The organism is Marinobacter persicus, from assembly GCF_002934325.1.
GTDB lineage: Bacteria > Pseudomonadota > Gammaproteobacteria > Pseudomonadales > Oleiphilaceae > Marinobacter > Marinobacter persicus_A.
The window spans coordinates 56,996-114,237 of the sequence record NZ_PTIV01000005.1 but is presented as its reverse complement, the minus strand read 5'-3'; the positions used below and the strand labels follow the sequence as shown (position 1 = coordinate 114,237).

At 58.8% G+C, this 57,242-nt stretch carries 54 protein-coding genes, 3 tRNA genes and 1 pseudogene (2 of these 58 running past the window's edge); 23 read left to right on the top strand and 35 right to left on the bottom strand.

The genetic code is table 11. The features are described 5' to 3' along the window. From BY454_RS04640 to BY454_RS04610, 7 genes are all read right to left on the bottom strand, one after another. Positions 1-1,613, bottom strand: the 5' portion of a protein-coding gene (locus BY454_RS04640) for a sensor domain-containing protein (protein ID WP_104415628.1). It extends 598 nt beyond the left edge of the window; 1,613 of the gene's 2,211 nt are visible here — the first part of the coding sequence; it begins with the start codon at positions 1,611-1,613; the stop codon falls past the left edge of the window. 169 nt (positions 1,614-1,782) lie between these two features. After that, positions 1,783-2,202: a secondary thiamine-phosphate synthase enzyme YjbQ gene (locus BY454_RS04635; RefSeq protein WP_104415627.1), complete on the bottom strand. Its 420-nt coding sequence runs from the start codon at positions 2,200-2,202 to the stop codon at positions 1,783-1,785. Between the two features lie 15 nt (positions 2,203-2,217). Beyond that, positions 2,218-3,279, bottom strand: a complete 1,062-nt coding sequence (locus BY454_RS04630) for a succinylglutamate desuccinylase/aspartoacylase family protein (RefSeq protein ID WP_104415626.1) — start codon at positions 3,277-3,279, stop codon at positions 2,218-2,220. A 5-nt stretch (positions 3,280-3,284) separates the two neighbouring features. Next, positions 3,285-4,193: a 30S ribosomal protein S6--L-glutamate ligase gene (rimK, locus tag BY454_RS04625; protein WP_104415625.1), complete on the bottom strand. Its 909-nt coding sequence runs from the start codon at positions 4,191-4,193 to the stop codon at positions 3,285-3,287. 3 nt (positions 4,194-4,196) lie between these two features. After that, the gene (locus BY454_RS04620) at positions 4,197-4,688 is read right to left on the bottom strand and encodes an ATP-dependent zinc protease family protein (protein ID WP_104415624.1); all 492 of its coding nucleotides are present in this window, start codon (positions 4,686-4,688) and stop codon (positions 4,197-4,199) included. Further along, positions 4,669-5,529, bottom strand: a complete 861-nt coding sequence (locus BY454_RS04615) for a mechanosensitive ion channel family protein (RefSeq protein WP_104415669.1) — start codon at positions 5,527-5,529, stop codon at positions 4,669-4,671. The genes BY454_RS04620 and BY454_RS04615 overlap by 20 nt, the downstream gene beginning before the upstream one ends. Before the next feature lie 45 nt (positions 5,530-5,574). Beyond that, positions 5,575-6,390, bottom strand: a complete 816-nt coding sequence (locus tag BY454_RS04610) for a hypothetical protein (RefSeq protein ID WP_104415623.1) — start codon at positions 6,388-6,390, stop codon at positions 5,575-5,577. Positions 6,391-6,530: 140 nt separating this feature from the next. Here BY454_RS04610 and phrB point away from each other — a divergent pair, with 140 nt between their 5' ends. Continuing rightward, positions 6,531-7,928, top strand: coding sequence for a deoxyribodipyrimidine photo-lyase (gene phrB, locus BY454_RS04605; RefSeq protein ID WP_104415622.1), 1,398 nt, complete (start codon positions 6,531-6,533; stop codon positions 7,926-7,928). Positions 7,929-8,273: 345 nt separating this feature from the next. Here the strand turns inward: phrB and BY454_RS04600 are convergent, their stop codons facing one another. Genes BY454_RS04600 through hemA form a run of 4 tightly spaced genes read right to left on the bottom strand, consistent with a single transcriptional unit; the run spans position 8,274 to position 12,259 of the window. Next, a complete protein-coding gene (locus BY454_RS04600; RefSeq protein WP_104415621.1) occupies positions 8,274-9,026 on the bottom strand; it encodes a HesA/MoeB/ThiF family protein in 753 nt (250 codons plus the stop codon). After that, positions 9,020-9,895: a peptide chain release factor N(5)-glutamine methyltransferase gene (gene prmC, locus BY454_RS04595; protein WP_104415620.1), complete on the bottom strand. Its 876-nt coding sequence runs from the start codon at positions 9,893-9,895 to the stop codon at positions 9,020-9,022. The genes BY454_RS04600 and prmC overlap by 7 nt, the downstream gene beginning before the upstream one ends. Beyond that, the gene (gene prfA, locus BY454_RS04590; RefSeq protein ID WP_104415619.1) at positions 9,885-10,973 is read right to left on the bottom strand and encodes a peptide chain release factor 1; all 1,089 of its coding nucleotides are present in this window, start codon (positions 10,971-10,973) and stop codon (positions 9,885-9,887) included. The genes prmC and prfA overlap by 11 nt, the downstream gene beginning before the upstream one ends. Continuing rightward, positions 10,970-12,259, bottom strand: coding sequence for a glutamyl-tRNA reductase (hemA, locus tag BY454_RS04585; RefSeq protein ID WP_104415618.1), 1,290 nt, complete (start codon positions 12,257-12,259; stop codon positions 10,970-10,972). Before hemA ends, prfA begins: the two co-directional genes overlap by 4 nt. Before the next feature lie 221 nt (positions 12,260-12,480). Here hemA and BY454_RS04580 point away from each other — a divergent pair, with 221 nt between their 5' ends. The 10 genes from BY454_RS04580 (at position 12,481) to BY454_RS04535 (ending at position 20,345) form a co-directional block, all read left to right on the top strand. Next, positions 12,481-14,241 (top strand): tetratricopeptide repeat protein, encoded by a 1,761-nt coding sequence (locus BY454_RS04580; protein ID WP_104415617.1) that lies wholly within the window; start codon positions 12,481-12,483, stop codon positions 14,239-14,241. Next, positions 14,238-14,873, top strand: a complete 636-nt coding sequence (gene lolB / locus BY454_RS04575) for a lipoprotein insertase outer membrane protein LolB (protein ID WP_104415616.1) — start codon at positions 14,238-14,240, stop codon at positions 14,871-14,873. Before BY454_RS04580 ends, lolB begins: the two co-directional genes overlap by 4 nt. A 3-nt stretch (positions 14,874-14,876) precedes the next feature. Further along, complete coding sequence (ispE, locus tag BY454_RS04570; RefSeq protein ID WP_104415615.1) at positions 14,877-15,740, top strand: 4-(cytidine 5'-diphospho)-2-C-methyl-D-erythritol kinase; 864 nt, start codon at positions 14,877-14,879, stop codon at positions 15,738-15,740. A gap of 19 nt (positions 15,741-15,759) precedes the next feature. Beyond that, a tRNA-Gln gene (locus BY454_RS04565) sits at positions 15,760-15,834 on the top strand. Positions 15,835-15,886: 52 nt separating this feature from the next. After that, the gene (locus BY454_RS04560; protein WP_104425540.1) at positions 15,887-16,837 is read left to right on the top strand and encodes a ribose-phosphate diphosphokinase; all 951 of its coding nucleotides are present in this window, start codon (positions 15,887-15,889) and stop codon (positions 16,835-16,837) included. 162 nt (positions 16,838-16,999) lie between these two features. Then, complete coding sequence (locus BY454_RS04555) at positions 17,000-17,638, top strand: 50S ribosomal protein L25/general stress protein Ctc (RefSeq protein ID WP_104415668.1); 639 nt, start codon at positions 17,000-17,002, stop codon at positions 17,636-17,638. A gap of 20 nt (positions 17,639-17,658) precedes the next feature. Continuing rightward, positions 17,659-18,249 carry an aminoacyl-tRNA hydrolase gene (gene pth, locus BY454_RS04550; protein WP_104415613.1) on the top strand — a complete coding sequence of 197 codons (591 nt, stop codon included), beginning with the start codon at positions 17,659-17,661 and terminating at the stop codon, positions 18,247-18,249. An 82-nt stretch (positions 18,250-18,331) separates the two neighbouring features. Continuing rightward, positions 18,332-19,423, top strand: coding sequence for a redox-regulated ATPase YchF (ychF, locus tag BY454_RS04545; RefSeq protein WP_104415612.1), 1,092 nt, complete (start codon positions 18,332-18,334; stop codon positions 19,421-19,423). Between the two features lie 92 nt (positions 19,424-19,515). Then, positions 19,516-19,592, top strand: a tRNA-Met gene (locus tag BY454_RS04540). A 234-nt stretch (positions 19,593-19,826) separates the two neighbouring features. Beyond that, the gene (locus BY454_RS04535; RefSeq protein WP_104415611.1) at positions 19,827-20,345 is read left to right on the top strand and encodes a DUF4124 domain-containing protein; all 519 of its coding nucleotides are present in this window, start codon (positions 19,827-19,829) and stop codon (positions 20,343-20,345) included. A gap of 81 nt (positions 20,346-20,426) precedes the next feature. On the opposite strand, the gene BY454_RS04530 is transcribed toward BY454_RS04535, so the two are convergent. Continuing rightward, the gene (locus BY454_RS04530) at positions 20,427-22,067 is read right to left on the bottom strand and encodes a methyl-accepting chemotaxis protein (protein ID WP_104415610.1); all 1,641 of its coding nucleotides are present in this window, start codon (positions 22,065-22,067) and stop codon (positions 20,427-20,429) included. A gap of 88 nt (positions 22,068-22,155) precedes the next feature. Between BY454_RS04530 and BY454_RS04525 the strand changes: the two genes are divergently transcribed. From BY454_RS04525 to BY454_RS04505, 5 genes and pseudogenes are all read left to right on the top strand, one after another. After that, a complete protein-coding gene (locus BY454_RS04525) occupies positions 22,156-23,403 on the top strand; it encodes a serine hydrolase domain-containing protein (RefSeq protein WP_104415609.1) in 1,248 nt (415 codons plus the stop codon). A gap of 253 nt (positions 23,404-23,656) precedes the next feature. After that, a pseudogene (locus tag BY454_RS04520) lies at positions 23,657-24,934 on the top strand (O-acetylhomoserine aminocarboxypropyltransferase/cysteine synthase family protein). A gap of 142 nt (positions 24,935-25,076) precedes the next feature. Further along, positions 25,077-26,120: a lipoyl synthase gene (lipA, locus tag BY454_RS04515; RefSeq protein WP_104415608.1), complete on the top strand. Its 1,044-nt coding sequence runs from the start codon at positions 25,077-25,079 to the stop codon at positions 26,118-26,120. Between the two features lie 12 nt (positions 26,121-26,132). Further along, positions 26,133-27,353 carry a methyl-accepting chemotaxis protein gene (locus BY454_RS04510; RefSeq protein ID WP_104415607.1) on the top strand — a complete coding sequence of 407 codons (1,221 nt, stop codon included), beginning with the start codon at positions 26,133-26,135 and terminating at the stop codon, positions 27,351-27,353. A gap of 48 nt (positions 27,354-27,401) precedes the next feature. After that, complete coding sequence (locus BY454_RS04505; RefSeq protein ID WP_104415606.1) at positions 27,402-29,882, top strand: efflux RND transporter permease subunit; 2,481 nt, start codon at positions 27,402-27,404, stop codon at positions 29,880-29,882. Positions 29,883-29,933: 51 nt separating this feature from the next. Here BY454_RS04505 and BY454_RS04500 read toward each other — a convergent pair whose 3' ends face one another. Continuing rightward, the gene (locus tag BY454_RS04500; RefSeq protein ID WP_104415605.1) at positions 29,934-30,419 is read right to left on the bottom strand and encodes a Spy/CpxP family protein refolding chaperone; all 486 of its coding nucleotides are present in this window, start codon (positions 30,417-30,419) and stop codon (positions 29,934-29,936) included. 231 nt (positions 30,420-30,650) lie between these two features. Here BY454_RS04500 and ylqF point away from each other — a divergent pair, with 231 nt between their 5' ends. Beyond that, a complete protein-coding gene (gene ylqF / locus BY454_RS04495; protein WP_104415604.1) occupies positions 30,651-31,514 on the top strand; it encodes a ribosome biogenesis GTPase YlqF in 864 nt (287 codons plus the stop codon). Between the two features lie 150 nt (positions 31,515-31,664). After that, positions 31,665-32,411 carry a fumarate/nitrate reduction transcriptional regulator Fnr gene (gene fnr, locus BY454_RS04490; RefSeq protein WP_104415603.1) on the top strand — a complete coding sequence of 249 codons (747 nt, stop codon included), beginning with the start codon at positions 31,665-31,667 and terminating at the stop codon, positions 32,409-32,411. 2 nt (positions 32,412-32,413) lie between these two features. Here fnr and BY454_RS04485 read toward each other — a convergent pair whose 3' ends face one another. The 9 genes from BY454_RS04485 to rnr all read right to left on the bottom strand — a co-directional run bounded on the left by BY454_RS04485 (position 32,414) and on the right by rnr (position 41,509). Next, positions 32,414-33,262 carry a sugar nucleotide-binding protein gene (locus tag BY454_RS04485; RefSeq protein ID WP_104415602.1) on the bottom strand — a complete coding sequence of 283 codons (849 nt, stop codon included), beginning with the start codon at positions 33,260-33,262 and terminating at the stop codon, positions 32,414-32,416. Between the two features lie 38 nt (positions 33,263-33,300). Beyond that, positions 33,301-34,377: an alanine racemase gene (alr, locus tag BY454_RS04480; RefSeq protein WP_104415601.1), complete on the bottom strand. Its 1,077-nt coding sequence runs from the start codon at positions 34,375-34,377 to the stop codon at positions 33,301-33,303. Next, the gene (dnaB, locus tag BY454_RS04475; protein WP_104415600.1) at positions 34,377-35,783 is read right to left on the bottom strand and encodes a replicative DNA helicase; all 1,407 of its coding nucleotides are present in this window, start codon (positions 35,781-35,783) and stop codon (positions 34,377-34,379) included. Before dnaB ends, alr begins: the two co-directional genes overlap by 1 nt. Before the next feature lie 187 nt (positions 35,784-35,970). Then, positions 35,971-36,417, bottom strand: a complete 447-nt coding sequence (gene rplI, locus BY454_RS04470) for a 50S ribosomal protein L9 (RefSeq protein WP_104415599.1) — start codon at positions 36,415-36,417, stop codon at positions 35,971-35,973. Between the two features lie 20 nt (positions 36,418-36,437). Continuing rightward, positions 36,438-37,304 (bottom strand): hypothetical protein, encoded by an 867-nt coding sequence (locus BY454_RS04465; protein ID WP_104415598.1) that lies wholly within the window; start codon positions 37,302-37,304, stop codon positions 36,438-36,440. A gap of 21 nt (positions 37,305-37,325) precedes the next feature. Continuing rightward, entirely contained in the window at positions 37,326-37,556 is a 231-nt protein-coding gene (gene rpsR / locus BY454_RS04460; protein WP_091704208.1) for a 30S ribosomal protein S18, read from the bottom strand. 25 nt (positions 37,557-37,581) lie between these two features. Beyond that, on the bottom strand, positions 37,582-37,989 hold the full coding sequence (rpsF, locus tag BY454_RS04455) for a 30S ribosomal protein S6 (RefSeq protein WP_104415597.1): 408 nt from the start codon (positions 37,987-37,989) through the stop codon (positions 37,582-37,584). Positions 37,990-38,236: 247 nt separating this feature from the next. Continuing rightward, entirely contained in the window at positions 38,237-38,974 is a 738-nt protein-coding gene (gene rlmB, locus BY454_RS04450) for a 23S rRNA (guanosine(2251)-2'-O)-methyltransferase RlmB (RefSeq protein WP_104415667.1), read from the bottom strand. A 36-nt stretch (positions 38,975-39,010) separates the two neighbouring features. Beyond that, positions 39,011-41,509: a ribonuclease R gene (gene rnr, locus BY454_RS04445; protein ID WP_104415596.1), complete on the bottom strand. Its 2,499-nt coding sequence runs from the start codon at positions 41,507-41,509 to the stop codon at positions 39,011-39,013. Between the two features lie 206 nt (positions 41,510-41,715). Between rnr and BY454_RS04440 the strand changes: the two genes are divergently transcribed. After that, a tRNA-Leu gene (locus BY454_RS04440) sits at positions 41,716-41,802 on the top strand. A 229-nt stretch (positions 41,803-42,031) separates the two neighbouring features. Here the strand turns inward: BY454_RS04440 and BY454_RS04435 are convergent. After that, on the bottom strand, positions 42,032-42,667 hold the full coding sequence (locus tag BY454_RS04435) for a flavin prenyltransferase UbiX (RefSeq protein ID WP_104415595.1): 636 nt from the start codon (positions 42,665-42,667) through the stop codon (positions 42,032-42,034). Continuing rightward, positions 42,660-44,054 (bottom strand): UDP-N-acetylmuramate:L-alanyl-gamma-D-glutamyl-meso-diaminopimelate ligase, encoded by a 1,395-nt coding sequence (gene mpl, locus BY454_RS04430; RefSeq protein ID WP_104415594.1) that lies wholly within the window; start codon positions 44,052-44,054, stop codon positions 42,660-42,662. The genes BY454_RS04435 and mpl overlap by 8 nt, the downstream gene beginning before the upstream one ends. A gap of 144 nt (positions 44,055-44,198) precedes the next feature. Between mpl and BY454_RS04425 the strand changes: the two genes are divergently transcribed. Then, entirely contained in the window at positions 44,199-45,461 is a 1,263-nt protein-coding gene (locus BY454_RS04425) for a 6-phosphofructokinase (protein ID WP_104415593.1), read from the top strand. A gap of 75 nt (positions 45,462-45,536) precedes the next feature. On the opposite strand, the gene BY454_RS04420 is transcribed toward BY454_RS04425, so the two are convergent. Further along, a complete protein-coding gene (locus BY454_RS04420; protein WP_104415592.1) occupies positions 45,537-45,791 on the bottom strand; it encodes a GrxA family glutaredoxin in 255 nt (84 codons plus the stop codon). 113 nt (positions 45,792-45,904) lie between these two features. Here BY454_RS04420 and BY454_RS04415 point away from each other — a divergent pair, with 113 nt between their 5' ends. Further along, positions 45,905-46,339, top strand: coding sequence for a YqaA family protein (locus BY454_RS04415; RefSeq protein WP_104415591.1), 435 nt, complete (start codon positions 45,905-45,907; stop codon positions 46,337-46,339). 8 nt (positions 46,340-46,347) lie between these two features. Here the strand turns inward: BY454_RS04415 and lipB are convergent, their stop codons facing one another. The 10 genes from lipB to BY454_RS04365 form a co-directional block, all read right to left on the bottom strand. Next, positions 46,348-46,998, bottom strand: a complete 651-nt coding sequence (gene lipB / locus BY454_RS04410) for a lipoyl(octanoyl) transferase LipB (RefSeq protein WP_104415590.1) — start codon at positions 46,996-46,998, stop codon at positions 46,348-46,350. Next, on the bottom strand, positions 46,998-47,267 hold the full coding sequence (locus BY454_RS04405; protein WP_104415589.1) for an HP0495 family protein: 270 nt from the start codon (positions 47,265-47,267) through the stop codon (positions 46,998-47,000). The genes lipB and BY454_RS04405 overlap by 1 nt, the downstream gene beginning before the upstream one ends. Before the next feature lie 43 nt (positions 47,268-47,310). After that, positions 47,311-48,474, bottom strand: a complete 1,164-nt coding sequence (locus BY454_RS04400; RefSeq protein WP_104415588.1) for a D-alanyl-D-alanine carboxypeptidase family protein — start codon at positions 48,472-48,474, stop codon at positions 47,311-47,313. Between the two features lie 58 nt (positions 48,475-48,532). Further along, positions 48,533-49,444: a septal ring lytic transglycosylase RlpA family protein gene (locus tag BY454_RS04395; RefSeq protein WP_104415587.1), complete on the bottom strand. Its 912-nt coding sequence runs from the start codon at positions 49,442-49,444 to the stop codon at positions 48,533-48,535. Positions 49,445-49,552: 108 nt separating this feature from the next. Beyond that, complete coding sequence (gene rodA / locus BY454_RS04390) at positions 49,553-50,683, bottom strand: rod shape-determining protein RodA (protein WP_104415586.1); 1,131 nt, start codon at positions 50,681-50,683, stop codon at positions 49,553-49,555. Then, positions 50,683-52,572 (bottom strand): penicillin-binding protein 2, encoded by a 1,890-nt coding sequence (mrdA, locus tag BY454_RS04385; protein ID WP_104415585.1) that lies wholly within the window; start codon positions 52,570-52,572, stop codon positions 50,683-50,685. Before mrdA ends, rodA begins: the two co-directional genes overlap by 1 nt. A gap of 8 nt (positions 52,573-52,580) precedes the next feature. Then, positions 52,581-53,051 (bottom strand): 23S rRNA (pseudouridine(1915)-N(3))-methyltransferase RlmH, encoded by a 471-nt coding sequence (gene rlmH, locus BY454_RS04380; RefSeq protein WP_104415584.1) that lies wholly within the window; start codon positions 53,049-53,051, stop codon positions 52,581-52,583. Between the two features lie 2 nt (positions 53,052-53,053). After that, a complete protein-coding gene (gene rsfS, locus BY454_RS04375) occupies positions 53,054-53,401 on the bottom strand; it encodes a ribosome silencing factor (RefSeq protein ID WP_104415583.1) in 348 nt (115 codons plus the stop codon). Between the two features lie 69 nt (positions 53,402-53,470). After that, positions 53,471-54,121 carry a nicotinate-nucleotide adenylyltransferase gene (nadD, locus tag BY454_RS04370; protein ID WP_104415582.1) on the bottom strand — a complete coding sequence of 217 codons (651 nt, stop codon included), beginning with the start codon at positions 54,119-54,121 and terminating at the stop codon, positions 53,471-53,473. A gap of 4 nt (positions 54,122-54,125) precedes the next feature. Further along, a complete protein-coding gene (locus tag BY454_RS04365; protein WP_104415581.1) occupies positions 54,126-55,382 on the bottom strand; it encodes a glutamate-5-semialdehyde dehydrogenase in 1,257 nt (418 codons plus the stop codon). A gap of 144 nt (positions 55,383-55,526) precedes the next feature. Here BY454_RS04365 and BY454_RS04360 point away from each other — a divergent pair, with 144 nt between their 5' ends. Both BY454_RS04360 and BY454_RS04355 read left to right on the top strand, forming a co-directional pair. Continuing rightward, on the top strand, positions 55,527-56,378 hold the full coding sequence (locus BY454_RS04360) for a GGDEF domain-containing protein (RefSeq protein WP_104415580.1): 852 nt from the start codon (positions 55,527-55,529) through the stop codon (positions 56,376-56,378). Next, positions 56,375-57,242, top strand: partial view of a GGDEF domain-containing protein gene (locus BY454_RS04355; protein ID WP_104415579.1) — the 5' portion only. 131 nt of this gene lie beyond the right edge of the window; the window shows 868 of its 999 coding nt (coding positions 1-868); it begins with the start codon at positions 56,375-56,377; the stop codon falls past the right edge of the window. The genes BY454_RS04360 and BY454_RS04355 overlap by 4 nt, the downstream gene beginning before the upstream one ends.

Below are 57,242 nucleotides of genomic sequence, written 5' to 3'. Positions count from 1 at the left end.
GCCAAAGGAATAAACTCGGCGGGTGACACCATTTCATCACCACGAGGCCAGCGAATGAGCGCCTCCATGCTGCAGAAACGGTTTGTATCCAGATTGAGCTTGGGCTGGTAATACAGGGTGAAGGCTTCTTCCGCCACGGCCCGGCGCAAATCGCTTTCCATGCGTGCACGTGCAGCGCTGTCCTCGTTCATGCTCTTGGAGAAAAAACGAAACTCGCCTCCCCCGTACGCTTTGGCCTGCCTCAGGGCCGTTTCTGCCACTTTTACAAGTTCGTCAATGTCCGAGGCATTGTCGGGAAAGATACCGATACCGATACTGGCCTGAAGAAAAATATCGTCAATGCTCTCCGTCTTGGTCTGGACGCTAAAAGGCCTACTCATCACTTTGAGTATTCGCGATGCCACAACGGTCGCATTCTCAGGCTTCTTGAGGTCATTGAGGATAACCGCAAACCCGTCGCCTCCCACACGAGATACAATATCAGGACCGCGCTCCCGGCGGCTTTGTTGACGTGCAACAAGGTCTGTCCGACGAACAGCGACCGCCAAACGCTCCGCCACCTCCACCAGCAGCTGATCCCCGGCGGGAAAACCAAAGGTATCGTTGGCCTGCTTGAAGCGGTCCAGGTTTATCAGCATGACGCCAACCCGTGTGCCCTGTCGGCGGGAGACCTCGAACTCATGTTGCAGACGATGACGAAACAGGGAGCGGTTAGGCAGCGTGGTGAGAGAGTCGTAATACTGCAGCCGTTCAATTTCCGCTTCCGACGCTTTTTGCTGGGAAAGGTCGTGGAACATGGCAATGAAGTTCTTTGTGTTGCCATGTTCATCCGCCAGCCGGTCGATACTCAGAAATTTCGGGAACACGGCACCATCTTCACTACGGTCCCAGATTTCACCCTCCCAGTGCAGGTCTTTGTCCAAAGCCGCCCACATTCTTCGATAGAACTCGGAGTCATGCCGGCCTGACTTGGAAAGCGAGGGCTTTCTGCCAATGACGTTCTTTCTTTTGAAGCCCGTCATTTGCTCGTAGGCAGGATTCACATAAAGGATTCGGTTGTCTGCATCGGTGATAACAACGGCATGCGAAGCGCGTTCAACAACCCTATTGACGAGATCAAGGCGGTTAATTGTCTGCCGATGGCGCTCGACTTCTTTTTCCAGTTGGGCTGTACGTTCGTGTACTCGTCTTTCAAGTTCCGAGTTAACGTCTTTGAGGACTCGCTCGACGCGTTTGCGTTCGCTGAAATCATGCAGGAAGGCAGCCAAACGTGGCTCATTGTTTTCCTCGAAGCTGCTCACCGATATCAACAGGGGTATCTTGTTGCCCGCGCGGTCGAGGCCTTCTACTTCACGGGTAGCACCGACCATGTAACGCGGGCCATGCTCAAAATATTCCGCCACATGGTCTGGATGGCGATAGCATTCGGGGTCAGGCATTAAAACGGTGATGGGAGAACCCACCAGTGATCCGGGCGCGTAGCGAAACATCGCTTCCGCTGCCTGATTGGCCTGCAAGATAATGCCGCGCCTGTCAGTAATGATAATGCCGTCAACCGCCACTGCTAACAGATCGGCGTTGAATACGGTTCCAGCTCCGAAACCTGCCCCCATGATTTAACCCTGAAGTGGTGATTGTATTAGGCATTAAAGACCTTTCCGGGCTGTTCGCGATGGACGTGAATGTCGGTACCGCCAAACACCAGCACGACCTTCCCGGGCGAAATCTGATAGGTACAGACTAACTACACATCACGGCTGTTACCAGCATTCAGATCAAGTCTCACCACCTTCCCTGCAAGGTCGCCACCACCCGCCGGCTGCCCGAGCTGTTCCGGTGTTCGCACAGGTAAATGCCCTGCCAGGTACCCAGCGCCAGCTCGCCGTGAGTCACGGGGATGGTCAGGGACGGGCCGATGATCACGTTCTTGATGTGGGAGGTGTCGTCCGGGCCTTCGAGGGTGTGTTCGTAGTAGTCGGCGTCTTCGGGCACCATCACGTTGAAATGGCGCTCCAGGTCGCCGCGAACGTCCGGGTCGGCATTTTCGTTGATTGCCAGGGAGGCAGAGGTGTGCTGGATAAACAGGTGCAGCACGCCCACCTCGCAGTTGGCGATGTCCACCTGGTTCAGGATATCCCGGGTAATCAGGTGGAAGCCCCGGGAACGCGGGGCCAGTTCAATGGTGTTCTGGTGCCAGATCATGGCATCTCCTCAATTCTAGCCTTCATCCCACGGATGGGCCGGTACGACCGTGTCTTCATCCAGCTGGTTTTCATAAGAGCTCCGGAAGTAGTCCATGGCTTTTTCCGCTTCGGACAGCTCATCGAAGCGGGCAATGTGGTAGATGGCCTCGCCCTCGTTCACCAGCGGCAGGTTGTTCACGCAGATCACGATGCCGGCGCAGGGCGACGTCACCGCAACCTCAGTCTCACCAAAGGGGTCGGCCACCATGGCCAGGCGCTGGCCCTTGCTCACTTTCTGGCCCAGCCGGGCCACCGGGCGCATGATGCCGTCGATATCCGCCCTCACCCATTGGGAACTGGCGGCCGTTTCCGAGCGTTTTTTCGGAGCTTTCGGGCCTCTTCTGGCGGGAATCATTTCCAGGGCGCGCATCACTCGAACCACCCCTTTCACCCCACTCGATATCACCACCTGGTCGAAACGCAGGGCTTCACCCCCTTCGAAGGTAATTACCGGAATATCCTGAGAGTCCGCGTAGGCCCGCAGGCTACCCTCACGAAGACCGGCATTGATGATAATGGGCGCACCAAAGGCTTCCGCCATGCGGGCGGTTTCCGGCTTTTTCAGCTCGGCCCGGATCTGCGGCAGGTTGAAGCGGTGAATGGCGCCGGTGTGCAAGTCGATAATGTGGGTGACCTGCTCCATGATCTGGCTACGGATCAGGTAGGCAATGCGCCCGCCCAGCGAGCCACTTTCGGAACCCGGGAAGCAGCGGTTCAGGTCGCGCCGGTCGGGCAGGTAGCGGGTGCGCTGCACAAAACCGAAAATATTGACGATAGGCACCGCCAGCAGGGTGCCACGCAAGTGGCGCAAGGCTGAGTTCTTCAGCACGCGGCGGATAATTTCCACGCCGTTGATTTCATCGCCATGAATGGCGCCACACACCATCATTACCGGGCCACTGCGCCGGCCATGCACTACTTCCACCGGAATGTGCAGCGGCGTGTGGGTGTACAGCTTGGCCACGGGCACTTCGACCGTTTGCCGGGTGCCGGCCTTGATCTGGGTGCCGGCAATCTCAAAAGGCGCTCTGGCCATGCTAATTAACCTCTACCGCCCTTGGTGCGGGTCTTCCACGGTTTGTAGTTTTTCTCGGTCCAGTCGATGATCATGCCCGCGACGTTCTTGCCAGTGGCAGTCTCAATGCCTTCAAGGCCCGGCGAGGAATTTACTTCCATCACCAGTGGGCCCCGGCTGGAACGCAGTAGATCCACGCCCGCCACGTTCAGGCCCATGGACTTAGCGGCGGTAATGGCGGTGCGGCGCTCTTCCGGGGTAATGCGAATCAGCGAAGCCGAGCCGCCACGATGCAGGTTGGAGCGGAATTCGCCTTCAGCGCCCTGGCGCTTCATGGCGGCAATCACTTTGCCGCCAATCACGAAACAGCGGATGTCGGCACCGCCGGCTTCCTTGATGAATTCCTGCACCAGGATGTCGGCTTTCAGGCCCATGAAGGCCTCGATCACGCTTTCGGCGGCCTTGCGGGTTTCCGCCAGCACCACGCCAATGCCCTGGGTGCCCTGAAGCAGCTTGATCACCACCGGCGCGCCGCCCACCATCTGCAAAAGTTCGGGCACGTTGTCCGGCTTGTTGGCGAAGCCGGTGACCGGCATGCCGACGCCCTTGCGGGCGAGCAGCTGCAGGGAACGCAGCTTGTCCCGGGAGCGGGTGATGGCCACCGATTCGTTCACCGGAAACACGCCCATCATCTCGAACTGGCGCAATACCGCCGTCCCGTAAAACGTAACCGATGCACCGATTCGGGGAATCACCACGTCGTAATCTTCCAGGTATTCCTCGTGGTAGCTGATCCGCGGGTCAGCCGAGGTAATGTTCATGGAACAGTGCAAACAGTCAATCACCCGAACCTCATGGCCCCGGTTGACGCCCTCTTCCATCAAACGACGGGTCGAGTACAGGTGCTTGTTTCGGGACAGTACGGCAATTTTCATAGATCAGGTCCTCAGTACCGGTTCGCCGGCAAGATACGAAGCTTCAGGGTAAATTTCGGAGCGCCCGGACATGGCGGTTCGCCCCAGCAGCATACGAAAGCGCATGGTGTCACGGTTGGTGAGGGTCATTTCAACCGGCCAGCTCAAATCACCGACCACCAAAGTGGTCTCAATCACCAGGCGCTGTTCTTTGTGGCCGCCGGAATCCGACACAGTACGTTCATCCAGCACCTTGGCATCGCACTCGATGGACTGGTGCAGGTCGTTCTGTACGGGGTGAACCCAGAACCTCACCCGGCGCTCGCCGTTCTCGGTGTAGGGCTCGGTGCGGTAGGCGTGCAAACAGGAAGTCCTTGCCCCGGTGTCCACTTTCGCCTTGATGCGATTAATGCCGAGGTCCGGCAAAGCCACCCATTCACGCCAACCCAATGCGGCTTTGGTTTTGGTCCGATCAGGGTAGACGGTTTTTATGGTTTCAGTTTTTTTGGTCGGCATCCAGTCGATCCTTGTTTTGCGTGGGTTCCGGGTCCACCAGTTGGATACGGAATGGCGCCGAATGGCTGCCAGCGTAGACACTGGTATGAGGGAACGGAATTTCAATGCCTGCTTCGTCCAGGGCTTTTTTGATTTCTATCATCATGGCTCCCCGGCCTTCCAGAAACTCTTCTTGCACCACCCAAAAGGAAAACTGCAAGTCCACGGAAGAGGCTCCGAAACCGGTCACCAACACAAAGGGTTTGGGTTCTTCCAGGCACACCGTGTTCTGTTCTGCCAGAGACAATAACAGCTCTTTCACCCGCTCCACATCTTCGGCGTAGGCGATACCGATCAACAGATCGACCCGACGGATTGGAAAGCGTGAACGGTTAACAACCCGGGTCTTGATCAGGGTCTCGTTGGGAATACGCACGTACAGGTTGTCACGCGTTCTCAGCTTCACGCTCAACAGGTCGATCGCCACCACTTCCCCGACGGTGGCGTCAACTTCAATAAGATCCCCAATCTCGAACGGCTTTTCCATGACCAGAAACAGGCCACTGATGATATTGGAAGCCGATGTCTGGGAAGCAAAGCCAATGGCGACCGTCAGGATACCGGCAGCGCCCAGCAACACCTGCAGGGAGAAGCCGACCTCACGCAAGGCCGCCATGGCAAAGATGATGAAGACCAGATAAAACACCAGGCGCCGGATCATCACCTGGTGGTGCCGGGAGATGCGATTCTCGGCCAGTTTTCCGGCGCTGCGGGCCACCAGGGTGCCCAGTACAATCCCCAACAGCAATAGAAAGCCGGCCGCCAGCCATTGCCCCCAGGCAATGCTGCCGACAATCTGCATCAACGTATTCTGGAGTTCATCAAACACGGCCATTGCTCCCGGCTATTATCCAAATATGTGGTCAAAGGCCCTTACCAGACTTCGTCCCTTGGCCAGCTTTTCACGGGCCGGAGCGATGAGCTCACAGTCACCGGCCGCCGCAGTTACCCTGGGCTCTATACGCAAGCTGGCCGAACTCATATCCGTCTCACATTCCACCACAACACCCGGGGTCCACAGCTGTCCCCTTTCATTGCGGTGCAGTGACAATAACGGTGTGGGCAGGTTGAAGCGCTCCAGCAATAGCGGTTTCGTCCGCCGGTTATTGATGGTGACTGGCGTTACCGCTCGCCAGGGTCGTATGGGTACCGCCTCCAGCACCAGGCGGCCATAGGTGGCTGAGGCGTAGCAGATTTCTCCCTGCATGGTGTTAGCCCCCAGCCAGGTTTTGGACGGTGTGGCCAGGGGAAATTCGGTGAGCGCCTGTTGTTGCTCACCCAGGAAGATTTGCATCCAGAGCAGGTTGCCCACATACAAGACACAGCGACCGTCCGCCGGAATGGTCAGCGGCTGGTAGGGACGGATCACCGTGGGCAGTGGCGCCATGGCCGGCAGGTACCGCACCAGGCCCTCGTCGCCCGACGATCTGATAAAACGCTGCTCGGGAAGATCAGACGATGGCATGCCAGAACCAACAGTCTCGTGCCAGGTCAGAGGGTCTGCATCCGGGGCCAGTGGTTCCTGGCGCACCTGCCATTCCATGTCCAGCAGCGTGACCCACAGGCGGATCTGCCCCAGTTGATGCCGCTGTGTCTGGCCGGAAGCCAGTTGATAGCGATGTGCCCAGACACCGTCGCGCTGGCCTTCGGATTGTTCAGTCATGCCTGGGGAAAGTCTCCTCTTCAGTTCAGGCCCTTTCGTTGAACTATAATCCAATCCGGTGGTTCCAGCGAATATATAAGCCAATGATTTTTGAACTGTAATTACCCGTATTACCACTCTTACGACACCAGGATGACCCGATGACACAACTGGTCTGGTTCCGGAATGACCTGCGAATTGCCGATAACCCCGCACTCACCGCCGCCTGTGCCACTGGCGAGCCAGTGCGCGCCACTTTCCTGATTACTCCCGGACAATGGCAGGAACATGATTGGTCTGCAGCGCGGGTGCAGTTTGTGCTGAAGCATGCCAACGCCTTGGCCCGGGAGCTGGCACAACTGGGTATTCCATTGCATTTCGAGACCGGCCAGCGGTTCGATGACAGCCTGGGGCTGTTGGAAAGCCTGTGCAGCCAACACGGCATACAACAGGTTCACTTCAATGAAGAATACGGCGTAAACGAGCGCCAGCGCGACAAGCAGGCCCATGCCCGGCTGGCCGAACGAGGCATCGAATGCCACAAGTACCGGGACCAGACCGTGGCGCCGGCGGGGCATATCCTGACTCAGCAAAACGAGCCCTATTCGGTGTTCACCCCTTTCTCCCGGCGATGGCGCGCCTGGATCGAGGAAAGTCAGCCCACGGTCTACCCCGCGCCCAAGGCAATCGGGCCTGCGCTCAAAGCCAACCAGACCAACGCCCGGCCCGCGCCATTCCAAGAGGCGCCCGAGCCACTGGTGGCCATTGGCGAGTGGGCCGCGCACGATCAACTGGAACATTTCGTGGCCAAAAAAGCGGCCCGCTACAAAGACGACCGGGACTTTCCAGCGCTGGACGGCACCAGCCTGCTCTCACCCTACCTGGCCAACGGCATACTCTCCGGCCGCCAATGTCTGGTCGCCGCCCGCCAGGCCGGCGGCTCGGGCAAAGGCATTGAAACCTGGATCAATGAGATTGCCTGGCGGGATTTCTACATTCATATCCTTTACCACTACCCCCGGGTGAGCATGCACCGGGCCTTCAAGCCGGAAACGGAGGCACTGGAATGGAACAGCCCCGGGGAGCATTTCGAGGCGTGGAAGGAGGGGCGAACTGGCATCCCTATTGTCGATGCGGCCATGCGCCAGTTGAAAGCCACCGGCTGGATGCACAACCGCCTGCGCATGGTGACGGCCATGTTCCTGACCAAGAATCTGTTCATCGACTGGCGTTTGGGGGAGGCGTGGTTCATGCAGAACCTGGTGGATGGTTTCCTGGCGTCGAACAACGGCGGCTGGCAGTGGAGCGCCTCCACCGGCACCGATGCCGCGCCTTACTTCCGGGTATTCAACCCGGTCACCCAGAGCGAGCGCTTTGACCCCGACGGCGAATTCATCCGCCGGTGGGTGCCAGAGCTGGCGAAGCTGGACAGCAAGCGGATTCACGAGCCTTCGCGTAAAGGTGGTGTGATTCCGAAGGGATATCCACGGCCCATTGTGGACCTGAAAGAAAGTCGGAAGGAAGCTATTGCGCGCTTTCAGGCTTTGAAAGACGGTTAACTTGTTGCTACGGATTGCCGGGGCATGTCAGGAAGGACTGTCCAAAAACCGCTACGAGCACATCCATGTGCGCTTATTTCGGGCCATCCTTGGCCCTCAAAATTTTTGGACAGTCCTTCCTGACATGCCCCTACTCAATGCTGGCCTATATGTTTTTCCAGACGATCACTAGAGACGGCCATCTGCATTAGTCTGGTCGACGGGGTTGGGAATGCCTTTCCAAAAATTTGTGGAGCCATGGATGGCGGAACACAAGCGCCACATGGATGTGCCGCAAGGAGCGCTTTTTGGAAAGGCATTCCCAACCCCGTCTCCACCATTAATAAAGGTTCCGCTTTGGGAACGCTACTCAGAACTTGAACAAACCGGACAGCCAGGATCTTTGGCCAGTTTCATCTCACGCCAACGCATCTGCCAGGCATCAAGAATCAACAGGCGACCCACCAACGGCTCGCCGACGCCGCTGATCACCTTGATGGCCTCCATGGCCTGGGCGGCGCCAATCATGCCCACCAAGGGGGCGATAACACCGGCCTCTGAACAGGTCAGCTCTTCGCTGCCTTCCTCTTCATACAGACAGTGGTAACAGGGACTTTTTGGCTGGCGTGTGTCATAAACCGACAGCTGCCCTTCCCCACGAATGGCCGCGCCGGAGACCAGCGGTACTCTGGCGGCGACACAGGCGCGACTCAGGGAGAAGCGGGTGGCGAAGTTGTCGGTGCAGTCGAGCACCAGGGAGGCATCCTGTACCAGACGCTGCAGTTCGGAGCCTGCCACACGCTGGTTGACCGGCGTTACTGACACTTCCGGGTTCAGTTCACGCACCCGGCCGGCCAGGCGCTCGGCTTTTGATTCACCCAGCCAATGCTGCTCGAAGGCAATCTGGCGCTGCAGGTTGGCCAACTCGATGGTGTCATCATCCACCAGGGTCAGGTGCCCCACACCGGCAGCGCCCAGGTAGAGCGCCACGGGGCAGCCCAGGCCGCCGGCGCCAACAACCAGCACTCGGGCGGCTTTCAATTTCTCCTGGCCGGCAATGTCGAATTCGGGCATCAGAATCTGGCGGCTATAGCGCAGCAGTTCTTCGTCGCTCAGCATGGGTTTGCCTCCGTTCCGTTATCCGCCGGTTTCATAGCCAGGGTCAGGCGTTCGTTGCCACCGTAGTCCCGCCGGGTTTCAACGGCCCGCCAGCCGGCGGCCGAAAACAGTTTGCGAACCGCCTCACCCTGATCATAGCCGTGCTCCAGCATTAGCCAACCGTTGTCTGTCAGCCACCCGGGCGCGTTCTGGATCAGAGTGCGAATATCGTCAAGCCCATCGTCGCCCGATACCAGGGCAGAGGTCGGCTCAAAACGCACATCGCCTTCGCCAAGATGGCGGTCGCTTGCCGGGATGTACGGCGGATTGGAGATCAGGAGATCAAACCGGCTTTCGGGCGGGAGCTGTGCAAACCAGTCGCTTTGTAAAACGCTGACGGGCAGCCCAAGCCGTTCGCTGTTCTGGCGGGCCAGTTCGACTGCCTCGGCCACACGATCCGTGGCCATGATCTGCCATTGCCGGCGCTCACTGGCCAGGGCCAGGGCGATGGCACCGGTGCCAGTGCCCAGGTCCAGAACCCGGGCATCTGCCGGCAAGGCGAGATCGAGAGCGGTTTCCACCAGGCATTCGGTATCCGGGCGCGGGATCAGGGTCGTGGGGCTGACTTTCAGGGGCAATGACCAGAATTCCTGTTCGCCCAGCAGGTAGGCAATGGGCTGGCCTTCGGCGCGCTGGTCCACCAGGGCCTGAAAATCCTGGGCCTGGGCTTCGGAGATTTCACGCTCCGGCCAGGTAATAAAACTGGTCCGGGTCAGGCCGGTGGCACGGGCCAACAGCAGCTCGGCGTCCAGCTTGGGAGAATCACCGCCGATCTTTGCCATGGCTGCCTTTATCAGGGCCTGGCAGGTTAGTCGGGACTCACTGCTCATTGGCCAGTTCAGCCAGCAGTTCGGCCTGGTGTTCCTGTTGCAAGGGCACCACCACGGCGTCCAGATCACCGGCGATCACTTCGTCCAGCTTGTACAGCGTCAGGTTGATGCGGTGGTCGGTCACCCGGCCCTGGGGGAAGTTGTAGGTGCGAATGCGCTCGGAGCGGTCGCCACTGCCCACCAGGCTTTTGCGGGTTTCCGCCATGTTTTTCTGCTGCTTTTCCTGCTCAATATTGCGAAGGCGGGACGCCAGCAGGCTCATGGCCTTGGCCCGGTTCTTGTGCTGGGAGCGTTCTTCCTGGCATTCCACCACAAGCCCGGTCGGCAGGTGGGTGATCCGGATGGCCGAATCGGTCTTGTTGACGTGCTGGCCGCCGGCGCCGGACGCCCGGAAGGTATCCACCCGCAGATCCGCCTTGTTGATTTCCACGGCTTCGGTTTCATCGGCCTCGGGCATCACCGCCACCGTGCAGGCCGAGGTGTGGATGCGGCCCTGGGATTCGGTTTCCGGCACGCGCTGAACGCGGTGGGCGCCAGATTCAAACTTCAGTGTGCCGTATACGCCGTCACCCACCACTCGGGCGATCAGCTCTTTATAGCCGCCGTGCTCGCCTTCGCTTTCGCTCAGGATTTCGATCTGCCAGCGGTGCTTTTCGGCGTAACGGGAATACATGCGGAACAGATCGCCGGCAAAAATCGCGGCTTCATCACCGCCGGTCCCGGCGCGAATTTCCAGGAATACGTTCTTGCCGTCGTTGGGGTCCTTGGGCAGCATCAGGCGCTGGAGTTCCTCATCCAGCTCCTCACTGCGGCCACGGGCGCTGGCCAGCTCTTCCTCGGCCATTTCGCGCATCTCGACATCACCGTCTCTGGTCAGTTCCTCGGCGGCCTCGATGTCGGCCAGCGATTGACGCCAGGCCTGGAAGCACTTGACCACCGGCTCGATTTCGGCGAATTCCCGGGAAAGGTCGCGAAATTTGTTCTGGTCGGCAATGGTGGCCGGATCGGACAATAGCGCGCTGACCTCCTCGAACCGGTCAACCAACTGTTCGAGGCGGTATTGTATGGAAGACTTCATAATTTTTCCGTGGTGGTGGGCTCGTCGGCTTCCAGGGCGTCCAACTGATACAGCTCACGCAGGCATTCGGTCACTTCCGAGCGACCTTCGGACATGGCCTTGCGCACCTGCACGGAAGGCTGATGCAGAAGTTTGTTGGTGAGGCCCCGCGCCATGGCGCGCAGCACGGTTTCAGGATCGCTGCCGTTGCGCAATGCTTTGAGGGCTTTTTCGGTTTCGATGTCCCGCAGGATTTCCGCCCGCTGGCGAAACAGTTTGAGAGTGGAGACCGCATCCAGGGCGCGTAGCTGGTCCAGGAAGTCCTGAACACCACTGGTTACCAGGTTTTCCGCCTCGCGCGCGGCGCCCTGGCGGGAACGCAGGTTCTCTTCAATCACCTGGCGCAGATCGTCCACCGTATAAAGGTAGACGTCAGCGAGTGAACCCACTTCTGGCTCAATATCCCTGGGCACGGCGATGTCCACCATGAAATAAGGCCGGTGCTTGCGCTTTTTCAAGGCTCGTTCCACGGCACCTTTACCCAGAATGGGCAGCGGGCTGGCGGTGGAGGAAATCACAATATCCACATCGGCCAGGTGGTCGGGAATCTCGGACAGCAGAATGCCTTTGCCATTATATTGCTCGGCCAACCCCTGCGCCCGCTCCAGGGTGCGATTGGCCACCACAAAATCCTTGACGCCAGCTTCCGAGAGGTGCCGGGCCACCAGCTCAATGGTTTGCCCAGCGCCTACCAGCAGCGCCTTGTTGTGTGACAGGTCGGCAAAGATGTGGTGCGCCATGCTGACCGAGGCATAGGCCACCGAGACCGGGTTTTCCCCAATCGCGGTCTGGGTACGAATGCGCTTGGCCACGGAGAAGGTCTGCTCGAACAGGCGCGAGAGGAACTTGCCCGTGGCACCGTGTTCCCGCGCCGCCGCGTAGGCGTCCTTCAACTGGCCGAAGATCTGGGGCTCACCCAGCACCATGGAATCCAGACCAGCGGCCACACGCATCATGTGCCGAACGGAATCCGAATCCCGGTGCACGTAAACCACACTTTCAAGATCGGCCGCGTCCAGGTCATGGAAACCCGCCATCCAGCGCAGTACCGCCGGGGCGCAGTCGTCATCCCCCGCCAGGTAGAGCTCGGTGCGGTTACAGGTAGACAGAATGGCAGCCTCACTGGCACCAGAGGCTGCCCGGAGTTCGGAGAAGGCTTCGCCTAACCGTTCCGGTGTGAAGGCCACACGCTCGCGGATTTCCACGGGTGCAGTTTTATGATTGATTCCCAGTGTCAGCAAAGCCATCTTGCGGTCGGAAAATCCTGTGCCAGTCATGGACATTCACCCGTATTCTACCGGTGAGCGGAGTCAGCTGCCACCCGAAAACCCAGCTACTTCGGCAAGTGCGGACAGGTTGGGCAAGCTCACATCCTTATGCCATTATAGAAGCCTGATATTCAACCCAACCCGATCTACCTCAACTCCAGGGCAGATTCGGGGCCTGCCAACCACTGACGGGACACTGCATGCACAAGTTCTCCCCTTATCTGGCCACCTGCCTTCTGGGCGCAGCCCTGGCGACCCTGCCCGGCTGCGCAAGCCTCTCCGGCGATGAACAGGAACCGATCGTGGCCAACGAGGTGCACTCTCAAAAACCGGCAGGCAACCCTCCCGGGGAACCGGACTACGCGGAGTTTGAACCCGAAGTACTGTACCAGTTGCTAACCGCTGAGATCGCCGGCCAACGTGGTCGTTACGATGTCACCCTGGCGAACTATCTGCAGGCCGCCCGCACATCCCGGGACACAGGCGTGATTGCCCGCGCCGCACGCATCGCCCAATCCCTGGGTGCCGACTCCGCCCAGCAGGAACTGGCAGACCTGTGGCTGGAAGTGGCACCACAAAGCGTTGATGCCCACCGCCTGGCCGCCATCCAGGCCCTGAAACAGAACGACATGAAAGCCGCCCTTTCCCACATGGAAAAGCTTATGGACCAGGGCGAGGATGCCAACTTTGATAGCCTGGCCGCGATGTCCGCGTCCCTGCCCTACGAAGAGCAACAGGAAATGCTGTCGCTTTACCAGCAACTGGCCGAACGCCACCCGGACACCCCGGAGCTGGACTACAGCATTGCCTTGCTACAGAAAATCACCGGCAGTCCCGAGCAGGCACTGGAAAGCCTTAACCAACTACTGAACCGGCACCGCAACTTTCAACCAGCCATCATTCTCAAGGCCGACCTGCTCTACCAGGTGGGCCGCAAACGCGAAGCGCTTAATTACCTGACAACCAACACCCGGCGATTCCCGGCCAGCCAGCCGATGGGCACACTCTATGGCCGAATGCTGTTGAATGAAGACCAACTGCAAGCGGCCCAGGATGAGTTTCAGCGCTTGGTGGACCGCTATCCAAACAACCCCGACCTGCGCCTCTCACTTGGCCTGGTCGCCCTGGAAAACAATGAACCCGACGTCGCCAGGGAAGAACTCACCCGCCTGATCGAGCAGGACCACTACGCCGACCAGGCCAGCTACTACCTGGGACGCATCGAAGAAGAAGCCGGCAACACCGAGCAGGCGATCAACTATTACCAGAGCGTGGAACAGGGCAACTTCTTCTTCCCATCGCTGGCACGGGCCAGCAGCCTGCAAGCCCAAAACGGCAACCTGGAGGAAGCCCGGAGCCACATCCGTTCGCTGCGGGACCGGCATCCTGATTTTGCCGAACGCTTCTGGCTGGTGGAGGTAAACCTTCTGCTGGAACACGGCAGCCCCAGCCAGGCACTGGAAGCGGCGGATGCAGCCTTGCAGGAGTACCCCGATAACATCGACATACGCTACTCCAGAGCAATGCTGCTGGATACCGAGGGCAACACTGACAAGGCGGTACAGGATCTGACCCGGGTTCTGGAACTGGAACCCGATAACGCCGCTGCGCTTAACGCCCTGGGCTACATCCTGACCGTTCGAACCGAACGCCTTGAAGAGGCCCGGCAGTATATAGAACGGGCCCTGAGCCTTGACCCGGAAAACCCGGCCATTCTCGACAGCATGGGCTGGGTGCTCTACCGCCAGGGGGATTACCAGGGCGCACTGGAGTACCTGGCGCAGGCATGGGCGGCATTCCCGGACCCGGAAGTGGCTGCCCACTACGGCGAAGTGCTTTGGGTAACCGGCAATCAGGATCAGGCACGCATCGTGTGGGATGAAGCCCTGGACGAAAATCCGGACCACGACATCCTGCTGGAAACCATCAACCGGCTAACCAGCGCCGGGGGCGAGGAATGACAGTCCGACACAACCTGGCGCTGGCCCTTCTGTTTGCCATCACCACCCTGGCCGGCTGCACCAGCATACAGCTGGAACCGCTGCCCGAGGGAATGACAGACCAGCAGCCACCCAACTGGGAGGAGCAAGCGCGGGAGCTGCGTGAGTTTGACCGCTGGGTGCTGTCAGGGAAAATGGCCGTCAAACAGCCGTCAGACAGCGGCAGCGCCGTCATCAACCGCTGGCAGCAATACGGCAACCACTATGACCTGAGCCTGTCTTCCTCATTCCTCGGCATGGGCTCTACACGCATCAAAGGCGCCCCCGGGTTTATCGAGCTGACCCTGAGCAACGGCGATACCTACCGCTCCGCCAATCCGGAACAGCTGTTGAACGACGCCACGGGCTGGCAACTTCCGGTAGACAGCCTGGTGTGGTGGCTCCGGGGCCTGCCGGCACCGGACACAGAGCATCGACTACTGTTCGACCAGAACAACCAACTGGCCATCATCGAACAGAACGGCTGGGAAATCCGCTACGATCGATGGCGTCGATTCGTGGCCGACAAACCGGAGCTGCCAGCACGCATTACCGCCCTCAAAGGGGACAAACGCGTTCGAGTGGTCATCGCAGACTGGCGAGAGGAGAAGTAATCCTTGCACCCCAGCATTACCCTGCCCTCACCGGCAAAACTGAACCTGTTCCTGCATATCGTTGGCAAACGCCCTGACGGCTATCACGAACTGCAGACCCTGTTTCAGTTCCTGGACTATGGCGACGAACTCACCTTCACCCTGACACCGGACAGCCCCGACATTCGCCTGGCGCAACCCATCCCCGGCGTGGCAGACGAAGACAACCTGATTATCCGTGCGGCCCGGGCACTGGCCGCACGAGCCGGCAAGCCATTGCCAGGCGTCACCATCAGCATCGACAAACGCCTACCTATGGGCGGCGGACTTGGCGGTGGCAGCTCCAACGCCGCCACCACCCTGGTGGGCCTGAACTGGCTCTGGCAATTGAACCTCGGTGAAGATGAGCTGGCGGAAATCGGCCTGGGGCTAGGTGCCGATGTGCCGGTTTTTGTCCGCGGCCGAGCGGCCTTTGCCGAAGGCGTGGGCGAAAAACTGACCCCCGCGGAACCGCCGGAGGACTGGTTTGTGGTGCTCAAACCAGACTGTGACATCAACACAGGAAAGATTTTTTCACACGAAGGGTTGACAAGAGACACCCCGAAAATCACAATACGCCCCGCTTTTGAGGGAGACGCCTCGAGGTACCGAAACGACTGTGAGGATGTAGTTCAAAAACTGTATCCGGAGGTACGCCAAGGCCTTGAATGGCTTTCACAATTCGGACCTGCAAGATTAACCGGAACCGGGGCTTGCATTTTTGGACGTTTCCCGACAGAATCCGCAGCGCGGATCATCTGGGAAAGCAAACCCTCCGGCATCACGGGGTTCGTAGCTAAAGGGGTGAACTATTCACCGCTACACCAGAAGCTGACAGAGCTGACATGATGCCAAAGAAGCACGATACTGGGGTGTCGCCAAGTGGTAAGGCAACGGGTTTTGATCCCGTCATGCGCAGGTTCGAATCCTGCCACCCCAGCCACCTTTCTTCGAGTTCTTCTGAATCCAACGCCGATACCGAGAAGGATACAGACGTGTCCAAATTGATGATCTTCGCGGGCAATGCCAATCCTGAACTTGCCCAGGATATTGCCAAGAAACTTCACATCCCCATGGGTCAGGCCACCGTTGGCCGTTTCAGTGATGGCGAAACCACCGTCGAAATCGACGAGAACGTTCGTGGTCACGACGTCTTCATTATTCAGCCGACCTGCTACCCGACCAACGACAACCTGATGGAACTGATCGTGATGGCCGACGCCCTGCGCCGCGCCTCCGCCACACGAATCACCGCCGTTATCCCCTATTACGGATACGCCCGCCAGGATCGTCGGGTACGCTCGACCCGGGTTGCCATCAGTGCGAAGGTTGTTGCGGACATGATCTCCAGCATCGGCGTGGATCGTGTACTGACCGTTGATTTGCACGCGGATCAGATTCAGGGCTTCTTCGACATTCCCGTGGACAACATCTACGCCACACCGGTACTGCTCGAAGACATCGAACGCCAGCGCTTTGACAACTTCGTGGTGGTTTCACCCGACGTTGGCGGCGTTGTCCGTGCCCGCGCCGTAGCCAAGCGCCTCGACGACGCCGACCTGGCCATTATCGACAAGCGCCGCCCGAAGGCGAACGTGTCCCAGGTTATGCATATCATCGGTGACGTCAGAGACAAAACCTGCATCCTGGTGGACGACATCGTCGATACCGCAGGCACCCTGTGCAAGGCCGCCAACGCACTGAAAGAGCACGGCGCCTCCCGCGTTGTCGCTTACATCACCCACCCGGTGCTGTCTGGCCCGGCTATCGAGAACATCAGCAATTCCGATCTCGACGAGCTGGTGGTCTGCGATACCATCCCGCTGGGTGACAAGGTGAAAAAGTGTGATAGAATCCGCCCCGTCAGCATGGCCGGGCTGCTCGCCGAATCCATTCGTCGCGTGAGCAACGAGGAATCTATCAGCGCCATGTTTGAAAACGAGTGATCTGGGCACAGCCCAAGTATCAGACGTAAAAGCAAATTTCCGATCGGGAGCCCTGCAGGGCTCCCGATTGTTTTAGTCGGCCGAAAAACTCGGCCTTTTCAGAAACTCATTCAGGAAGACGCCTGGTCGCGGGCCACCTGAATGAACAACGAGGTAAGTATCATGTCTCAGGAATTCGTAATTGAAGCATTTCCTCGTGACGACCAGGGGAAGGGTGCGAGCCGCCGCCTGCGTCGCGAAGAGCGTAAAATCCCGGCCATCATCTACGGTGGCGGCAAAGATGCAACTCCGGTTGCCATCTGGCACAACGAGCTGAAGAAGTCCCTGGAAAACGAAGCCTTCTTTTCCCACGTTCTGACCATCGAACTGGACGGCAAGAAAGAAAGCGTGATCCTGAAGGACCTGCAGCGTCACCCGTACAAGCCAATCCTGACTCACGCTGACTTCCAGCGCGTTGACAAGGACCACGAAATCCACGTCCAGGTACCGCTGCACTTCCTGAACGAAGAGTCTGCACCGGTTATCAAGCTTGAAGGTGGCGTTGCCTCCCACAACATGACCGAAGTGGAAGTTGTGTGTCTGCCGCAGAACCTGCCTGAGTTCATCGAAGTTGACCTGAACGACGTCAAGATGGACCAGGTTGTTCACCTGAGCGACCTGAAGCTGCCGGAAGGCGTTCGCTCCGCCGCCCTGATGCAGGGTGAAGACCACGACCAGCCGGTTGTGTCTGTGCACAAGCCGAAAGGCGCCAAGGCTGACGACAGCGAAGAAGCCGAAGGCGAAGAAGGCGGCGAGGAGTAATCCTCCGGGGGCACTGAGCAATGGCACAGGATATTGTCATGATCGTCGGCCTGGGCAACCCGGGCCCCGACTACGAGAATACCCGCCATAACGCCGGTGCCCTGTTCGTCGAAGCGCTGGCCCGTGAAGCGGGCCAGACGCTCCGTCCGGACAAGAAGTACCACGGGCTCTACGCCCGCATCCACTGGCAGGGCCTGGACCTGCACCTGCTCAACCCGAGCACCTTCATGAACCGCAGCGGACTTGCCATCAAGGCCCTGGCGGACTTCTTCAAGATTTCTCCCGAACAGATCCTGGTCGCTCATGATGAGCTCGACCTCCCGCCCGGCACGGCTAAGCTGAAAAAAGGCGGCGGCCATGGCGGCCATAATGGTCTGCGGGACACCATCGCTCACCTGGGCACCAACAATTTCCAGCGTTTACGCATCGGCATCGGCCACCCTGGCGACAGCCGGAAAGTGACCGGTTACGTACTGGGCCGGTTGGGCAAACGCGAAACCGAAGACCTGCACGCCGTGTTTGACGAGATTACCCGCGTATTGCCCCAGGCAGCCGGCGGCAACCTGGCAGCGGCCATGAACCGCCTGCACAGCTTCAAGCCCGTCGCCTGAGCATAGCGGCCAGCCCTACTCGCACCCTTACCATTAGCCCGGTATAATCCGCGCAAATTTTCAGCACCAGCAGAGGCATTCCATGGGATTTAACTGCGGCATTGTCGGCCTTCCCAACGTCGGCAAATCCACCTTGTTCAATGCATTGACCAAATCCGGCATCGGCGCGGAAAACTTCCCCTTCTGCACCATCGAACCCAACGCCGGTGTGGTACCCATGCCGGACCCACGGCTCGACAAACTGGAAGAAATCGTCAAACCCCAGAAGGTGATCCCCACCGCCATGGAGTTTGTCGACATTGCAGGCCTGGTGGAAGGCGCCTCCAAGGGCGAAGGCCTGGGTAACCAGTTCCTCGCGAACATTCGCCAGACCGACGCCATCGCCCACGTGGTGCGCTGCTTTGACGACGGCAACGTGATTCACGTGTCCAACAAAGTGGACCCGGCCGCCGACATTGAAGTAATCAACACCGAGCTGGCCCTGGCCGACCTGGACACCGTGGAAAAAGCCATCAAGCGCGTCCAGCGGGTGGCCAAGAGCGGCGACAAGGATGCCAAGGCCCAACTGGCCATGTTCGAGCAGCTGCTGCCGGTACTGAATGAAGGCAAGCCCGTACGCAGCATGGGCCTGGACAAAGACCAGATGGCCCTGATCCGTGAGCTGTGCCTGCTGACCGTCAAGCCCACCATGTACATCGCCAACGTTAACGAAGATGGCTTCGAGAACAATCCGTACCTGGACCAAGTGAAGGCCATTGCCGACGAAGAGAACGCCGTCGTGGTACCTATCTGCAACAAGCTTGAGGCGGAAATCTCCGAACTGGAAGACGACGAGAAATCCATGTTCCTGGATGAAATGGGCATTGAAGAACCGGGCCTGGACCGCGTTATCCGCGCCGGCTACAACCTGCTGGGCCTGCAGACCTACTTCACCGCCGGCGTAAAAGAAGTTCGCGCCTGGACCGTGCGCATCGGCGCCACCGCCCCGCAGGCTGCGGGCGTGATCCACACCGATTTCGAGCGCGGCTTCATCCGTGCCGAAGTGGTGGGCTACGAAGATTTCGTCGCCAATAATGGCGAACAGGGCGCCAAGGACGCGGGCAAATGGCGCCTGGAAGGTAAGGACTACATCGTCCAGGACGGCGACATCATCCACTTCCGGTTTAACGTTTAATAATTCGGGATTTTTTGGCCTCAAAGCCTTGACACCTTGAGGCCAAATGTCGAAAATACGCGCCTCGTTTGGGGCGATGCCCAAAGCGAAATGGCAAGGTAGCTCAGTTGGTTAGAGCACGGCACTCATAATGCCGGGGTCGGCGGTTCGACTCCGCCCCTTGCTACCAGATTTCAAAGGGTTACAGTTCACGCTGTAACCCTTTTTTATTGGGTGTCTACAAATTGCCTACAACATGGACGATTGATCAAACAATCGCTGAGGGGCGCAGCAGCCCCTAACGCGCAATATCCCGCCCGACCTTGCCTTTGCTATCCTTACGCATCCTGCTTATTCTTTATACAAGCCTATTAACGGAATAATCGCCTGCCAGGCTTATCGGTTGAAAACAGGGGGGGACGTAATGGAACTACAACCGCTCGATTCCATATGGATAGGTGTCCTGATATCTGCACTACTTCTTTCCTCGCCGACAACCAATGCCGAAATCTACCAGTGGACAGATTCAAACGGGAAGGTCCATTTTTCTGACAGGGTTCCGGTCCAGCACCGCGATGAGGCAAACCCTGTGGAACTCTCAGCGAAGCCCCCCAGTAAAGAAGAAGTCGAAGCTGCTCATGCCAGGGCCGAGCGAATACGCGATGCTGCAGAAAGCACTGCCGAAGCGAACAGCCCCGACAGAGCGCCCGAAAACCACAAGGAAGCGCTCCCCAAACCTGAGAATGCAAAAACATCCGAACGGCCGCCTTTGACATCACCTGCCACACCCATGGAGCGCAAAAAACGGTACGAACAGGCAATGGAGCGCTATCGAAAAGCTCAGGACTGTTTTGGCCCCTACAAAAACAGAAATGGCAGCAATAGGGTTGAGGCCTACGATAAATGTCCGATAATTCCCCGCCCCCGGGAATCAGATTACTGATTCGGGCCATTACGAGGCCCAGAATATGCGCGATCAAAAAAGCCCGGCTTTGGAGCCGGGCTTTTGTCGTTTAGGTTCAGGTCAAGCCGATGTCTTGAAAACCGAGAAGCGTTCCTGCATCTCCGCCGACAACCTGGCCAGCTCCTGGCTGGCTTCGGAGGACTGGCGCGCCCCCGTCAGGTTCTGGCTCGAAAAGTCCACGATGTGGGTAAGATTGCCACTCACCTGTTCCGCCGCCACAGACTGTTCTTCCGAGGCGCTGGCAATCTGTTCGCCCATCTGGGAAATTCGCTCGATGGCATCACTCATCGAATTAATCGTCTGAGCAATCTCTTCGATCAACATCCGGTTGTCTTCCACCTGCTCCAGGCCAGACTGCATGACCGCCACCGCCGCCTTGCTTTCTTCAGTCAGCCCATTGATCACCTCGGAAATCTCGGCCGTAGAAGACTGAGTCCGCCGCGCCAACGACCGAACCTCGTCGGCCACCACCGAGAACCCTCGGCCATGCTCACCCGCCCGGGCCGCCTCGATCGCGGCATTGAGCGCCAGCAAATTGGTCTGATCGGCGATGTCATTGATCACCTGAGTCACACGTTGGATGTCTCCGCTTTTGGTCTCAAGCGCATTGATCCGATCGGACACTCGCCGGATGTCAGCGGACAAACGTTCAAGTGCTTCACGACCTCGATTACCGGCCTCGCGCCCTTCACCACCAAGGTTTTTGGCCTCCAAAGCGGCCGATTGCGCCTCATCCGCGCTTCGCGCCACATCGGAGGATGCCGCGCTCATCTGATGCATCGCCGTTGCGACCTGGTCCGTCTGTTCGGATTGCGCCTCGACATTCTTTTCCGTATCGGCATTAATGGAAGACAACTCCTCAGAGGCCGTTGCCACTTCCTCGGATATCGCCGAAAAACGGACGATAATATCGTCAAACTCTCCGAGCATGGTATTGAGCGAGTGCCCCAGCTCGGCCAGCTCATCCCTGCCCTGCACCACTACCCGGGCAGACACGTCCGATTCCGCTGTAACCTTGGCCATCAACTGCCTCATCGCGCCCAGAGGCCGAGTAATGGACATAATAATTAGCACACTGGCAATCAGAGCGACCAGCCCCACCAGAACCGCAACAACCGGATACAACACTTTACTGAAGTCATAGAGCGAGCTGACGTCCTGATGCGCCTCTGCAGCCACCTCCAGTTGCAAATCAATCAACTCGGCAATTTTTGAAGTCACCGGATCAATCGACGTGTAAAGAGGGCCGTCAATGGCGTCCAGTTGGCCCCGCGCATTGGCTGGGGCTCTTTCCAACAAAGTAATGGCTTTGGCAATCGCCTGATCGGCATCCGCAAACAGGGCTTCCACCTCATTCACCAGCGTTTGCTCTTTTGCCGTCAGGAGCGTACCTGTATAGTCGTTCCAGCGCCTCTCAACCACACCCTGTGCGTCTGTCAGCAGCGCCACTGCGGCTTCGGGGGTGAGCAGCCCTGCATTCACCTTATTAATCGCATCGACTACGTTTACCGCGTACTCGTCAGAAATGATCTTCAAATCTTTCAGAGGCACAACGCGATCATTGTAGATGCTGGAGACACCACGGTTGATATCCGCGAAAACGACCAGCGCATAGATGGAAAGGCCGGCTATCGCTGATAAAGGAATCAATACCAGAACGGTCAGGCGTAGTTTCAGGGACAGGTTATTCAGCACTGCCATTGGCAAACTCTCTTGATGATGTGATCCAGATCAATTATACCGGCATTTTATTAAAAACCTTTAAGCTACAACCATAATTAATTTCACCATGACCCCAACCAGCTCTCACGACAAAACCAACCGCCCCGCCCCCGATGTCCAGGCGGGGTTATCCATCAATCGGCTGAGTCGTATACACCGGCACCTGAACGAACAGTACGTGCAACCCGGAAAACTTCCAGGGGCGGTCACGCTGCTGGCACGACACGGCGAGGTGGTCTGGTGCCAGGCCCAGGGCCAACGGGACGTGGAACGCGGCAGGCCCATGGAGCGCGACACCGTCTTTCGCGTGTATTCCATGACCAAGCCCGTCACCGCCATCGCCATGATGCAGCTGTACGAGCAGGGCAAGTTCCTGCTCAACGACCCCGTGCATAAGTACATCCCTTACTGGAAGAACCTGCGGGTGTACAAAAGTGGCCATTACCCGGACTTCGAGACCGAGCCGGCGACCACCACCATGACCATTCGGGACCTGTTCACCCACACCTCGGGGCTCACCTACGGCTTCACCGAGCGCACCCCAGTGGATGCGGCTTACCGCAAGCTGAAGCTGGATGGCAGTCCGATACTGACTCTGGACAAGCTGGTGGATCGCCTGGCCGAACTGCCGCTGGAGTTCAACCCTGGCACCGCCTGGAACTATTCGGTCTCCACCGATGTACTTGGCTACCTGGTGCAACAGCTCTCCGGCCAGCCGCTGAACGAGTACTTCCATCAGCACATTTTCGAGCCCCTGGGCATGACCGAGACCGGCTTCCACGTGCGCCCGGACCAGCAGGACCGCTTTGCCGCCTGCTACCTGTACCAGCAAGGCGACACCATGAAGCTGCAGGACGATCCGGAACGCTCCCGTTACCTGAAGCCCCCTCGTTTCCATTCCGGCGGCGGTGGCCTGGTCTCCACCATCGACGACTACTTCCGCTTCGCCCAGGCCCTGAATCAGGGCGGCGAATACCAGGGCGCCCGCATCATTGGCCGCAAAACCCTGGAATTCATGTGCCGCAACCACCTGCCCGGCGGCCAGGATCTCCCGACAATGTCCATTGGCGGCTTCAGCGAGACTCCTTACGAAGGCACCGGTTTTGGCCTCGGCTTTTCCGTCAAAACCGACGTACCGGCGTCCCACACCATTGGCTCGGAAGGCGAATACGGCTGGGGCGGCCTGGCCGGCACCCACTTTATGGTGGACCCAAGCGAAGACCTGGTGCTGATCTTCATGACCCAGTTGATTCCCTCGCGGGCTTATCCGGTGCGCCAGGAATTAAGAGCGCTGGCGTACGGAGCTTTGGTGTAACTAAAAGCCAGCAAGCAGGCGGGTAGGCCTTTCCAAAACCGTGCGGAGCCATGGATGGCGGAGCTCGAGCGTTACAGGGACGTATTTACAGCGTGTTTTGGAAAGGCCTACCCGCCTACTTGCGTCTCACCACGCACAGACTTCGACTTACATCCTGATACCCCCTGAAACTATGGGTGCTTTCCGCTCCCTGTGGCATACTTCGTAGTTCTACTTACAACTACCAAGAAGATCACCAGCAAGGATTGTTGACATGAAAGCGGAAACCCTCGCGCTGCACGCCGGCTTCAAGAGCGACCCCACCACCAAGGCCGCCACCACGCCGATTTACCAGACCACCTCCTACACCTTCGACGACACCCAGCACGGTGCCGACCTGTTTGACCTCAAGGTGCAGGGCAACATCTACACCCGCATCATGAACCCCACCAACAGTGTGCTCGAAGAACGCATGGCCGCACTGGAAGGTGGTGTGGGCGCCCTGGCCGTGGCCTCCGGCATGGCCGCCATCACCTACGCCCTGCAGACTATCTGCAAAGTGGGCAACAACATCGTCAGTACCAGCCAGTTGTACGGCGGCACCTACAACCTGTTCGCCCACTCCCTGCCCAACCAGGGCATCGAGTGCCGCATGGTCACCCACGACGACTACGACGCCGTGGAAAAAGCCATCGACGACCAGACCCGCGCCCTGTTCTGCGAGTCCATCGGCAACCCGGCCGGCAATGTAGTGGACATCCAGAAATGGGCCGACATCGCCCACAAGCACGGCATCCCGCTGATTGTCGATAACACCGTGGCCACGCCCTTCCTGTGCCGCCCGTTCGAGCACGGCGCCGATATCGTGATCCACTCACTGACCAAATACATCGGTGGTCACGGCACCACTGTGGCCGGCGTGGTGGTGGACTCCGGCAAATTCGACTGGAAAGCCAGCGCCGAGAAGTTCCCGATGCTCAACGAGCCGGACCCCTCCTACCATGGCGTGGTCTAAACCGAAGCCCTGGGCGAAGCCGCCTTCATCGGCCGCTGCCGCGTGGTGCCGCTGCGTAACACCGGTTCTGCGCTGTCGCCGTTCAACTCCTTCCTGATCATGCAGGGCCTGGAAACCCTCGCCCTGCGCATGGAGCGTCACTGCGAGAACAGCGAGAAGGTTGCCCAGTTCCTGCAGGACCACCCGGCCGTGGAATGGGTGAATTACGCCGCCCTCGCCAACAGCCCCTACAAGGCGACTTGCGAAAAGATCTGTGGCGGCAAGGCCTCGGGCATTCTTAGCTTCGGTATTAAAGGTGGCCGCGAGGCTGGCGCCAAGTTCATCGACGCCCTGGACATGATCCTGCGTCTGGTCAACATCGGTGATGCCAAATCCCTGGCCTGCCACCCAGCCACCACCACCCACCGCCAGCTGGATGCCGACGAGCTCAAGAGCGCCGGCGTGAGTGAAGACCTGGTGCGCCTGTCGATCGGCATTGAGCATGTGGACGACATCATTGCCGACATCACCCAGGCCCTGGACAAGTCCCAGGCCTGATTGAGCCCACAACCAAATAACACCGGGTGCGACCAATGTAGCGCCCGGTTTCCCCGTGATTATCCTTACCTGTCTTGTAACTGCCCTGCCCGACGATTAATCTTTAAAGTCCTCCATGCTTTAACCCGAGAGTGTCTGGCCAATGAGCGACAGCGCAAAGCCCCGCATTACCAGTGGTTCCAAATTCCGTAACGAGCACGGCTTCTCCGCCATCAAGGACGGCGTCAAGCAAAAAGGCAGCACGGAAGACAAGCCCCTGGAGCGCAAGCCGAAATGGCTGAGGGCGCGCATGCCGGGCGGCGAACGCTACGATGCCGTCAAGAAAAACGTCAGCGAACACCGGCTGAGCACCGTGTGCCAGGAATCCCACTGCCCGAACATTGGCGAATGCTGGACCGCCGGCACCGCCACCATCATGGTGATGGGCTCGGTGTGTACCCGTGCCTGCAAATTCTGCGCGGTGGACACCGGCAACCCGAAGGGCTGGCTGGATCACGAAGAGCCAGAGAACACCGCCAAGTCCGTGGAACTCATGGGTCTGCGCTACATCGTACTAACCTCGGTGGACCGGGACGATCTGGAAGACTTCGGCGCTGGCCATTACGCCGCCTGCGTGGCTGCCATCAAAAAGCGCACTCCTGAAGTGGCCGTGGAAGCACTCACCCCGGACTTTGATGCCGTGATGCCGCTGGTCGAACAGGTGGTGGACTCCGGCCTGGATGTGTTTGCCCAGAACGTGGAAACTGTCGAGCGGCTGACCCGCCGCGTGCGCGACCCGCGCGCCGGCTACCAGAAAACCCTGGACGTGCTGGCCCACGCCAAGAAGCACCGGCCGGACGTACTCACCAAGACCAGCCTGATGCTGGGGCTGGGTGAAACCGAAGAAGAAATCCTGCAAACGATGGATGATCTGCGCGCCATCGGCGTGGATATTCTGACCCTGGGTCAATACCTGAGGCCCACTGCCAATCACCTTCCGGTGGAGCGTTACGTCACCCCGGAAGAATTCAACCGCCTCCGTGACATAGGCCTGGAAAAAGGCTTCATGGAAGTGCCCTCCGGCCCCATGGTGCGCTCCAGTTACCGGGCTGATAAAGTCTTTGATAAAAACAATCTCGGCCTGGCCGTACCGGAAGTCCCTGAGTCTTCCAATGCCATGCAGATTCCGGTCAAGGCCATAGAATAATAAGGCGAGTTAATGCTGTCTCTGCTGCGAAATATCCGGCTGAAGTACAAGTTCTGGTTGCTGAATATTGTGGTCCTGGCGGTGCTCTGCCTGCTGGCCCTCTATGCCACCTATGTCATGGCTGATTACACGGGACGCCCCTGGATGACGGTCGTGGCCGACACCCTGCCGGGTTTCGCGGTGGTGATCGCCATCCTGATGGGCCTGGAGATGGCCGGCTCACAACTGCTGATCTCCTTTATTGAACGGCACGTTAACCGACTGAAAGACACCATGGTGTCAGTCCAGGCCAGCGGCAACCTGAGCCAGCGCGCCCATGTCGACTCCAATGATGAAATCGGCCAGATGGCCACAGCCTTCAACGCCATGCAGGATCGCACTGAAGAGGTGGTCAAGAGCATGAAGCAGGCCACCGAGCGGCTGCACCAGGAGGTTCAGGCCCTGACCGAGGCCGCCGAGGCCCGTCGTGACGACCTGGGCCGACAGCAGGAAGGCGCGGACCGATCCGCCGAAGTCATTGAAACCATGCTGCAGAGCTTCGTCGGCATCGCCGAACAGGCAGGCATTGCCAATACCCTGTCCCATGAAGCCCGGGAAACCGCTATCTCCGGCGGCGAGCGCGTCAGCCAGAGTGCGGACAGCATCCGGAAACTCGCCGATGTGGTGCGCAGTTCCGCCAGCAGCGTGGAATCACTGGCCGAGAACAGCCAGGAAATCGGCCACGCCATCACCGAAATTCAAGGCATTGCCGAGCAGACCAACCTGCTGGCACTGAATGCCGCCATCGAGGCCGCCCGGGCCGGTGAGCAGGGTCGTGGCTTCGCCGTGGTCGCAGACGAAGTCCGCAACCTGGCGCGCCGGGTGCAGGATTCCACCGACCAGATCCAGACCACCCTGGACCGATTGCTCACCGCGATGAACGATGCCGTGGACCAGATGACCGGCAGTTCTGAAGACGCCAACCGCTGTGTCGAGGAATCCGAGCAAGGCCGGAAAGCCCTCGAAGCCATCAATGAGGTAGTCAGTCGCATCAACCAGACCAATCAGGAAATCGCCAACCTGTCGTCCGAACAGACTTCCGGTACCGACGAAGTCCTGGCCAATATCCAGGGTATCCGGGAGACCACCCAGAGCATGGTCACCGAGCTGTCCGAGAGCGCGGATATGGCCCGGCGCCTGAAACAACTGATCGAATCCCTGGATAATGCGTCGTCAAAGGTCACAGTTAACTAAAGATTGTGGCAAACTCTGCACCTCGTTCCACCCGCAGAGACCTTGTTCATGGATCGCCTTGGCGCCTTTTACGACCGTGTTATCCTCGCCCATCCCTGGCTCGTACTGATTCTGCTCGGCCTGCTACTGGCCGGCACCGCCCTTGGCTTTGGCCAGTTCCGGCTTGACGCCTCCGCCGAGTCATTGGTCCTGGAAAACGACCGGTCACTGGAGCAATACCGCCGGGTAAACCGCATATTTACCAGCTCCGACGACTTCCTGGTGGTGACTTACACGCCAGACCAGGAGCTGTTTACCCGCTCGGGCCTGGAGCGCCTGGCAGCCCTGCGGGATGAGCTGGCCGCACTGGATGCGGTGAGCTCCACCAACAGCATTCTTAACGTGCCACTGCTGCACAGCCCCGATCTCAACCTGGACTCGGTCGACAGTGAAATCAAAACCATCGACACCGACGATGTGCCGCCGGAAACCGCTCGCCAGGCGTTGCTGAACAACCCGCTCTACCCCAACCTGCTGATTGGTGAAAACGCCGAGACAACAGCCATTCAGGTCAATCTTCCCACCCCGAAGCAATACTTTGAACTGCTGAACCAGCGTAACGACCTTCGGGACAAGGTGCAGGCGGGCAGTGCCAGTGCCGCTGAGCAGGCGGAACTGAAGCGCATCAGCAGCGAATTCATCCAGTTCACCGAACAGATGGGCAATGAGCGCGACCAGACCATCGGCCAGGTGCGAGATATCCTCGACCGGTATCGCGATCAGGCCACCATCCACCTGGGCGGTGTACCCATGATCGTCGCCGACATGATCCGCTTTATCAAAAACGACCTGTCCACCTTTGGTGTTGGCGTGCTGGCGTTTTTACTGCTGACCCTGGCGATCATCTTCCGCCAGTGGCGCTGGGTGCTGGTGCCGTTGTTGTGCTGTGGCTTTACCGTGTGGCTGATGGTGGGGTTCCTGGGTTGGGCGCAGTGGCCGGTCACGGTTATCTCATCCAACTTCATCTCGCTGTTGCTGATCATGACCCTGTCGCTGACCATCCACCTGATCGTGCGCTATCGGGAGTTTCAGCATGACGAACCGGAAGCCGCCCCCCGGGACATCCTGCACCGCACCCTGATGGCCATGATCAAGCCCTGTTTCTACATGGCGATCACCACCATCGTGGCCTTCGGTTCCCTGACCTTCAGCGGCATTCGACCGGTGATTGATTTTGGCTGGATGATGACCCTGGGCCTGACTGTGGCCTTCCTGATCACGTTCCTGGTCTTTCCAGCCCTGCTACGGTTGATGCCGCCACCTGTTGATGAACGGGTGGCCTCCAACCGGATACCCTTCACAGACGCTTTCGCGCGCTTTACAGAGCGTTTTGGCGGAACGGTGCTCGTTGGCTCCGGGATATTGGCAGTGCTTTGTGTGATCGGCCTGAGCCGCCTTACCGTGGAAAACAGTTTTATCGATTACTTCAAGCCTTCCACGGAAATCCATCAGGGCATGATCACCATTGATAACCACCTGGGGGGCACCACACCGCTGGATGTAGTGATCACCGACAAACCGGCCCCGGAAAATGGTGGTGGAGACCCCTTTGCCAGTGACTGCGATCCATTTGTTCAGGACTGCGGCAGTGGTGAAGAGTACCGTGATACCTGGTACACCTATCAGAAAATGCAGCAGTTGGAAGAGGTGCACGAGTATCTGGACAGCCTGCCGGAAACCGGCAAGGTTCTGTCAATCGACACCACCCTGGCCCTGTTGGCACAGGTTAACCAGGGCGAGCCGCTGGACGCACTGGAGCTGGCCTTCGTGCCCGCTGCCGTGCCAGAAGACCTGAAAGACATTCTGCTGACGCCCTACATTTCCGAAGAACACGATAAGGCACGATTCAGCATCCGGATCCTCGAGACCAACCCTGATCTCAAGCGTCAGGAACTGCTCGACAAGATCCGTCATCATCTCACCCAAAAACTGGGCTATGACGAGGATCGCGTACTGTTGTCCGGCATGACCGTCATGTACAACAACATGCTGCAAAGCCTGTTCGATTCCCAGATCAAGACCATTGGGGTGGTATTCGGCGCCATCCTGGTGATGTTCCTGATCCTGTTCCGTTCCCTCACCCTGGCACTGATTGGGCTGGCGCCCAACCTGATTGCGGCCGGCTCGGTACTGGGCCTGATGGGCTGGCTGGGCATCCCCCTGGATATGATGACCATCACCGTGGCGGCCATCACCGTCGGCATCGCGGTGGACGACACCATCCACTACATCCATCGTTTCAAGACCGAGTTCGCCAAAGACCGGGACTACCTGGCTACCATGCACCGCTGTCACCGGAGCATCGGTCAGGCCATGTTCTTCACCTCCCTGACCATCATTACCGGCTTCTCGATTCTGGTGCTGTCGAACTTCATCCCGACCATCTATTTCGGGCTGTTCACCAGCTTTGCCATGTTCATGGCGCTGGTGGGCGCGCTGACGTTGCTGCCGCGACTGATCGTGCTGATCAAACCGTTCGGCCGCTCATAAAAAAACCCGCCGGAGCCGGGCTCTGGCGGGTTTCTCGGCAAACACGACTTATTACTGGGCGTTACCCTTACCCTGCTTCTGTGACTGCTGTTGCTGTTGCATCATCTGCCGGCGCTGCTGCATCTGCTGCTGCATTTGCTTCATTCGACGATCCAGCTCTTTACGTTGCTCCTCGGTAAATACGGCGTCTACCCTTGCCTGCATAAGAGCGGAGAGGCCAGCGATTTTGCCAGTCACTTCACCGAGCTCATCGGCTTTTTCCTGAATCGCACTGGCATCAAAATCCTGTTTGATTTCACCCTGCAGCTCTTGCTGAAGGGTTCTTGCAGTCTTACGCAGCTCGCGGATTTTACCTTGCATCTCTTGCATGATGCCGCGAATTTCAGTTTGCTGATCATCGGACAAGCCGACCATCTGTGCCAACTGGGACACCTGATCCGGCTGGCCACCTGACGGCTGTTGAGACTGCTGCGCAACCACACCGGTGGACAGACTCAGGGCAACCAGGGCCGAACCAAGGATCTTTACTAGTTTCATATTCATCTCCGTTTACTCGGGTGGCAGGCACCACCGTGTATTGGCTTTATTAGTGTCAGACGCACACCGTAAAACATTACGGAACGTGATTTCATCCCAACCTCGGCCTTCGTGCCCCTTCCTTCCCCGGATAGTTGGCTTCAGGCCGCAGCACAGGCGGGTTCCAATAAATGTGAAAATTTAGTCATTCCCCTGCATAATGGCGCTTTTCACCGGCAGCGGAGCACCACCATGGCCATCAACTGGTTTCCCGGGCACATGCACAAGGCCCGAAAGGAGATCAAAAAAGTCATGCCTCAGATGGATCTGATCATCGAGGTCGTTGACGCCCGCATCCCGTTCAGCAGCGAAAATCCGCTGGTCCCTTCCCTGCGTGGCGACACGCCGTTGATCAAGGTACTGAACAAACGGGATCTGGCCGATCCGGAAGTGACCAGCCAGTGGCTGGAATGGCTGGAGCGGGAGCGCGGCGTGCGAGCCCTGACCCTGACCCAGAACCAGCGCCGGGAAGCACTGGCGATTCTGGACCTGGCCCAGGAAATGACGCCGGATCATGACCGCGAGAAAAGCGCCCTGCGAGTGATGATTCTGGGCATTCCCAATGTCGGGAAATCAACGCTGATCAATACCCTGGCTGGACGGCCGGTGGCAAAAACCGGAAACGAGCCAGCCGTTACCCGCGCCCAGCAGGCCATCAAACTGCCCAACAACATACTGCTGTACGATACCCCGGGCTTTCTCTGGCCCAAGCTCTCACCAGAGGCTTGTGGTTATCGGCTGGCCATTACCGGCGCCATCCGGAGCGCCGTGCTCGATTTTGAAGACGTGGCCCTGTTCGAGGCCGATTTTCTGGTGGCCCATTACCCGGAACTGGTTGTGGACCGCTACGGTCTCGATGAGACGCCCCGTGACGGCCTGTCGCTGATGGATGCCATCGCCGTCAAACGCCGCTTCCTGGGGCGCGGCGGGGTACCGAACCTGCACAAAGTGTCGGAAGTGTTGCTCAATGAGTTCCGTTCCGGCACTCTCGGACGCATTTCCCTGGAAACACCCGCAGTGGTGGAAAGGGAGCTGGAAGAACTCCAAGATACTTGATCTCGGTCAAGGTAACAGGGATGATAGAAAACAGAGCGGAAGCTCTCAGGGATGATAGAAATTACCGAGCTCAGGCTCTCAAGGAACGTGGACGCACCTGACCGCCAATCGTCGGGTGTGATATGGATCAACGCGGATGGTTCATCAAATATGGCCCAGGCAATTCGACTCCAGCAAGCATCTCCCCTCAAAGCGGCCTGCAATCAATGCAGCTTGAGCAACCTCTGCCTCCCCCTGGCAATTGAAGAAAACGATCTCGACCGGCTTGAAGACATCGTCCAGCAGGGCAAGATCTATAACCGGGGCGAGCATATCTTCGACCAGAGTACGCCAGTGCGGTCGTGCTTTGCGGTGAAGAGTGGCTCGATCAAGACTTCGATCATTACCGAGGGTGGAGAAGAACAGGTCACCGGCTTTTTCATGCCGGGTGAACTGGTTGGGCTCGACAGCATGAGCAGTGAAACCTATGCCTGCACTGCCCGCGCGCTGGAGCGTACGAGTGTGTGTGAGTTTCCGGTCGACAAGCTGGAAGAACTGACGGGCAAGCTGCCCGAACTGCAGCACCACATGTACCGGATGATGAGCCAGGAAATCCAGAACAGCCATCAGTTGGCCATGTTGCTGAGCAAGAATACGGCAGAAGAGCGCATCGCTGCCCTGCTGCTGTCGCTATCCAGCCGTTTCCGCCGTCGGCGCATGTCGGCCACCAACTTCAGCCTGCCCATGGCCCGCAACGACATTGCCAACTTCCTGGGCCTGGCCGTGGAAACCGTCAGTCGGGTATTCACCCGCTTCCAGAACCAGGGCATCATCCGCGCCCGTGGCCGGGAAGTGGAGCTACTGGACGTGGATGCACTGCAAGTGGTGACGAGAGACTTCGCTCGTCAGGGTCAGTAACACTACTGCCCCTGACAAACCATCTTTACCTCTTCCGTTAGCCAGTTGCGCCACGGAAGCTGTTTGATGCCGAAGGTGTTACGGATTTTGCTGCACACTATGGTGGTATTCACCGGCTCCAGGTGCCCCCATTCCGGCATATCGTCTACCACGCGGGTGCTTTGGGGAATACCAGGCATACCAACCACTTCCAGCCCCAACTCATAAAGATTGATTTCTTCAGCTCCGGCGTACTGGTAGGTACCCCACACTTCCGCCCCACAATCCAGTTGCAGGACAATGGCGGCCATCACCCGAGCCAGGTCAGATACCGCCACTGGCTGGCCTCGACAGCGCCCGGGCAGAGCCAGAACGCCGGAGTCAACCGCACAATCATGCACCTTGCGAACCACCCGTGCCAGACTCCAGCCCGTTCGCAGAATGATGTGACGAGGCAAAGACGTGCGCAACGCCTGCTCGCACTCCCATTGCCAACGGCCAAGTTCGTTTATAGGCTGCCCGGGATTGGATGAGATATAGGCACCCTGCTTCCGACCATCAAACACATAGCATGACGACAACTGGAGCAGCGCCATGCCATGCTCACGGGCGTATTCCGCCAACGCCAGCGGCAAAGCGAACGCGGCCTGATGGGTCTGCTCCCGGTTTTGCTCAGCCTGCTCGGGATCATCCAGCCATAAGGCATTCACGATCAGGTCCACATCTTTTGGCACCCAGTTATCCAGGGCGCCGGTGCCGGCCTTGGCCGGGTCACTGACCAGCAATGGGCTAACCCGCAAATGGGTTTTGCGCAACCGTTCCAGAAGCACTTTCCCCAGTGGGCCATAATCGTGAACAACTAGTACATGCACGCCGAAACAATGCCTCCGGAATAGTGGTGAAATACGGCTTACTGATAAATTCTCGGAACCCGCGCGGTAACGCCGGTCAGCAACTCATAACCAATGGTACCGGCACAAGTGGCAACTTCGTCAACGCTGACAGTGTCGCCCCAGAGCTCCACCGTATCGCCTTCCCGGGCGTCTGGCACCGATGACAGGTCCACTGCCAGCATGTCCATGGATACCCGTCCCAACAACCGGATACGGCGGCCACCAATCGCCGCAGGCGTATCGGTTCCCGCATGACGGGGGTAACCATCACCGTACCCGATGGCCACCATCCCCATTCGCGTGTCCTTGTCGGCAGTCCAGGTGGCGCCATAGCCGACCGACTCTCCTGCCCGCACGGTACGGGTGGCAATCAATGGCGCCTCCAGGGTCATGGCCGGCTTCAGACCCAACTCAAGCCCCGTTTTTCCTTCCATCGGAGAACCACCGTACAGCATGATCCCCGGGCGGCTCCATTGGTACAGCGGCTGCCCTTCCAGGAAATGCGCGGCGGAATTACCCACGCTGCGCATCAGCTCCGGCCACGGAGCCGTGGCTTGTTCAAAGCATTGGGTCTGCTGGGCGGTCATGGGATTACCGGGCTGGTCGGCACAGGCGAAATGGGTGACAAACCCCAGCAGGTTACTGTCATGGCCGGCCGCCTTCAGACCCGACCAGACACCGGCAAGTTCTTCCGGGCGAAAGCCCAGACGGTTCATGCCGGTGTTCACCTTGAGCCAGAACCGGGGTACCTCCGTGCTTGCCGATAGCCAGGCCAATTGGGCCGGGCTGTGCAACACCGGTTCAAAATCCTCGTGCACACAGTCTTTCAGATCCGCCTGCTGGTGCACGCCCTGCAGCAGTGCCACGGGGTGCGTCAGACCCGCCTCCCGAATCGCCCGGGCCTCTTCAAGGCAAGCTACGGCATACTTGCCGGCATCCTCAGCCAGGGCATGCGCCACCGCCCGGATGCCGTGGCCATACCCATCAGCCTTGACCACCGCCATGGCCCGGGCGTCACCGGCCATCCGGCTTGCCAGTCGGTAGTTGTGGCTTATCGCCTCAAGATGGATTCGGGCAACCGTGGGGCGGGCCATCAGTAATCCCCACCGTAATCGCCATAGTCACCATGAGCCAGGTCTTCAAACTTGGTGAACTTGCCAATGAAGGCCAGACGGGTGGTGCCGATAGGGCCGTTCCGCTGCTTACCAATGATAATCTCGGCAATGCCCTTGTCCGGAGTGTCTTCGTTATAGACCTCGTCCCGGTAGACGAACATGATCACGTCCGCGTCCTGCTCGATGGCACCCGATTCCCGCAGGTCCGAGTTCACCGGGCGCTTGTTGGGCCGTTGCTCCAGGCTCCGGTTCAGCTGCGACAGGGCCACCACCGGGCAGGCCAGTTCCTTGGCCAGACCTTTCAGGGACCGGGAAATTTCGGAGATCTCGGCCGTCCGGCCCTCGGTGTTACCCGGCACACGCATTAGCTGCAGGTAATCGACCATGATCAGGCCCAGCTTGCCGTCGTTCTCCCGGGCAATACGGCGCGCACGGGATCGCATCTCGGTGGGGCTCAGGCCGGGGGTGTCGTCGATATACAGAGGCTTGTCCTTCAAAAGGCTCACGGCCGAGGTCAGGCGCGGCCAGTCGTCTTCTTCCAGGTTACCACTACGGACCTTGGTCTGGTCGATGCGCCCCAGCGAGGAGAGCATACGCATGGCCAGGGCATCGGCGGGCATTTCCATACTGAACACCAGGATCGGCGTGCCGGTGGTGATGAGCGCGTTCTCCACAATGTTCATGGCGAAGGTGGTCTTACCCATGGAGGGGCGGCCCGCCACAATGATCAGGTCCGCCGGCTGCATGCCCGAGGTCTGCTCGTCCAGGTCCTTGAAGCCGGTGGTCAGGCCGGTGGTCTTGTCGCCGGATTCGAACAGCTCTTCAATGCGAGTCAGGGCATTGGCCAGAATGGGATTGATCGCCTTTGGCCCGGAGCCCTCCTTGGTACGGGATTCGGCAATCTGGAACACACTGCGCTCGGCCTCATCCAGGATCTCGCTGCTCTTGCGACCCAGGGGGTTGAACGCGGAATCGGAAATCTTGCCAGACACTTCCAACAACTGGCGAAGGATTGAGCGCTCCTTGACGATCTCGGCATAAGCCTTGATGTTGGACGCGCCCGGGGTTTTTTCCGCCAGCTGGGCCAGGTACTCAAGCCCGCCGGCGTCTTCAATATCCCCGGCCCGTTCCAGGAATTCGGTCAGGGTGACCACATCCAGCGGCTCACTCTCGCTGGCCAGCCGCTCCACGGCCCCGAAAATCAGCCGGTGATCCTGTCGATAGAAATCCGAGGCAGAGATCATTTCCGCCACTTCGTCAAAACGGCGGTTGTCCAGCATCAGGCCGCCCAGCACCGCCTGTTCGGCTTCAACCGAATGGGGAGGCACTTTGATGCGGCTGGTCTCGAGATCGACAGCGTCGGCTTTCAGGGTTGGATTGGCCATGGACACACTTCTTCAGGTGCTGCCAGCCTGGCAAGGGTATCGCCGGGAAGGCACGGAATGAAATTGAAAGGTACAAGAATACCAGAAAGCAACGGGCCCGAAACCGTCTCCGGTTCGGGCCCGTTTATACCTGCCAAAACAGGACGTTTCAGCAGGCTATGCAAGCACCATCAGGCGGAGCAACCGGTTAGCCGGCAACAACCGCCAGCTTGATGGTTACTTCCACGTCGGTGTGCAGCTGCAGCTCGATGTCGTACTCGCCAGTCACCCGGATCGGGCCTTCCGGCAGACGAACTTCGCTCTTCTCAACTTCGGTGCCAGCGGCGGTGATCGCGTCTGCGATGTCGCGCACGCCAATGGAACCGAACAGCTTGCCTTCTTCACCAGCCTTGGAGGTGATGGTTACAGAAGTGCCTTCCAGAGCTTCGGCGCGAGCCTGGGCAGCGGCCAGCTTCTCGGCAGCGGCTTTTTCCAGCTCGGCACGACGCTCTTCGAACGCCTTGATGTTCGCTTCCGTGGCAGGCACAGCCTTACCGTACGGCAGCAGGAAATTACGACCGTAACCGGCCTTTACCTTTACCTTGTCACCCAGTGAGCCAAGGTTTGCTACTTTCTCGAGCAGAATAACTTCCATCTCGTTAACCTCTTCGTGCTTTATTCAGCCGATCCGTCAGGCTTGATACGCCTGCGGATGTCCAGCCAGCTATCCACAAAAGCCAGAACCAACAACAGCATCATCAGACTCGGACCCAACAGCAACAGGGCAATGTAAAACATGACCAGCCACTGCACGCTCCACTGCTTACGAGCAACCACACCGTGAACCAGCGCCAGGCCAGCCAGGAACAGGGGCGTTCCCGCGGCCCAGGCCAACAACAATGAGTTGAGGCCCAACACCGGCCCGATCATCATTGTGACTGCGCACAGCACGGCGATGACCGGTGACAACCGCAGACTGTGAAACTCCTTGCGGAATCCGCCCGGGTTGTACAGGGCTGCCTGCCACCCTCTCGCCAACATGGTCATACCAACTGCGGTGGCGAAGTAGGTGCCCGCCATACTGGCGGTCATGGTGTCCCGGATAATCAGCTCCAGGTCACTGCCCAGTTCCTGGGCAATCTCGGCGTTGTATTGCTTGTAAAACTCAATACCCGACTGAACCAGATCGCTCAGTAATGCCGGGTACATCAGAGGCAGCATCAGCCCGGTCAGTATTGCCAGGAAAGCGCCGGATAACAGCGCTTTTTCCCAAGTCCCTGAGGTCCTGAGGATCAGCGCCATCAACATTGTCTGCAACACCACCACCAGGGCCGTCGGGTCCTGGCCATAAAGAGCCCAACCCAATGCCGGAAGCAGTGCCCAGAGGCCGATATTCAACCCCTGACGCAGGCCCAGTCGAAGAACAACCAGGCCGACAACTGCCGCGCCAATCCAGAACAACAGAGGTACCGCAGTGGTGACTGCTGCAACCCCGCCGGCCTGAAGGGGACCGCGCATTACATACTGTGCCAGTGCACGCATGGTCCCGAGTCCTGTCTGTGCTTAGTGGTCGTGGCTGTCCGTATACGGCAGCAGTGCCAGGTAGCGGGCACGCTTGACAGCGGTAGCCAGCTGACGCTGATAACGTGCTTTGGTGCCGGTAATGCGGCTGGGCACGATTTTGCCGGTTTCAGTGATGTAGCCTTTCAGGGTGTCCAGATCCTTGTAATCGATCTGCTTGACACCTTCTGCCGTGAAGCGGCAGAACTTACGACGTCTGAAAAAACGAGCCATTAGATAACTCCTTAACTCCGGTTAATTACTCTTCTTCGCCCTGACTCTTGGCTTTCTGGCCAGAATCGGACTCGGCAGAACGACGAGGACGCTCTTCGCGACGATCTTCGCGGGATTCCGCGGCTTTCATCGGGGAAGGCTCGGTAACAGCCTCGTCCTGACGCAGGATCATCTCGCGGATGATGGCATCGTTGAACCGGAAGTTATGAGTCAGCTCATCCATAGCCGGCTTGGAACATTCAACGTTCATCAGCACGTAATGAGCCTTGTGAATCTTGTTGATCGGGTAAGCCAGGTGACGACGGCCCCAATCTTCCAGGCGATGTACCTTGCCGCCATCTTCAGTGATGACGCCGGTATAACGCTCGATCATCGCGGGCACTTGCTCGCTCTGATCCGGATGTACCATAAATACGATTTCGTAGTGACGCATGAGTTCTCCCTACGGTTTATACAGCCTTCTTCCCCGGCAGCGCTGCCAGAGCATGAAGGCAAGGAGTAGACAGCCAGGCTGTCCGTTTTATTTCTGCTTTTACGATAAGGCTTTATTACAAAGGCTTGATCAAAAGCGGGATTCGGTTTGCCGTAAGTCAGGCAAAACAAAACCACCCCTAAAAATAGGGGTGGCATATTCTAGGCGCCCAGGCCTGGTTGTGCAAGGCTTAATCAGCCCTCAGCCCTCAGCCCTGGCGCTGACGCACCGCTTCGTAAAGGCAGACACCCGTGGCTACGGACACGTTAAGGCTATCCACGTGCCCGGCCATGGGAATGTTGATCAACTGATCGCAGTGCTCCCGGGTCAAACGGCGCATGCCCTTTCCCTCGGCACCCATCACCAGCGCCACGGAGCCTTTGAAATCCGCCTGGTACAGGGTAGCGTCCGCCTCACCGGCGGTGCCAATCAACCAGACACCCTGATCCTTGATTTCGCGCAGAAAGCGAGCCAGATTGGTCACCCGCACAAACGGCACCGTTTCCGCTGCGCCACAGGCCACTTTGCGGGCCACCGGCGTGAGACTCGCGGATTTGTCCTTGGGCACAATCACCGCCTGCACGCCGGCGGCATCCGCGGTGCGCATGCAGGCGCCCAGATTATGAGGATCGGTCACCCCGTCCAGCACCAGCAGGAACGGCGGCTTGTCACTGTTTGCCAACTGAGCCAGCAGATCGTCTTCAGTCCACTCCTTGCTGGCGGACACCGCCGCGACAATACCCTGATGAACACCGGAGACCCGCTCGTCCAGTTCTTTACGATGGACAATCTGCCACTGCACACCTAGACCATCGAGGGCACCGGTGACCGTCTTGACCCGCTTGTCCTGGCGGCCGGTCTGAATCCACACCCGCTGAAGCCGCTCCGGCTCGCGCTTGAGCACGGCATCCACGGCGTGCCAGCCAAAAATGTATTCCTGAGACACTGAACTTTCCTGCATCTGGCGTTGCTGAATCTTGCGTTATTTCCCGGATTTGCCTTTACGGCCACCGCGCCTGGCGGGTTTCCGGGCTTGTTTAGCGGCTTCGGCCACCAGTTTTTCCCGGGCGCTGGACGGTGGCACTTTGGCATTGGGCTGACCACCGGGCTTCGCCCCGGAGCGGCCGCCAGGGGAGCCGCCGGCTTTCTTCTTGCCGCCACGACTGCCTTTTTTGCCACGTGAGCCTTTGTCACTGACATCACGCCGGGCAATATCCAGCGCTTCCCGATCGCCTTCTCTGTGTTTCGGCTCGCTGACCAGCTCCAGGTCGATCTTGCGATCTTCCATGCCGACACGGGCAACCTGCACACGAACCTCATCCCCCAGACGGAAACTCACGGCGGTTCGTTCACCAATCAACCGATGCTTGATGGGGTCATGGTGGAAATAATCGCCACTCAGGGACGACACATGCACCAGACCTTCAATATAGATATCGGACAGGGACACAAAAATCCCAAAGGGCACCACGGCCGCGATCACCCCATCGAATTCGTCGCCCACGTGATCCCGCAAAAACTCACACTTGAGCCAGGCCTCCACATCGCGGGTGGCGTCGTCGGCGCGGCGCTCGGTCATCGAGCACTGCTCACCGAGCCGCTCCATGTCCGCATACTCATAGGGATATTTCGCCAGCTCCGGATCGGTCACTTTCGGAGTCACCACATCCTTCTTTACTTCCGGCTTGTGGATCCGGGATTTAATGGCGCGATGCACAATCAAATCCGGGTAGCGCCGAATCGGTGAGGTGAAGTGGGTATAGCTGGCGAAGCCCAGGCCAAAGTGACCACTCTGCTCCGGACTGTACACCGCCTGACTGAGCGAGCGCAGCATGACCATCTGGATGACATTGGCATCCGGCCGGTCCGCCACTTCGGCCAGCAATTGCTGGTAATCGGCGGAAGTCGGCTTGTCTCCGCCGCCCAGCTGCAGACCCAGTTCACCCAGGAACAGACGCAGGTTCTGAAGCTTTTCCTCACCCGGCCCTTCATGCACACGGTACAGCGCCGGCACTTCGTGCTTTTTCAGGAACCGGGCCGTGGCCACGTTGGCGCACAACATGCACTCTTCCACAATCTTGTGGGCATCGTTGCGATGCACCGGCACGATTTCTTCAATCTTGCGGTTGGCATCGAAGACTATTTGGGTTTCGGTGGTTTCGAAATCAATGGCACCGCGCTCGGTGCGCGCCTTTCGGAACTGCTTGTACAGATCGTAAAGATTGTGCAGATGCGGCAGCAGATCGGCGTAATGCTCACACAACCGGTAACCCTCCTCGGTATCCGGGTGCTCGAGCATGGCACTGACCTTGTTGTAAGTCAGTCGCGCGTGGCTGCGCATCACCGCCTGGTAGAAGGTGTAGCCACTGAGGTTGCCGGCGGCGCTGATGGTCATGTCCGCCACCATGCACAGGCGATCCACGCCCGGGTTCAGGGAGCACAGGCCGTTGGAGAGTTTCTCCGGCAGCATGGGCACCACGTGGTCCGGGAAGTAAACCGAGTTACCACGGCGAACCGCTTCTTCATCCAGGGGAGAGCCCGGACGCACGTAATGGGACACATCGGCAATGGCCACCACCAGCCGGTAACCGCCGCGCGGGCGCGGCTCGCAATAGATGGCGTCGTCAAAATCCCGGGCAGTTTCGCCATCAATGGTGACCAGACGCATGTTCCGGATATCCACCCGGTTCTGCTTGTCCTTTTCTTCCACTTCTTCAGGGATCGAAGCCGCCTGCTCGCCCACTTCCGTCGGCCAGTTGTGGGGAATGTCGTAGGAGCGGATGGCCACGTCGATTTCCATGCCCGGGGCCATGTGCTCGCCCAGAATTTCGACAATCTGGCCAGTGGGCTGGGTGCGAATGGTTGGCTGGCGCAGGATATCGGCCACCACATACTGGCCATGCACGGCACCACCCGCCTGCTCATCGGGAATCAGGATCTCGTGGTTGATGCGGGCGTTTTCCGGCACCACAAAGGCGATACCGCTTTCCTTGAAGAAGCGCCCGACGATCTGCTCGGTCTTGTGCTCCAGTACTTCGACAATCACGCCCTCCCGACGGCCACGGTCATCCACCCGGTCCACCCGGGCGGCAACACGGTCACCGTGAAACACCTGGCGCATCTGTCGGGCGGTCAGGAAAAGATCGGAGCCTTTGTCATCCGGGATCAGGAAACCGAACCCATCTTTGTGACCGACAATGCGGCCCGTAACCAGTTCAGCCTCATCCAGTGGCAGATAAGCACCCCGACGGTTGCAAATCAACTGCCCGTCGCGGCACATGGCAATCAATCGACGGCGGATGGCTTCAATACTGTCTGGCTCAGTCTGCCCGAACTCCTGGCAGAGCGTCTCGTGAGTGGCTGGCGCCCCCCGCTCTTTCAGGTGCTGGATAATATACTCCCGGCTCTGTACCGGGTTTTCGTATTTGCGAGCCTCGAGCTCAGCATTCGGGTCTTTGTTTTCTTTCTTCCGGGAAACCATTCGGATCCTTCTTGGTTGGCCGCAACAGTGCGGCAAAATTCATATTTACCCCAGTATAACGTCGGGATGTCTTACCTGCCTAACCAGAGCGTGTTTTTACCTATGCAAGTTTCTGAAAACTTTTTTGAAAAAAGTGTTTGACAGACCCGGAAGGAATCCTTAAAGTACGCGCCATCGGTTGAGGGGCTCACCTCAACAAGTCATCTGCCGAGGTGGCGAAATTGGTAGACGCGCTAGCTTCAGGTGCTAGTGGGGGCAACCCCGTGGAGGTTCAAGTCCTCTCCTCGGCACCACTTCTTCCCCCTAAGAAGTGGCCTTGATACTCCCCAGATTAATTAAAACTCCCATACGATTACACACGTCAGCGCGATGCTATTGTGCTGTATTTTTGTGTCTGTTTGTTTACGCCCGTACTCTGGGAGTAAGCGGGTAGGTCTTTCCAAAACCGTGCGGAGCCATGGATGGCGGAGGACGAGCGCTACAGGGACGTATTTACAGCGTGTTTTGGAAAGACCTACCCGCTTACTCTTGCACCGTTGAGCCCTTAGACTCCCCCCAACGCGGCACCATGGTCTGCTCCAGACCCAGATGGTCCAGAATCCTTGCCACCATGAAGTCCACCAAATCGTCGACCGATTCCGGCTTGTGGTAGAAACCCGGGCTGGCCGGCATAATCACCGCACCCATCCGGGTGAGCTTGAGCATATTTTCCAGGTGCACTTCCGAGTATGGCGATTCGCGCAACACCAGGATCAACTGGCGGCGCTCTTTCAGCGCTACATCCCCGGCCCGTTCGATCAGGTTGTTACTGGCGCCGGTGGCAAGCGCTGACAAAGTACCCGTGCTACAGGGGCACACCACCAACGGAGCTTTCTCTCCAGAGCCGGAGGCCGGCGGTGAAAACCACTCTTCCCGACCGAAAACCTGGATCTGACCATCAGCCGCACCGGTGTATTCGGTAAACGCCTCTTTCATGGACGGCGGCGAACCCGGCAACCGGAAATCGGTTTCCGTGGCGATCACCACCTGGGCCGCCCTGCTGACCATGACGTTTACCCGGCATTGATTCGCCACCAGGCACTGCAACAGCCGCAGGCCGTACTGGGCGCCCGAGGCGCCGGTGAATGCCAGATTAACTACCGCCGGTGATTCAGCCACGCACTTTCTCCAGTTCCGCCACGAGTTTCTGGTGAATGCCACCAAAGCCACCGTTACTCATGATCACAATATGGCAGGTTTCCGGGAGTTGCTCCAAGGCGCTGCCGATCAGCGCTTCCACCGAATCCTCTACTCGATGATGATCACCAGCTCCCCGCCCTTCTTTCCAGCCTTCGAGTAGCACCGGCAGCCATGCCATATCCGTCAGATTGCCCCACAGCACCCGATCGGCCGCATCCGTACTGGGAATCAGCGCCTGCTGGTGCACGCCCTGTTTCATGGTGTTCGAGCGCGGCTCCACAATGGCCAGGATCGGCTCATCGCCGACACGATTGCGCAAGCCTTCCAGGGTGGAGGCGATGGCGGTGGGATGATGGGCAAAATCGTCATACACGCGAACCCCACCGATCTCGGCGATCAACTCCATGCGACGCTTCACACCACCAAACCGGCACAACGCCGCCACGGCGTGGTCCGGGGTGATGCCAATGTGCCGGGCTGCCGCGATCGCGGAGAGCGCGTTGCGCACGTTGTGGGTACCGGTGAGGTTCCATCTCAGGGCCGCCACCGGTTGCTCGTGGTGAATCACCATGAACCGGCTGCCATCCTCTGACAACAACTCAGCTCGCCAGTCAGCCATGTGCCCCACTTCGCTTCCAATGGCGGTGTCCTGGACGGAACTCCAGCAACCCAGGCCAAGGGCATTGTCGAGGTGAACATCCCGGGCAGGCCGCACAATCATGCCTTGGGAGGGCACGGTGCGCACCAGGTGGTGGAACTGGCGCTCAATGGCTTCCACGTTCTCGAAAATATCGGCGTGGTCATACTCCAGGTTATTCAGGATCAGGGTATCGGGGCGGTAGTGGACAAACTTGGAGCGCTTGTCGAAGAACGCGCTGTCGTATTCGTCGGCCTCGATGACAAAGAAATCACTTTTGCCCAGGCGGGCGGAGACGGAAAAGTCCTGGGGCACGCCGCCCACCAGGTAACCCGGTTCGAAGCCGGCCTGATCCAGAATCCACAACAACATGGCGGTGGTGGTGGTTTTTCCGTGAGTACCAGCAACGGCCAGCACCCAACGATGACGCAGCACTTCCCGGGAAAGCCATTCGGGACCGGACATGTAATCAATGTGCTGGTTCAGCACCGCCTCGACTTCCGGGTTGCCCCGTGACATGGCATTGCCGATCAACACCAGATCCGGCTTTGGCTTGAGGTTTTCCGCGCCATACCCCTCCATCAACTCAATACCCTGGGCTTCAAGCTGGGTGCTCATGGGCGGATACACGCCTTGATCCGAGCCGGTGACCTTGTGGCCCAGCTCACGGGCAATGACGGCCAGACTCCCCATAAAGGTGCCGCAGATTCCCAGAATATGAATGTGCATTGAGGTACCGCCTCCTGATTGAAAACCTGCAAAGCCTCCATCATCCCATTGACCGGGTCAAGGGCGATGATCTGATCATGAAAAACCGGAACGTTTGGCGTATCATCTGCGCCATTGTCGAACCAGCAGGAGGCTTACCCCGTAATGGCCATCAAAAACGCATTTTACGCTCAGTCCGGCGGTGTCACCGCTGTTATTAACGCCAGTGCTTGCGGTGTTATCCAGACAGCGCGCAAACACCCGGACCAGATTGGCAAGGTGTACGCCGGTCGTAACGGTATTATCGGTGCCCTGAAAGAGGAGCTCATTGATACCAGCCTGGAATCCGACGACGCCATCCAGGCCCTGATACATACGCCCGGCGGCGCGTTTGGCTCATGCCGCTACAAGCTGAAGAACATCAGCGAAAACCAGCGCGAATACGAGCGTCTGATTGAAGTGTTCCGGGCCCACGACATCGGTTACTTCTTCTACAACGGTGGCGGCGATTCCCAGGATACCGCGTTCAAGGTTTCCCAACTGGCCGAAAAAATGGGTTATCCGATCACCTGTATTGGTGTGCCCAAAACCGTCGACAACGACCTGCCGTTCACCGACTGCAGCCCGGGCTTCGGTTCCGTGGCCAAGTACATCGCCACTTCCACCCTGGAAGCCAGCCTGGACATCAAGTCCATGTGCGACACCTCCACCAAGGTCTTCATCCTGGAAGTGATGGGCCGCCACGCCGGCTGGATTGCCGCCTCCGGTGGCCTGGCCGGTGAAGGCGAAGGCCAGCCGCCACACATCATCCTGTTCCCGGAAGTGGCGTTTGACCGCGAGAAATTCCTGGCCCGTGTTGACCAGTGCGTGAAGGATTATGGCTACTGCGTGGTGGTGGCCTCGGAAGGCGCCCAGTACGAAGACGGCCATTTCGTGGCCGATGCCGGCGCCAAGGACGCCTTCGGCCACACCCAGTTGGGTGGTGTTGCCCCTGCCCTGGCAAACATGGTCAAACAGGCCCTGGGCCACAAGTATCACTGGGCGGTCGCCGACTATCTGCAGCGCTCGGCGCGCCACATTGCTTCCGCCACCGACGTGGAACAAGCCTACGCCGTGGGTGAAGCCGCCGTGGAAATGGCACTGACGGGCAAGCAGGCCCTGATGCCGACCATCGTGCGCGAACAAGCCAGCCCCTACCGCTGGTCCATCGGTGAGGCCAACCTGAGCGAAGTGGCCAACCAGGAAAAGAAAATGCCAATCCATTACATCACCGATGATGGCTTCGCGATCACTCAGGACTGCCGGGATTACATGAAGCCGCTGATTGCCGGCGAGAACTTCCCACCATTTGAAGGCGGTCTCCCCAAAGTGGCGAAGCTGAAGAACCAGTTGGTGGAGAAGAAGCTGAAAACCGACTTCGAGCTGTAAGTACCCGTTTTCAGCCCAATAAAAAGCCCGGCCATGATGCCGGGCTTTTTCGTATCAAAAACGTGCCTTGTCCGCTTACTGAGAGGTCTCCGCCTCGTGCCGGCGAACATACGCGGAAAACTCGTCAAAGCCGCCCACATATTCATCGCCCACCAGAATCTGCGGCACGGTATGCACGGGCTTGCCAATTTCATCAGCAATGTCCTGCTTGCTCATGCCCCGCTCAATCATATCGATCCAGGTAAAAGGAATGTGCCTGGACTCGCACAAATTCTTCGCCATCACACAAAACGGACAGCTCGTGCGGCCATAAATGGTTACTGTTTCCATACATGCTCCTGAGACAGATAAGTGTTTAAGATAATACCGAGATAGTGCCAGCCCTGACGGAGAATGGAAATTAGCACTTACCATGACAATGATAGTGCTTTACGATTCCTCGCATGAGCTATCTCACGCTTTTCCTGACCGCCTTTGCCGCAGCAACCTTGCTGCCGGCCTATTCAGAAATACTGCTCGGCACTCTCGCCAGCCAGGATTACCCTCTGTTCTGGCTCTGGTTCTGGGCAACGGCAGGCAATACGCTGGGCTCGGTCGTTAACGGCATTATTGGCCGCCAGGTGGATCGCTTCAAGGACCGGCGCTGGTTTCCAGTCAGCGAGACCCAACTGCACAAGGCCCGGAACCGGTTTAATCGCTACGGTCAGTGGTCGTTATTGCTGGGCTGGCTGCCCATTGGTGGCGATGCGCTGACCCTTGTAGGTGGCATCATGCGGGTGCCCTGGCTGAATTTCGTGATCCTGGTAGCGATCGGCAAAGGGCTACGCTATGCCTTCGTCATCTGGGTGGTGCTCAAAGCCGGCGCAATGGCCACCTGAGGGGCAGCCTAAAGACTGGACGGGCTGTCGGTGCAGTGAATAACCTGCTCATGCCCCAGGCGCTGCACCAGTTCCTTGACCAAACGACGTTCCAGATCGGCCACCGTGGCGCCAGCCTGAAAGTCACGGACCTGACACATAGCCATGCCGGCATAACCACAGGGATTGATACGACTGAACGGCTCCATGTCCATATTCACATTGAGCGCCAGCCCGTGGAAAGAACAGCCCCGGCGCACCCGCAGCCCCAACGAAGCAATCTTGGCGCCATCGACATAGACCCCTGGCGCGTCCGGCCTGGGTGCGGCGTCAATACCAAGACCGGCCAGCGTGGCGACGATAGACTGCTCAATATCATCCACCAGCGCACGCACGCCCTGTTTGCGACGGGTCAGGTTGATCAACAGATAAATAACCAGCTGTCCGGGGCCGTGATAGGTCACCTGACCGCCCCGATCCACCTGCACCACCGGAATATCCCCCGGTAGCAGGATATGTTCAGCCTTGCCGGCCTGCCCCTGGGTGAACACGGCGGGGTGCTCCAGGCACCACAACTCGTCCACCGTGTCTGCATCGCGGGAGGCGGTAAACGCCTTCATTGCTTCCCAGGTTTCGGTGTACGGTTGCTGCCCCAGGGACCGGACGATCAAATCTGGCATCAAAGCACCATGTGCACGCGGCCACTGGCCTTGAGGTCTTCAAACAGCGCCTTGAGCTGCCGCTCCCCTGTCGCCACGATCTTCAGCTGGACCGAAGAGAACCGGCCCTTGCTGCTGTCGTTGACGGTGATATCGGTTTCAGAGATTCCCGGGGCATGTTGCTCTACCACTTCCACAACAAACTCGGTGAAGTCCGGCGCGGCGTTGCCAATCACCTTGATCACATAATCACAGGGAAACTCGATTTTTGGGGCTTTCGGCTCAGTCATGCCGCATTTTTCTCCCGGTCACCGGCTAACAGCGCCGACAACCTCAATTAAACAGTTGTACAAAGAACAGTTTGATGGCGTCCCACAGACGCTTGAACAGGCCACCTTCGGGCACTTCAGTCAGCGCCAGGGCCGGCTTGTCCACCAGGGTTTCACCATTGAGCGTGACCGACACCCGGCCGAGCTCGTCCCCCACATTAATGGGCGCTTTAATGACAGAATCAAGGTCCACCACCGATTCCAGCGAATCCCGCGAACCGCGCGGAATGGTCACGTAGACGTCTTCTGCCATCCCAACAGACACCTGATCCTGCTCGCCACCCCATACCCGGGTATCGACCAATTCCTGGCCGGCGCGGAAAAGCAGCTCACTCTGGTAATAGCGGAAGCCGTAATTCAGCATCTTCTGGACTTCCTGCGCCCGCGCGTCGGCGCTGTTGGTCCCCATGACCGTGGCAATCAGGCGGGTATTTTCGCGTTTGGCGGAAGCCACCAAGCAGTAGCCGGCTTCTTCGGTATGACCGGTCTTCAGGCCGTCGACGCTCTCATCGCGCCAGAGCAGAGTGTTGCGGTTAGGCTGACGGATATTGTTGTAGGTGAAATGCTTTTCCGCATAGAGATCATAGTTTTCCGGGTAATCCTGAATAATCGCTTTGGCCAGCAGCGCGAGGTCATAGGCGGTGGAATAGTGATTTTCGGCGGGCAGGCCCGTGGCATTCTCGAAATGGGTGTTTTTCATCCCCAGCAGCTGTGCCTGCTGGTTCATGATGTCAACAAACGCACCCTCACTGCCGGCAACGTACTCCGCCAGAGCCACGGAGGCATCATTACCCGACTGGATGATGACCCCTTTGAGCAATTTTTCAACCGACACTTCCGTGCCTTCCTGGACAAACATGCGCGATCCCCCCGTGCGCCAGGCTTTGACGCTGATCGGCACCATATCCGACAGGGAAATGCGCCCCTCGTCCAGCTCACGCTCAACGATATAGGCGGTCATCATCTTCGTCAGGCTGGCGGGAGGCAGACGCTCATCGCTGTTCTCTTCCATGATGATGCGACCACTCAGCGGGTCCATCAACACCCACGAGCTGCCGGCGACCTGAGGAGGCGACGGGATCAAAACGGACTGAGCCGAAGCCTGGGCTGCCAGGAATGTCAGTGAAAGCGCCAGAAGAAGTATGCGAGTGATCATCTTGAAAGCCATTGGTTGTGTCATTGGTTGTCGGGTTGAATTGCGTCTTCTACCTGCATCCAGGTGTTGTCTAGTGGGAATCGGTAAGAACAATGGTCTGACCAAACCCCAGTGACTCCAGAAGAGTCTGAGCGTAGCGCGCTTCGCTTTCATTCGGGAAAGGCCCTACCTGGACCCGATGGAATCGGCCTCGCTCCGTGCTTACTTCCCTCACACGTATGGGACTGTCCACCAAATTCTGCGCCCGCGCCAGTAAGGCCCGGGCAGGATCACGGTTGCTGAAGGCGCCCAACTGGACAAACAGGGCCTCACCCGACAGCATTTCGTCGGAAGACTGAACCTGTTCACCCTCCCCGGTTTCCATACCCGCATTAAGTGGCGGGGTGACTGCGCTTTCTGATGCAGGCTCCCAGGGCTCACCCGCCAGGTACATCGTACCGTCCGGGCGAACGGTAATCGCCGCCACTTCCACCCGGGCGGTTCCGTGGTCATGGTAACCCAGTTTTTTTGCCGCCGCATAAGACAAATCGATCAAGCGATTGGCGTGAAACGGGCCGCGGTCATTCACGCGCACAATCACGGAGCGACCGTTATCCAGGTTGGTTACTTTCGCGTAACCCGGGATCCGCAGGGATTTGTGCGCCGCCGACATGGCGTACATATCAAAGACTTCGCCATTCGATGTCTTATGGCCATGGAATTTTTCACCGTACCAACTGGCGATTCCACGCGCCACATAACCATCGTTACTGTCCAGGACCCGGTAAGATTTGCCCCAGACCGTGTATGGCGACTTATTGCCCGCCGTCTGCGGCGCCTGATAGCGCGGAACAGCATCGGCCAGACCGCTGGCATCAAAGCCCCCGGCCGGGGCCCGGTCCTGTTTCAGGGTGTAACGGGCCGAATGGTCGGTTTCCGGTGAACTGGCGCAACCAGCCAGGGTCATCACCGCCAGCAGCAGTGCGCCCCATTGTTTTGCCATTAACCACCTGTTCATTCGCAACCCGCTATTCACTATTGGTCAGCCCATACTGACAGGTCGTATTGTAACGGGTTCCGGACAAACTTCGCCATTACCGGCCCGCCATGATCAGGCCGCAATCATGCGACGATGGGTCTGGATCGACATCAGTATGCCAAAGGCCGCCAGCAGCGTGATGGCCGAGGTGCCGCCATAACTGATCAGCGGCAAGGGTACGCCAACCACGGGCAGCAAACCACTGACCATGCCGATGTTGACGAACACGTACATGAAGAACGTCATCGACAGGGCGCCACCGAGCAGCCGACTGAAGGAATCCTGGGCAGTGGAGGCGATGTAAAGGCAACGCAGGATAATCAGGAAATACAGGGTGATGAGGATCAGCATGCCAATAAAACCGAACTCTTCGGCCATCACGGCAACGATGAAATCGGTATGACTCTCGGGCAGGAATTCCAGGTGTGACTGAGTGCCCTGCAGCCACCCCTTGCCATCCAGGCCTCCCGAGCCAATGGCGGTCTTGGACTGGATAATATTCCAGCCAGCGCCCAGCGGATCGCTCTGTGGGTCCAGCAGCGTCAGAACACGCTGTTTCTGGTACTCCTTCATCACGAAAAACCACATCAATGGCGTTGAAACCGCCACGATGGCAAAAAAGGCCGAAATCAACTTCCAGCTGATGCCGGCAAAAAACACCACAAAAATACCGGCAGCCCCGACCAGCAGCGAGGTACCCAGATCCGGCTGCAGAATAATCAACGCCATCGGCACCAGCACAATGACCAGCCCAAGCATAACCCTGGAGAAGGTCGGCGGCAGATAGTAACGGGAAAGGTACCAGGCCGTGGCCATGGGCACGACCATCTTCATGCCCTCGGAGGGCTGAAACCGGGGTAGGCCGGGAAGGGACAGCCAGCGCTGGGCCCCCTTGGCGCCAATCCCCACCAGCAGGACCGCCACCAGGCCAGCCAGGCCAGCCAGGTACAACCAGGGTGCCCAGCGGCGGAACACCGCAGGATCAAGCTGCGCCAGGAAAAGCATCACCCCAAGGCCAATGCCAAACCGGATGGCCTGGGCCTTCACCACCATCAGGTTACGGTCCGCGCCGCTATAGAGAATGAACAGCCCACCGGCCATCAGCACTATCAACAGCAGGAACAACAAAGGATCGATGTGCAGCATGGTCCAGATGCTGCGTTTGCGGATCAGGTCTTCACCGCCTTCTTTGACTCCCAGCATCAACGCTCCTCCCCGGCATCGGCCGCTTCAGCTGCCGCCCGATCCTCCGCCGGGAGCTCTTCCAGCCAGGCATCAAACAGCTCCCTGGCGACTGGCGCTGCTACGGCGCTGCCGCCACCGCCATTCTCCACAATCACCGCGACAGCAATCTTGGGATCCGTAGCCGGGGCAAATCCCACAAAGAGGGCGTGGTCGCGCAAACGCTCGCGGACATCTTCAGCCTCATACTCCGCCCCTTCGAGACTGAACACCTGGGCGGTACCCGTTTTACCCGCCATCCGGTAATCGGCCCCGACACTGGCGCGACGCGCTGTACCACGACGACCATGCATCACCTCTTCCATGGCATCAACCACGTACTCCCAGTCATCCGGGTTCTTCAGCTCAAGCGGCTTGTGGGTGCGTTCGGGAAGAAACTCCTCAACCGGGCGGTCCCCCGGGATGTCCTTAAGCAACCGTGGCTCCACCCATTCTCCTCGATTGGCAATGAGCGCCGTCGCAGTGGCTAGCTGAAGCGGCGTCGCCAGGAAAAAGCCCTGACCAATACTCATGTTGACCGAGTCCCCCGGGTACCAGGGCTGGTCCCGGTGGGCGCGCTTCCATTCCCGTGACGGCAGAATCCCCTCGAGTGCGCCAGCCACATCCAGAGTGGCGTCTTCGCCAAAACCGAACGCCGACAGATAGTGATGCATGGTGTCGATGCCCATATCCACCCCCATCTCATAAAAGTAGACGTCGCAGGACTCGGCCACCGCCTCGACCAGGTCGACCCAGCCGTGACCAGTGCGCTTCCAGTCCCGCCAACGACGACCGTTATCATTGAGCTGATAATAGCCAGGGTCATAGATTTTCCTGTCCCGAGTGGTCGCACCGCTGTCCAGCGCTGCCACAGCCATCATCGGCTTGATCGTTGAGCCCGGCGGGTATTGGCCACGCAAGGCCCGGTTAAACAGCGGCTTGTCGATACTGGTACTGAGCTCACGATAAGCTTTGGCGTCAATCCCGGTGACAAACTGGTTGGCGTCGAACGAGGGTACGCTGGCCAGTGCAAGGATGCCGCCAGTCGACGGTTCAATGGCAATGATCGTGCCCCGCTGCCCTTTGAGCAACTCATGAGCTTTGCGCTGAAGCCGCAGGTCAAGATGCAACTGGAGATCTTCACCTGGTGCCGGATTTTCCCGTTCCAGCACCCGCAGGATTCGGCCACGGGCGTTCGTCTCAACGTGCTGGTAACCCACCTTGCCGTGCAGGACATCTTCGTAAAAACGCTCGATGCCCGATTTTCCGATGTAGTTGGTGCCCGCGTAGTTGACCGAATCAATGCGCTGCAGCTCTTCCCGGTTGATGCGCCCGACATAGCCCAGGACATGGGCGGTCAACTCACTGTAGGGATAGTGTCGAACCAGTTCGGCTTCCACTTCCACACCGGGGAATTCATGTCGGCGCACAGAGACCTTGGCAATCTCTTCCTCGCTCAGGTTGTAACGCAGGGGAATAGCCTCGTAGGGGCGCCGATATTCTCCCAGGCGGCGTCGGAAACGCTTCAGATCATCCTCGGAAATGGTCACCATGTCCTGCAGACCTGCCAGCGTGGCCTCCATGTCGTCCACCCGTTCAGGCACAACGGTGATGCTGAACACCGGTCGGTTCTCGGCCAGCAGTACGTTATTGCGGTCGTAGATTAGCCCCCGGGGCGGCGGTACGGATTGCACCTGAATCCGGTTCTTGTCTGAAAGCGTGGCGTAGACATCATGCTCGACCACCTGCAGCTGGTACATGCGGCCCAGCAAGCCGCCAAGCACCAGCAGCACCAAGACCAGCATCACCAGCGCCCGACGCTGGAACAGCCGACGCTCGCCCGCCGTGTCCTTGAACTCACCCCACGCCATAAACGCTCCTAGGCCCGGTGGTAAGGGTGATTGCGGGTGATGGACCAGGCGCGGTAAAGCTGCTCAGCGAGCAGGATGCGCACGAGGGGATGGGGAAGTGTCAGGGGCGACAGAGACCACTGCTGATCCGCTCTCTGCCGACAGGCCTCTGCCAGTCCGTCCGGCCCACCAACCAGAAAGCTGACATCCTGCCCGTCCAGTTGCCAGTTCTCCAATTGGCTGGCCAGTTTTTCCGTGGACCATGGGCGCCCTCCCACTTCCAGGGCAACCACGCGATCACGCTGGCCAACGGCGGCCAGGATCGCGTCGCTCTCTCGCTGCATCAGCCGGGGAATATCCGGGTTCTTGCCGCGATGAGCCATGGGGATTTCGGTCAACTCCAGGGACAATTCCGGCGGCATCCGACGCGCGTAATCATTGTATCCCCTGGTGACCCAATCAGGCATTTTCTGCCCGACACAGATCAGACGCAGGCGCATAATTATTCGCTGCCGGCGGCACCCACATGGGGGGCATCACGCCAGAAGCGTTCGAGGTCGTAGAACTCCCGGGTGGCAGGCATCATGACATGGACCACCACATCACCAAGGTCCACAAGAATCCAGTCGCTGCCGCCACCTTCCACATTGCTGGCTTTCACGCCTTCTTCCCGGGCGTCTGTCACCACGGAATCGGCAAGAGCCCTGACATGCTGACTGGAAGTACCCGATGCAATAACCATGAAATCGGTGACGCTGGTGCGGTCCCGAACATCAACAACACTGACGTCCTGCGCCTTGATGTCTTCAAGCGCATTGACCACCAGATCTTTCAACTGTTCTGCCTGCATAATTACCCTGTCGTGCGGGCGCTGGCCAGGATGGCCGCCCGATCTATTAGATTCGGCGCAATTGTATCACTAAACCTTGCTGCGGGTGCAGACACCGTACAGCCCTTGTGCGCGAATCGAGTGCCAGACCGAATCGGGGGTGAGATACCGTGGTGAACGACCATCGGCGATACGCTGGCGAATACCGGTGGCCGATATGTCGAGCAGCGGCGGGTCCAGTTCCAGCACCAGGCCACAGGGTTGTTCGTGCAAGGCCTGATGATCGTCGGCCCGCCGGCTTTTCACCAGTTTCTGCGCTTCGCTGCCGGACGGCAGGTCCGCTCCTGATCGACGAACCACCACAATGTGAGCCAGCTCGGGAATGGCCTGCCATTCCCGCCAGCGGTCAAACGCCGCGAAGGCATCGGTGCCCACCACCATGGCCAGGGGTTCATCCGGCCCCAGCTCTTCACGGAGCTGGCGCAGGGTGTCGGCGGTATAGGAAGCGCCGGCACGGCGCAACTCCCGGTCATCCACCCGCAGGGCCGGTTCGCCAGCGATGGCCAACTGCAACAGATCCAGGCGCTGTTGTGAGTCCGCACCGGTATCCCCGCGATGCGGTGGAATATGGCATGGCACCAGGTCAATCGTTGCCACAGACAGGGCATCGCAGACTTCCAGCGCCAGGCGCAGGTGACCATGATGGATCGGATCAAACGTTCCGCCGTAGATAACGTGCATGCAATCAGGTCCGGATGTGGCCGTCGCCAAAGATCAGGTATTTCTGGGACGTCAGGCCCTCAAGCCCGACCGGTCCCCGGGCATGGATTTTGTCGGTGGAAATGCCGATTTCGGCACCCAGGCCATACTCAAAGCCATCGGCAAAACGGGTGGAAGCGTTAACCATGACCGAACTGGAGTCCACTTCCATCAGGAACCGGCGCGCCCGAGTGTAGTTCTCGGTAATGATGCTGTCGGTATGCTGGGAGCTGTAGCGGTTGATATGATCAATCGCCGCATCCAGACCATCGACGACCCGGATCGCCAGGATTGGCGCCAGGTATTCTTCGTGCCAGTCCTCTTCGGTGGCCTCGGTGATGGTATCCAACACCGCGCGGGTCCGCTCGCAGCCGCGCAACTCCACCCCTTTGGCAGCGAACTGTTCGGCCAGTAATGGCAGGATGTCGTCGGCAATTTCACCGTCCACCAACAGGGTTTCCATGGTGTTACAGGTGCCGTAGCGCTGGGTCTTGGAGTTCACCGCCACCCTCAGGGCCTTCTCCGGATCCGCATGGCTGTCGATGTAGACATGGCAGACGCCATCCAGGTGCTTGATCACCGGTACACGGGCGTCACGACTGATGCGCTCGATCAGGCCCTTGCCACCGCGCGGCACAATGACGTCCACGTACTGGGGCATGGTGATCAGTTCACCCACGGCCGCCCGGTCCGTGGTTTTAACCACCTGAACCGCCGTTTCCGGCAGGCCGGCTTCCGTCAGGCCCCGCATCAGGCACTGGGCGATCGCCTGATTGGAGTTAATGGCTTCAGAGCCCCCGCGCAGGATGGTGGCATTGCCGGACTTCAGGCAGAGGCTTGCGGCCTCCACCGTCACGTTCGGACGGGACTCATAAATAATGCCGATGACCCCCAGGGGCACACGCATTTTGCCCACCTGGATGCCCGAGGGGCGATAGGTCATATCGCTGATTTCACCCACCGGGTCGGGTAAGGTGGCCACCTGGCGCAAGCCTTCAATCATGGTGTCGATGCGCGCCGGCGTCAGCTCCAGGCGATCCAGCATCGCCGCATCCAGGCCATTGGCACGACCGGCCTCCAGGTCTTTGGCATTGGCCTGGGCCAGTTCTTCCCGAGCCGCGTCCAGCGCTCGCGCGGTGGCCAGCAGGGCCTGATTGCGCACAGCGGTGGCGGAACGGGCGACTTCTCGTGCGGCGGCTCGGGCCTGTTGACCCAGCTCTGCCATATAGGCTGCAACATCCATTGGTGTACCCTTCATTATCTCTGCGGTTTGCAATTTCGGTCCGTTACTTTACCTTTCGCGTTTCAAGTCCGCACCCCAAAGGCCTATTATAATTGCTGCACGGGTTTCGATATTCAATGGATACGCCAGCAAGGGACCATCACCATGCTCCAGTCGGTCACTAAACCACCGCTGCCCGGCAGACTTTATCAAATTGTCTATCTGGCGCTGACACCGCTGGTACTGGCGGCTCTCTGGCTCGGGCTCTGGTCCTTCAGCTACTGGCTGTATGCCCTGCCCCTCGTCGCCTTCGCCATTTTCCCCGGGGCTATTGCCGCCGGCCTGCTGGCTATCATACTGCCGGCGGCCGTGATCATTACCCAGTGGCATGTCCTCCTGCCCGATCGCCACCAAATGCTGGCCGCCCTGAGCCTGGCCACACTTCTTGCCATGATCCTGGTGTTCATGCGCGAGTACAAATCCCGTCAGCTCCTGCCACTAAGACGCACCGATGAGCTGACCCAGGCCGCCAGCCGGGAATTTCTCTCCGCTGACCTGCACAAGGAAATCCAGCGCAGCGAACGGGAAGGCAGTAACCTGTCCGTGGCCATCCTGGGTCTGGACGGCGCGCCAGGTGAGGCTGTCCCGGAAGAAGACATTCTCGCGATCCTGCCCCGGATTGGTCACTACCTGCACGGGAAACTGCGGGATTTCGACACCTACTACCGAACCGGAAACCTTGAATTTCTGATCATCCTGCCCGGCATGAACACCGCCGAAGCCACACAAACCATCAGCGCCCTTCGCCCGGGCCTGGACCAGCTGATGACAAACCAAGGCTTGAACATGACATCCAGTAGCGGCGTTGCCGGCCTGAATATTGGTGACGACGCCGAAAGCCTTCAGCAAAACGCGGTCAAAGCCCTGCGCCGGGCTCAGCAAAAAAGCGCTGACCGGTCCCAGGCCCTTAGCCACGACGCACACCCGGATAATGGCAGCACGGGAGCCAGACCATGACGGAAACCCGACTCCGAACCTGGACACACGCCGGTGGCTACACCCTGGCCGCCGGGTTTATTGCCATCCTGGCGTTACAGAACCTGCGCTACGGTTTCTACAACCTGTTTTATCTCGGCCTGGCAATGGCGGCTGTTCTACTGGTTGGACTGGCCTATACCGTCATCTGCCGCCGCCACCAACTGTCAGCTCCGGGCCACGCCATCCTTCTGACACTCATCAATGCCGGTCTGGCGGCGACCGTGGTAACCCTTGACGCCCCCGGCATTGGCCACTGGGCCGCGCCGCTGGTAGTACTCAACCTGTTGATCCTGCCCCTGCGACGCGGCCTCCTTCTGTCAGCGGCACTGTTGGTCCCCGTGCTTCTGGTGTCCTGGTTCACCAGCCCCTTGGTAGCTGCACTGAACCTAACCGGCGGCCTTCTGCTCCTGCTGGCCATCACTGCCTGGTATGCCTGGCGTTACGACCATATGGCAGAGTCCGCCAAAGACCTAGCCCTGACCGACCCGGTTACCGGTGCGCAGAACCCCCGTTTCCTGGATGAAACCCTGCAAAAGGAAATCAGCCGGGCCATTGCCACCGGTCATCCCCTGTCGATGATTGCCCTGGACCTGGACCACGCCGAAGAAATCCGTTCCCTGCATGGCACTCGGGGACTGCAAACGCTTTTACGCAACATTACCCGCCAGCTGTTCGACATCATTCGGGCCGGCGACTCACTCTACAGCGGTGATGACGCCATGTTCTTTCTGGTGCTGCCCTTCACCCCGGAAGAAGGGGTCCGGGTGATTGCTGAGCGAATCCGCCGCAGCATCAGTGAGCAGGAATGGCCGGAGGTGGGGCCGGTGGCCATCAGCCTGGGTT

Bases quoted from the DNA above. Each gene is read 5' to 3' on its own strand.
- BY454_RS04635 (WP_104415627.1), bottom strand. From the start codon at position 2,202: ATGATCTGGCACCAGAACACCATTGAACTGGCCCCGCGTTCCCGGGGC.
- BY454_RS04630 (WP_104415626.1), bottom strand. From the start codon at position 3,279: ATGGCCAGAGCGCCTTTTGAGATTGCCGGCACCCAGATCAAGGCCGGC.
- rimK (WP_104415625.1), bottom strand. From the start codon at position 4,193: ATGAAAATTGCCGTACTGTCCCGAAACAAGCACCTGTACTCGACCCGT.
- BY454_RS04620 (WP_104415624.1), bottom strand. From the start codon at position 4,688: ATGCCGACCAAAAAAACTGAAACCATAAAAACCGTCTACCCTGATCGG.
- BY454_RS04615 (WP_104415669.1), bottom strand. From the start codon at position 5,529: ATGCAGATTGTCGGCAGCATTGCCTGGGGGCAATGGCTGGCGGCCGGC.
- BY454_RS04610 (WP_104415623.1), bottom strand. From the start codon at position 6,390: ATGACTGAACAATCCGAAGGCCAGCGCGACGGTGTCTGGGCACATCGC.
- phrB (WP_104415622.1), top strand. From the start codon at position 6,531: ATGACACAACTGGTCTGGTTCCGGAATGACCTGCGAATTGCCGATAAC.
- BY454_RS04600 (WP_104415621.1), bottom strand. From the start codon at position 9,026: ATGCTGAGCGACGAAGAACTGCTGCGCTATAGCCGCCAGATTCTGATG.
- prmC (WP_104415620.1), bottom strand. From the start codon at position 9,895: ATGAGCAGTGAGTCCCGACTAACCTGCCAGGCCCTGATAAAGGCAGCC.
- prfA (WP_104415619.1), bottom strand. From the start codon at position 10,973: ATGAAGTCTTCCATACAATACCGCCTCGAACAGTTGGTTGACCGGTTC.
- hemA (WP_104415618.1), bottom strand. From the start codon at position 12,259: ATGGCTTTGCTGACACTGGGAATCAATCATAAAACTGCACCCGTGGAA.
- BY454_RS04580 (WP_104415617.1), top strand. From the start codon at position 12,481: ATGCACAAGTTCTCCCCTTATCTGGCCACCTGCCTTCTGGGCGCAGCC.
- lolB (WP_104415616.1), top strand. From the start codon at position 14,238: ATGACAGTCCGACACAACCTGGCGCTGGCCCTTCTGTTTGCCATCACC.
- BY454_RS04555 (WP_104415668.1), top strand. From the start codon at position 17,000: ATGTCTCAGGAATTCGTAATTGAAGCATTTCCTCGTGACGACCAGGGG.
- pth (WP_104415613.1), top strand. From the start codon at position 17,659: ATGGCACAGGATATTGTCATGATCGTCGGCCTGGGCAACCCGGGCCCC.
- ychF (WP_104415612.1), top strand. From the start codon at position 18,332: ATGGGATTTAACTGCGGCATTGTCGGCCTTCCCAACGTCGGCAAATCC.
- BY454_RS04535 (WP_104415611.1), top strand. From the start codon at position 19,827: ATGGAACTACAACCGCTCGATTCCATATGGATAGGTGTCCTGATATCT.
- BY454_RS04530 (WP_104415610.1), bottom strand. From the start codon at position 22,067: ATGGCAGTGCTGAATAACCTGTCCCTGAAACTACGCCTGACCGTTCTG.
- BY454_RS04525 (WP_104415609.1), top strand. From the start codon at position 22,156: ATGACCCCAACCAGCTCTCACGACAAAACCAACCGCCCCGCCCCCGAT.
- lipA (WP_104415608.1), top strand. From the start codon at position 25,077: ATGAGCGACAGCGCAAAGCCCCGCATTACCAGTGGTTCCAAATTCCGT.
- BY454_RS04510 (WP_104415607.1), top strand. From the start codon at position 26,133: ATGCTGTCTCTGCTGCGAAATATCCGGCTGAAGTACAAGTTCTGGTTG.
- BY454_RS04505 (WP_104415606.1), top strand. From the start codon at position 27,402: ATGGATCGCCTTGGCGCCTTTTACGACCGTGTTATCCTCGCCCATCCC.
- BY454_RS04500 (WP_104415605.1), bottom strand. From the start codon at position 30,419: ATGAAACTAGTAAAGATCCTTGGTTCGGCCCTGGTTGCCCTGAGTCTG.
- ylqF (WP_104415604.1), top strand. From the start codon at position 30,651: ATGGCCATCAACTGGTTTCCCGGGCACATGCACAAGGCCCGAAAGGAG.
- fnr (WP_104415603.1), top strand. From the start codon at position 31,665: ATGGCCCAGGCAATTCGACTCCAGCAAGCATCTCCCCTCAAAGCGGCC.
- alr (WP_104415601.1), bottom strand. From the start codon at position 34,377: ATGGCCCGCCCCACGGTTGCCCGAATCCATCTTGAGGCGATAAGCCAC.
- dnaB (WP_104415600.1), bottom strand. From the start codon at position 35,783: ATGGCCAATCCAACCCTGAAAGCCGACGCTGTCGATCTCGAGACCAGC.
- rplI (WP_104415599.1), bottom strand. From the start codon at position 36,417: ATGGAAGTTATTCTGCTCGAGAAAGTAGCAAACCTTGGCTCACTGGGT.
- BY454_RS04465 (WP_104415598.1), bottom strand. From the start codon at position 37,304: ATGCGTGCACTGGCACAGTATGTAATGCGCGGTCCCCTTCAGGCCGGC.
- rpsR (WP_091704208.1), bottom strand. From the start codon at position 37,556: ATGGCTCGTTTTTTCAGACGTCGTAAGTTCTGCCGCTTCACGGCAGAA.
- rpsF (WP_104415597.1), bottom strand. From the start codon at position 37,989: ATGCGTCACTACGAAATCGTATTTATGGTACATCCGGATCAGAGCGAG.
- rnr (WP_104415596.1), bottom strand. From the start codon at position 41,509: ATGGTTTCCCGGAAGAAAGAAAACAAAGACCCGAATGCTGAGCTCGAG.
- mpl (WP_104415594.1), bottom strand. From the start codon at position 44,054: ATGCACATTCATATTCTGGGAATCTGCGGCACCTTTATGGGGAGTCTG.
- BY454_RS04425 (WP_104415593.1), top strand. From the start codon at position 44,199: ATGGCCATCAAAAACGCATTTTACGCTCAGTCCGGCGGTGTCACCGCT.
- BY454_RS04420 (WP_104415592.1), bottom strand. From the start codon at position 45,791: ATGGAAACAGTAACCATTTATGGCCGCACGAGCTGTCCGTTTTGTGTG.
- BY454_RS04415 (WP_104415591.1), top strand. From the start codon at position 45,905: ATGAGCTATCTCACGCTTTTCCTGACCGCCTTTGCCGCAGCAACCTTG.
- lipB (WP_104415590.1), bottom strand. From the start codon at position 46,998: ATGCCAGATTTGATCGTCCGGTCCCTGGGGCAGCAACCGTACACCGAA.
- BY454_RS04405 (WP_104415589.1), bottom strand. From the start codon at position 47,267: ATGACTGAGCCGAAAGCCCCAAAAATCGAGTTTCCCTGTGATTATGTG.
- BY454_RS04400 (WP_104415588.1), bottom strand. From the start codon at position 48,474: ATGGCTTTCAAGATGATCACTCGCATACTTCTTCTGGCGCTTTCACTG.
- BY454_RS04395 (WP_104415587.1), bottom strand. From the start codon at position 49,444: ATGGCAAAACAATGGGGCGCACTGCTGCTGGCGGTGATGACCCTGGCT.
- rodA (WP_104415586.1), bottom strand. From the start codon at position 50,683: ATGCTGGGAGTCAAAGAAGGCGGTGAAGACCTGATCCGCAAACGCAGC.
- mrdA (WP_104415585.1), bottom strand. From the start codon at position 52,572: ATGGCGTGGGGTGAGTTCAAGGACACGGCGGGCGAGCGTCGGCTGTTC.
- rlmH (WP_104415584.1), bottom strand. From the start codon at position 53,051: ATGCGCCTGCGTCTGATCTGTGTCGGGCAGAAAATGCCTGATTGGGTC.
- rsfS (WP_104415583.1), bottom strand. From the start codon at position 53,401: ATGCAGGCAGAACAGTTGAAAGATCTGGTGGTCAATGCGCTTGAAGAC.
- nadD (WP_104415582.1), bottom strand. From the start codon at position 54,121: ATGCACGTTATCTACGGCGGAACGTTTGATCCGATCCATCATGGTCAC.
- BY454_RS04365 (WP_104415581.1), bottom strand. From the start codon at position 55,382: ATGGATGTTGCAGCCTATATGGCAGAGCTGGGTCAACAGGCCCGAGCC.
- BY454_RS04360 (WP_104415580.1), top strand. From the start codon at position 55,527: ATGCTCCAGTCGGTCACTAAACCACCGCTGCCCGGCAGACTTTATCAA.